General features: G+C 41.4%; 59 protein-coding genes. 18 read left to right on the top strand and 41 right to left on the bottom strand.

Features of this window, described 5'->3' with window-relative positions:
- Positions 1–84: 84 nt before the first annotated feature.
- The 10 genes from B7695_RS01460 to B7695_RS01505 form a co-directional block, all read right to left on the bottom strand.
- On the bottom strand, positions 85–288 hold the full coding sequence (locus tag B7695_RS01460) for a hypothetical protein (protein WP_239822256.1): 204 nt from the start codon (positions 286–288) through the stop codon (positions 85–87).
- Between the two features lie 15 nt (positions 289–303).
- Entirely contained in the window at positions 304–1,092 is a 789-nt protein-coding gene (locus B7695_RS01465; RefSeq protein ID WP_084889427.1) for a DnaD domain protein, read from the bottom strand.
- A complete protein-coding gene (locus B7695_RS01470) occupies positions 1,079–1,360 on the bottom strand; it encodes a hypothetical protein (RefSeq protein ID WP_050222797.1) in 282 nt (93 codons plus the stop codon). The genes B7695_RS01465 and B7695_RS01470 overlap by 14 nt, the downstream gene beginning before the upstream one ends.
- The gene (locus B7695_RS01475) at positions 1,353–1,694 is read right to left on the bottom strand and encodes a helix-turn-helix domain-containing protein (protein WP_049543979.1); all 342 of its coding nucleotides are present in this window, start codon (positions 1,692–1,694) and stop codon (positions 1,353–1,355) included. Before B7695_RS01475 ends, B7695_RS01470 begins: the two co-directional genes overlap by 8 nt.
- Positions 1,675–1,968 (bottom strand): hypothetical protein, encoded by a 294-nt coding sequence (locus B7695_RS01480; RefSeq protein WP_084889428.1) that lies wholly within the window; start codon positions 1,966–1,968, stop codon positions 1,675–1,677. The genes B7695_RS01475 and B7695_RS01480 overlap by 20 nt, the downstream gene beginning before the upstream one ends.
- Positions 1,965–2,180, bottom strand: a complete 216-nt coding sequence (locus B7695_RS01485) for a hypothetical protein (protein WP_084889429.1) — start codon at positions 2,178–2,180, stop codon at positions 1,965–1,967. Before B7695_RS01485 ends, B7695_RS01480 begins: the two co-directional genes overlap by 4 nt.
- A 1-nt stretch (position 2,181) precedes the next feature.
- Entirely contained in the window at positions 2,182–2,382 is a 201-nt protein-coding gene (locus tag B7695_RS01490) for a hypothetical protein (RefSeq protein ID WP_084889430.1), read from the bottom strand.
- An 11-nt stretch (positions 2,383–2,393) separates the two neighbouring features.
- On the bottom strand, positions 2,394–2,894 hold the full coding sequence (locus B7695_RS01495; protein WP_084889431.1) for a hypothetical protein: 501 nt from the start codon (positions 2,892–2,894) through the stop codon (positions 2,394–2,396).
- A gap of 408 nt (positions 2,895–3,302) precedes the next feature.
- A complete protein-coding gene (locus B7695_RS01500; RefSeq protein WP_084889432.1) occupies positions 3,303–3,932 on the bottom strand; it encodes a Rha family transcriptional regulator in 630 nt (209 codons plus the stop codon).
- Positions 3,933–3,942: 10 nt separating this feature from the next.
- Positions 3,943–4,140, bottom strand: coding sequence for a helix-turn-helix domain-containing protein (locus B7695_RS01505; RefSeq protein ID WP_084889433.1), 198 nt, complete (start codon positions 4,138–4,140; stop codon positions 3,943–3,945).
- 160 nt (positions 4,141–4,300) lie between these two features.
- Here B7695_RS01505 and B7695_RS01510 point away from each other — a divergent pair, with 160 nt between their 5' ends.
- The 7 genes from B7695_RS01510 to B7695_RS01540 all read left to right on the top strand — a co-directional run bounded on the left by B7695_RS01510 (position 4,301) and on the right by B7695_RS01540 (position 10,869).
- Complete coding sequence (locus B7695_RS01510) at positions 4,301–5,032, top strand: helix-turn-helix domain-containing protein (RefSeq protein WP_007284901.1); 732 nt, start codon at positions 4,301–4,303, stop codon at positions 5,030–5,032.
- A gap of 140 nt (positions 5,033–5,172) precedes the next feature.
- On the top strand, positions 5,173–6,177 hold the full coding sequence (locus B7695_RS01515; protein WP_084889434.1) for a virulence RhuM family protein: 1,005 nt from the start codon (positions 5,173–5,175) through the stop codon (positions 6,175–6,177).
- Between the two features lie 186 nt (positions 6,178–6,363).
- Positions 6,364–7,530 (top strand): tyrosine-type recombinase/integrase, encoded by a 1,167-nt coding sequence (locus B7695_RS01520; protein WP_084889435.1) that lies wholly within the window; start codon positions 6,364–6,366, stop codon positions 7,528–7,530.
- Between the two features lie 160 nt (positions 7,531–7,690).
- Entirely contained in the window at positions 7,691–8,635 is a 945-nt protein-coding gene (locus B7695_RS01525; RefSeq protein ID WP_000815623.1) for a magnesium transporter CorA family protein, read from the top strand.
- 11 nt (positions 8,636–8,646) lie between these two features.
- On the top strand, positions 8,647–9,324 hold the full coding sequence (locus B7695_RS01530) for a DUF1129 domain-containing protein (protein ID WP_050220387.1): 678 nt from the start codon (positions 8,647–8,649) through the stop codon (positions 9,322–9,324).
- A 141-nt stretch (positions 9,325–9,465) separates the two neighbouring features.
- Positions 9,466–10,500, top strand: coding sequence for a S66 family peptidase (locus tag B7695_RS01535; RefSeq protein WP_084889436.1), 1,035 nt, complete (start codon positions 9,466–9,468; stop codon positions 10,498–10,500).
- 105 nt (positions 10,501–10,605) lie between these two features.
- On the top strand, positions 10,606–10,869 hold the full coding sequence (locus B7695_RS01540) for a SemiSWEET family transporter (protein ID WP_000166114.1): 264 nt from the start codon (positions 10,606–10,608) through the stop codon (positions 10,867–10,869).
- An 84-nt stretch (positions 10,870–10,953) separates the two neighbouring features.
- Here the strand turns inward: B7695_RS01540 and B7695_RS01545 are convergent, their stop codons facing one another.
- The 3 genes from B7695_RS01545 to mutL are packed head-to-tail and all read right to left on the bottom strand — an operon-like array spanning position 10,954 to position 14,085.
- Positions 10,954–11,517 carry a DNA-3-methyladenine glycosylase I gene (locus B7695_RS01545; protein WP_084889437.1) on the bottom strand — a complete coding sequence of 188 codons (564 nt, stop codon included), beginning with the start codon at positions 11,515–11,517 and terminating at the stop codon, positions 10,954–10,956.
- Positions 11,518–11,526: 9 nt separating this feature from the next.
- Positions 11,527–12,120 (bottom strand): Holliday junction branch migration protein RuvA, encoded by a 594-nt coding sequence (gene ruvA, locus B7695_RS01550; RefSeq protein ID WP_000273423.1) that lies wholly within the window; start codon positions 12,118–12,120, stop codon positions 11,527–11,529.
- 15 nt (positions 12,121–12,135) lie between these two features.
- Positions 12,136–14,085 carry a DNA mismatch repair endonuclease MutL gene (gene mutL, locus B7695_RS01555; protein WP_084889438.1) on the bottom strand — a complete coding sequence of 650 codons (1,950 nt, stop codon included), beginning with the start codon at positions 14,083–14,085 and terminating at the stop codon, positions 12,136–12,138.
- Between the two features lie 205 nt (positions 14,086–14,290).
- On the opposite strand from mutL, the gene B7695_RS01565 reads away from it, so the two are divergent.
- The 3 genes from B7695_RS01565 (at position 14,291) to B7695_RS01575 (ending at position 16,664) form a co-directional block, all read left to right on the top strand.
- Complete coding sequence (locus B7695_RS01565) at positions 14,291–14,731, top strand: LytTR family DNA-binding domain-containing protein (protein ID WP_084889439.1); 441 nt, start codon at positions 14,291–14,293, stop codon at positions 14,729–14,731.
- On the top strand, positions 14,728–15,186 hold the full coding sequence (locus tag B7695_RS01570) for a DUF3021 domain-containing protein (protein ID WP_084889440.1): 459 nt from the start codon (positions 14,728–14,730) through the stop codon (positions 15,184–15,186). The genes B7695_RS01565 and B7695_RS01570 overlap by 4 nt, the downstream gene beginning before the upstream one ends.
- Before the next feature lie 215 nt (positions 15,187–15,401).
- Entirely contained in the window at positions 15,402–16,664 is a 1,263-nt protein-coding gene (locus B7695_RS01575; protein ID WP_084889441.1) for an NRAMP family divalent metal transporter, read from the top strand.
- Positions 16,665–16,956: 292 nt separating this feature from the next.
- Here B7695_RS01575 and nrdI read toward each other — a convergent pair whose 3' ends face one another.
- From nrdI to B7695_RS01600, 5 genes are all read right to left on the bottom strand, one after another.
- Entirely contained in the window at positions 16,957–17,427 is a 471-nt protein-coding gene (gene nrdI / locus B7695_RS01580) for a class Ib ribonucleoside-diphosphate reductase assembly flavoprotein NrdI (RefSeq protein WP_000849610.1), read from the bottom strand.
- A 77-nt stretch (positions 17,428–17,504) separates the two neighbouring features.
- Positions 17,505–18,041: an ABC transporter permease gene (locus tag B7695_RS01585; protein WP_192855705.1), complete on the bottom strand. Its 537-nt coding sequence runs from the start codon at positions 18,039–18,041 to the stop codon at positions 17,505–17,507.
- 60 nt (positions 18,042–18,101) lie between these two features.
- The gene (locus tag B7695_RS01590; RefSeq protein ID WP_084889443.1) at positions 18,102–19,388 is read right to left on the bottom strand and encodes a response regulator transcription factor; all 1,287 of its coding nucleotides are present in this window, start codon (positions 19,386–19,388) and stop codon (positions 18,102–18,104) included.
- 11 nt (positions 19,389–19,399) lie between these two features.
- Entirely contained in the window at positions 19,400–21,070 is a 1,671-nt protein-coding gene (locus tag B7695_RS01595) for a sensor histidine kinase (protein ID WP_345788985.1), read from the bottom strand.
- Positions 21,048–21,662 carry a YesL family protein gene (locus tag B7695_RS01600; RefSeq protein ID WP_084889445.1) on the bottom strand — a complete coding sequence of 205 codons (615 nt, stop codon included), beginning with the start codon at positions 21,660–21,662 and terminating at the stop codon, positions 21,048–21,050. The genes B7695_RS01595 and B7695_RS01600 overlap by 23 nt, the downstream gene beginning before the upstream one ends.
- A 134-nt stretch (positions 21,663–21,796) precedes the next feature.
- Here B7695_RS01600 and B7695_RS01605 point away from each other — a divergent pair, with 134 nt between their 5' ends.
- Entirely contained in the window at positions 21,797–22,366 is a 570-nt protein-coding gene (locus B7695_RS01605) for an MptD family putative ECF transporter S component (RefSeq protein ID WP_084889446.1), read from the top strand.
- A gap of 29 nt (positions 22,367–22,395) precedes the next feature.
- On the opposite strand, the gene B7695_RS01610 is transcribed toward B7695_RS01605, so the two are convergent.
- From B7695_RS01610 to B7695_RS01630, 5 genes are all read right to left on the bottom strand, one after another.
- Positions 22,396–23,088 carry a methionine ABC transporter permease gene (locus B7695_RS01610; protein WP_084889447.1) on the bottom strand — a complete coding sequence of 231 codons (693 nt, stop codon included), beginning with the start codon at positions 23,086–23,088 and terminating at the stop codon, positions 22,396–22,398.
- 1 nt (position 23,089) lies between these two features.
- Entirely contained in the window at positions 23,090–24,151 is a 1,062-nt protein-coding gene (locus B7695_RS01615; RefSeq protein WP_000085662.1) for a methionine ABC transporter ATP-binding protein, read from the bottom strand.
- Positions 24,144–25,517 carry a M20 family metallopeptidase gene (locus B7695_RS01620; protein WP_084889448.1) on the bottom strand — a complete coding sequence of 458 codons (1,374 nt, stop codon included), beginning with the start codon at positions 25,515–25,517 and terminating at the stop codon, positions 24,144–24,146. Before B7695_RS01620 ends, B7695_RS01615 begins: the two co-directional genes overlap by 8 nt.
- A 96-nt stretch (positions 25,518–25,613) precedes the next feature.
- Positions 25,614–26,468 carry a MetQ/NlpA family ABC transporter substrate-binding protein gene (locus B7695_RS01625; RefSeq protein WP_020902669.1) on the bottom strand — a complete coding sequence of 285 codons (855 nt, stop codon included), beginning with the start codon at positions 26,466–26,468 and terminating at the stop codon, positions 25,614–25,616.
- A 153-nt stretch (positions 26,469–26,621) separates the two neighbouring features.
- Entirely contained in the window at positions 26,622–27,452 is an 831-nt protein-coding gene (locus B7695_RS01630) for an amino acid ABC transporter substrate-binding protein (RefSeq protein ID WP_084889449.1), read from the bottom strand.
- Positions 27,453–27,546: 94 nt separating this feature from the next.
- Between B7695_RS01630 and B7695_RS11040 the strand changes: the two genes are divergently transcribed.
- Positions 27,547–27,690, top strand: a complete 144-nt coding sequence (locus B7695_RS11040; protein ID WP_158086393.1) for a hypothetical protein — start codon at positions 27,547–27,549, stop codon at positions 27,688–27,690.
- Positions 27,691–27,708: 18 nt separating this feature from the next.
- Here the strand turns inward: B7695_RS11040 and B7695_RS01640 are convergent, their stop codons facing one another.
- The 6 genes from B7695_RS01640 to B7695_RS01665 all read right to left on the bottom strand — a co-directional run bounded on the left by B7695_RS01640 (position 27,709) and on the right by B7695_RS01665 (position 31,274).
- Complete coding sequence (locus B7695_RS01640) at positions 27,709–28,032, bottom strand: AzlD domain-containing protein (protein WP_000253936.1); 324 nt, start codon at positions 28,030–28,032, stop codon at positions 27,709–27,711.
- The gene (locus B7695_RS01645; protein ID WP_084889450.1) at positions 28,022–28,717 is read right to left on the bottom strand and encodes an AzlC family ABC transporter permease; all 696 of its coding nucleotides are present in this window, start codon (positions 28,715–28,717) and stop codon (positions 28,022–28,024) included. The genes B7695_RS01640 and B7695_RS01645 overlap by 11 nt, the downstream gene beginning before the upstream one ends.
- A 119-nt stretch (positions 28,718–28,836) precedes the next feature.
- A complete protein-coding gene (gene tsaD / locus B7695_RS01650; protein WP_084889451.1) occupies positions 28,837–29,847 on the bottom strand; it encodes a tRNA (adenosine(37)-N6)-threonylcarbamoyltransferase complex transferase subunit TsaD in 1,011 nt (336 codons plus the stop codon).
- Positions 29,837–30,274, bottom strand: coding sequence for a ribosomal protein S18-alanine N-acetyltransferase (gene rimI / locus B7695_RS01655; RefSeq protein ID WP_084889452.1), 438 nt, complete (start codon positions 30,272–30,274; stop codon positions 29,837–29,839). The genes tsaD and rimI overlap by 11 nt, the downstream gene beginning before the upstream one ends.
- Complete coding sequence (gene tsaB / locus B7695_RS01660; RefSeq protein WP_084889453.1) at positions 30,271–30,954, bottom strand: tRNA (adenosine(37)-N6)-threonylcarbamoyltransferase complex dimerization subunit type 1 TsaB; 684 nt, start codon at positions 30,952–30,954, stop codon at positions 30,271–30,273. The genes rimI and tsaB overlap by 4 nt, the downstream gene beginning before the upstream one ends.
- A 104-nt stretch (positions 30,955–31,058) precedes the next feature.
- Positions 31,059–31,274 (bottom strand): hypothetical protein, encoded by a 216-nt coding sequence (locus B7695_RS01665; protein WP_000282475.1) that lies wholly within the window; start codon positions 31,272–31,274, stop codon positions 31,059–31,061.
- 280 nt (positions 31,275–31,554) lie between these two features.
- Between B7695_RS01665 and B7695_RS01670 the strand changes: the two genes are divergently transcribed.
- Both B7695_RS01670 and rnjA read left to right on the top strand, forming a co-directional pair.
- Positions 31,555–31,788, top strand: a complete 234-nt coding sequence (locus tag B7695_RS01670) for a DNA-dependent RNA polymerase subunit epsilon (protein WP_000639575.1) — start codon at positions 31,555–31,557, stop codon at positions 31,786–31,788.
- 1 nt (position 31,789) lies between these two features.
- Positions 31,790–33,469, top strand: coding sequence for a ribonuclease J1 (gene rnjA, locus B7695_RS01675; protein ID WP_084889454.1), 1,680 nt, complete (start codon positions 31,790–31,792; stop codon positions 33,467–33,469).
- Between the two features lie 202 nt (positions 33,470–33,671).
- Here rnjA and mnmG read toward each other — a convergent pair whose 3' ends face one another.
- The 10 genes from mnmG to B7695_RS01725 form a co-directional block, all read right to left on the bottom strand.
- Positions 33,672–35,585 (bottom strand): tRNA uridine-5-carboxymethylaminomethyl(34) synthesis enzyme MnmG, encoded by a 1,914-nt coding sequence (gene mnmG / locus B7695_RS01680; protein WP_084889455.1) that lies wholly within the window; start codon positions 35,583–35,585, stop codon positions 33,672–33,674.
- Positions 35,575–36,006, bottom strand: coding sequence for an NUDIX hydrolase (locus B7695_RS01685; RefSeq protein WP_084889456.1), 432 nt, complete (start codon positions 36,004–36,006; stop codon positions 35,575–35,577). The genes mnmG and B7695_RS01685 overlap by 11 nt, the downstream gene beginning before the upstream one ends.
- A gap of 8 nt (positions 36,007–36,014) precedes the next feature.
- Positions 36,015–36,470, bottom strand: coding sequence for an NUDIX hydrolase (locus tag B7695_RS01690; RefSeq protein WP_192855706.1), 456 nt, complete (start codon positions 36,468–36,470; stop codon positions 36,015–36,017).
- Positions 36,471–36,610: 140 nt separating this feature from the next.
- Positions 36,611–37,732 carry a tRNA 2-thiouridine(34) synthase MnmA gene (mnmA, locus tag B7695_RS01695; RefSeq protein WP_084889458.1) on the bottom strand — a complete coding sequence of 374 codons (1,122 nt, stop codon included), beginning with the start codon at positions 37,730–37,732 and terminating at the stop codon, positions 36,611–36,613.
- A gap of 155 nt (positions 37,733–37,887) precedes the next feature.
- A complete protein-coding gene (gene argH, locus B7695_RS01700; protein ID WP_084889459.1) occupies positions 37,888–39,282 on the bottom strand; it encodes an argininosuccinate lyase in 1,395 nt (464 codons plus the stop codon).
- Between the two features lie 28 nt (positions 39,283–39,310).
- On the bottom strand, positions 39,311–40,507 hold the full coding sequence (locus B7695_RS01705) for an argininosuccinate synthase (RefSeq protein ID WP_084889469.1): 1,197 nt from the start codon (positions 40,505–40,507) through the stop codon (positions 39,311–39,313).
- Between the two features lie 16 nt (positions 40,508–40,523).
- On the bottom strand, positions 40,524–41,330 hold the full coding sequence (locus B7695_RS01710; RefSeq protein WP_084889460.1) for an ABC transporter substrate-binding protein: 807 nt from the start codon (positions 41,328–41,330) through the stop codon (positions 40,524–40,526).
- 206 nt (positions 41,331–41,536) lie between these two features.
- Positions 41,537–42,178 carry an ABC transporter ATP-binding protein gene (locus tag B7695_RS01715; RefSeq protein WP_084889461.1) on the bottom strand — a complete coding sequence of 214 codons (642 nt, stop codon included), beginning with the start codon at positions 42,176–42,178 and terminating at the stop codon, positions 41,537–41,539.
- Complete coding sequence (locus B7695_RS01720) at positions 42,175–44,283, bottom strand: amino acid ABC transporter permease (RefSeq protein WP_084889462.1); 2,109 nt, start codon at positions 44,281–44,283, stop codon at positions 42,175–42,177. The genes B7695_RS01715 and B7695_RS01720 overlap by 4 nt, the downstream gene beginning before the upstream one ends.
- 285 nt (positions 44,284–44,568) lie before the next feature.
- Positions 44,569–45,156, bottom strand: coding sequence for a hypothetical protein (locus tag B7695_RS01725; protein ID WP_084889463.1), 588 nt, complete (start codon positions 45,154–45,156; stop codon positions 44,569–44,571).
- A gap of 321 nt (positions 45,157–45,477) precedes the next feature.
- Between B7695_RS01725 and B7695_RS01730 the strand changes: the two genes are divergently transcribed.
- Positions 45,478–46,341 (top strand): helix-turn-helix domain-containing protein, encoded by an 864-nt coding sequence (locus B7695_RS01730; protein ID WP_084889464.1) that lies wholly within the window; start codon positions 45,478–45,480, stop codon positions 46,339–46,341.
- A gap of 50 nt (positions 46,342–46,391) precedes the next feature.
- Here B7695_RS01730 and apf read toward each other — a convergent pair whose 3' ends face one another.
- Positions 46,392–46,997: an aggregation-promoting factor gene (gene apf, locus B7695_RS01735; protein ID WP_084889465.1), complete on the bottom strand. Its 606-nt coding sequence runs from the start codon at positions 46,995–46,997 to the stop codon at positions 46,392–46,394.
- A 241-nt stretch (positions 46,998–47,238) separates the two neighbouring features.
- On the opposite strand from apf, the gene sdaAB reads away from it, so the two are divergent.
- The 3 genes from sdaAB to B7695_RS01750 are packed head-to-tail and all read left to right on the top strand — an operon-like array spanning position 47,239 to position 49,445.
- Positions 47,239–47,910, top strand: coding sequence for an L-serine ammonia-lyase, iron-sulfur-dependent subunit beta (gene sdaAB, locus B7695_RS01740; RefSeq protein WP_084889466.1), 672 nt, complete (start codon positions 47,239–47,241; stop codon positions 47,908–47,910).
- Positions 47,911–47,918: 8 nt separating this feature from the next.
- Positions 47,919–48,791 (top strand): L-serine ammonia-lyase, iron-sulfur-dependent, subunit alpha, encoded by an 873-nt coding sequence (gene sdaAA, locus B7695_RS01745; protein ID WP_000500046.1) that lies wholly within the window; start codon positions 47,919–47,921, stop codon positions 48,789–48,791.
- Between the two features lie 21 nt (positions 48,792–48,812).
- Positions 48,813–49,445: an HAD family hydrolase gene (locus B7695_RS01750; RefSeq protein ID WP_084889467.1), complete on the top strand. Its 633-nt coding sequence runs from the start codon at positions 48,813–48,815 to the stop codon at positions 49,443–49,445.
- 108 nt (positions 49,446–49,553) lie between these two features.
- On the opposite strand, the gene B7695_RS01755 is transcribed toward B7695_RS01750, so the two are convergent.
- On the bottom strand, positions 49,554–51,404 hold the full coding sequence (locus B7695_RS01755; RefSeq protein ID WP_084889468.1) for a polysaccharide biosynthesis protein: 1,851 nt from the start codon (positions 51,402–51,404) through the stop codon (positions 49,554–49,556).
- Positions 51,405–51,533 lie beyond the last annotated feature (129 nt).

Raw genomic sequence — 51,533 nt, forward strand, 5'->3', positions numbered from 1 at the left:
AAACACAAAATAACCGAGGAATTCGCTCAAATTAATGAGCGATTCCTCGGTTTTCACTTTATTAAAAGTAAGAGACCTATTTTTTCAGTGGACTCGATCATGACCTAGGGCTTTTTCTATGCCCTTTAGCTCCGTCTGTTTGATGTTCTCCCTAGTACATTCCATACAGTAGGGTGATGTATAACCATCTGGCTTTTTGAATTGTACTAGGTTAATCTGATGGGTTGGGCAAAGCTCATCAGTGACCTTTATTTTTTCATTGAGCTGGTCTGTATTCAGTAATTCCATTGTTTCTCCTCTCCGTCAGTAGATAAACGGGTCTTGAATATCATCGTCAGACTGACCTTGTTTCTTTTGCTGAAACAGTCTCTGTTCATCTTCGACTTGTACCATGGTTCTAATACCATTCTGTCGCCAGTTCTTGAGTATTGAATTGATATAGCTAAAAGATCGCTTGCCGTTATCTGCAGCCTTGTCTATGGCAATCTTGATAACCTCTAGCTCCATGCCGTCAAGAGTGAGATAGTCGGTCAATATCTGATACTGTTGTCCGTCTATAATCCCTATACGCTTTTGGTAATAGTTAGAGATTTCAGCAGTAGGAGCCGAAGAAGTTTTTTTCTCTATCTCTTCTTCTATCTCTTTCTCTATCTCTTTCTCTATCTCTTTCTCTGTTGGACACGAGTTGGAAATTGTCAAAGATGGTTGGACTTCTTCCAATTTTGCTTTTTTTCGTTGTTCACGTTTATAGTTTGCCCAGTTTGTTTCACTCTCAACCAAGGCTTTTGCCTGCGGTAGTTCTGCGTTTTTATCTTCATCAACTTGTATTAGACCACACTTAGTAAAGTATGCCATGGTCATATCTATATCATCTTCCGATACGTCTAATTTTAGGGCTAACTCTTCCTTGAGATTGTCAAAGTAACCCTCATAGTATAAAATACAGTCACTTTCTAAGCTCTCTAGCATGAGCCTAATATAAATCACCGTCATAGTGTACCCACCAGGTACCGTTTTTAGTCTCTTGATAAAAATATTATCAAAAAATTTCTTATCAATTTTTAGCCAAAAATATATTTTAGTTTTTGCCATTCTCCACCCCCAGAAACTTCCAGATGTCCGTAACTTTGTAATAGATTTTCCTAGTATCTTCTAGTGGGGGCTGGTATCGTCTTAGCCCTGCTTTTTCCCACTTTTGGAGCGTCAAATATTTTATATCTAACTCGTCCATGACTTCCTGAGCTGATATTAAGCCTGTCAGTCGTGGTTTGAGTCTGTCACGCGCTTCAAGGTATCTTTCCACTACCTCCAGAATGCCATGCGCTAAGTCTTGCTCACTTTCTCGGCTTAGGCTAAACATATCCGCCCACCTCCTTCAAGGTTTCTTTGTAGCTTTCTAGGTCGCTGTTCATCAACACTGCTAGTCGCTTGCTCTCCTCCTGTACTTGGTTGTAAAATGCCTTAGCGCCATCTAGTAGTTCGCCTTTATTCGCTGGGATAAAGTACCCACTAAAAATACCACATCTAACCCCCACAATAGGGATGTTATGCTTGACTACTAGGCGCTTGATGATGTCACGTACTGTTCTTTCTGTTAGCTTAGTTATAAGGCTGATTTCTGCCCCTGTTATGGAGTTCTCAGCCCCTACCTTGATTAGTCTTAATACTCGTTTGTCATTCTCTGATAGACTCATTCTGTTCCTCCTCTCCTTTGCTTTTATTCAAAAAGGTTATTTGTCCGCTCGCTATCCCTTGCAAAATATCTTTTTGAGTTTCTATGATTGTATCCAAGGTTTTCAAAATAGCTGTCTTACTCTCTAAATCCAGCGTTTGTTTTGTCAACAAGCCCATAGTTACAGCTAACTTTGTTGCATTGTCCATACACGTAGCTAGAAAAATATCTTTAGTAAAATAAGGTTCATCTGGTATTTTTTCACTATCAAGGTATATCTTCACTGTGTAACTCATTTCATTCCTCCGTAAACTCTTACCCCTGCAAGCTGGATATAACGCCCATAATCAGGGTTTAAATCCTCGCTAGGTGTTTCTATCGTCCGTTTCCTTTCTCGCTCAAATTGGGCGCTTTTTTTGCGGTCTCGGTGGTTTAGATAAAGCAGCAAGCCAATCAGTACCACGGAAAAGATAAGCGCCTGTGTGTTGGTTAAATCTAGTTCGTTCATGTTATGCCCTCGCTTGATAATTCTTAATATATTCCACTTGTTTTTCACGTTTCATCTTCAGGTATTCGTCTACCTCATCAGTGCTTACTTTTCGATCTACAAAATCAGTAATAAACTGGAAGAGGTTGGGGCGTTTCTCCTTGATTTCAGCCATTAGTTCATCAAATTCTGCTTGTGTCATGTTGGCTAGGTCTATTGTCATTGCATTGCCTCCTAATCAATCATCATTCCACGAGTATATAAGGATGAGTCTGTCCATGAATCCAAAACGTTCTTTTTCCCTCGTTTTTTTCTTGCGATATCAACCGCTATAACTTCCCATACATAATTAAATACTTGGTCTGGAGTCATAGGGTAGTCATTCTCTTTAGTTATTTCAGCTAGGTAAGTGTTTAAGAAAAGAAATCCATCAAAGTTGGAAAGTAGCTTTATAAACTTAGTATCACCCCAATAATTTCTGTAATAAGACTCTTCTCGTTCTTCTAGTTCTCCTATTACTTCAGCAACTACTCTCTGTTTCATCCTTTCCGTCTGTTCCTTAAGTGTTTCCTGTTGTTCACGGTATTCTGTGCTAGTTAGTTCATTGTAGACATCATCCAAGTCGTTCAATACTCTACTAATTTCTCTTTTAGCTAATGCAGTTCCATCTCCTACAAGAATTTCTTGTATTTCTTCTAAATTTGTTGAAATAGCTTCTAATTGATCTGCTATCATGTTTTTCCTCCGTTGGCCTTTTAATTGTCGTTTACTATCCAGGATATCCTCACACTCAAGATTGCCGTCGGAGAGTGTGGGGATTTTTAATGGTTGTTTCTTATACAGTTTTTCTTGCCTACAGCCTCATGCTCTCGGTCGCCAAATTTCTGAACGTGGGGCTTTTTGAGTTGTTTCTTATAACGCTAATCCTCACGCTCAGACTCGCCAAATTGAAAGCGTGAGAAAGTACCAGTTTAAAGAGTTGGCGCTCTCCGTATGGTCAAAATGCCCTAGATATGCTATAATCTAGTTATAAATCTTTACTAAAACCTCTTTGATAATAGCTTGCCTGCTTTGTTAAATTCGTTTTAGTGTTAGTGTGAAAGGCTCTGCGGTGTGGTTATTGCTAAGCCTTTTTTGTTGCTCTCACGCGCTTCTTTGGCGTGTTTTTTTATTTCTGAATGCCATAGCTTTGATTTCCTGATAACTCATATTCAAGCCAATCATGGCTATTACCATATCCTCAAATGCCTGGTATTGCTCCAGCTCGTCACTGGTCAAGCTATCAATACCGTTATAGCCCCCACGTTCTTCCCTTAACTGCTTAGCGTTCCTGTCGGTTACTGCTTTTAGTAGCAGGTTGTTCATGGTGCTATGCGCGTGCTTTGGGGCTTGTTCCCAGTTCTCAATACTGTCATGCAAGGTTTTTCTTTTTGGCTTTTCTAGCGCCCTCTGCATACGAAACTTAGAAAGTTCCTCACGCATTTCAAAGAATGCTTTGACTAGGTTCATCTTAAAACGCCTTACTGGTTCGGTGTTCTTTAAGTAAGTGATCAGCAAAGTAGCTTGTTGTTCATTTAAGCGATAGATTTTCATTGGTCGCCCTCGCCCATCTAATTTACGGATTTCAAATCCGATTATTCCGTAGCTTTCAAAATCCTCTTGATGATTTCTTATTAAGCTTTGTACTGTATCGTGTTTAACCTCAGCGCATTCAGCAATGATCTCGCTTGTAGTATACGGCTCTTTCTTGCCGTCCATGTAAACAATGTTCATGGTGTCCCTCCTAATCTTCAACGGTAAGTAGTTCGTCAATGGTAACGCCTAGATACTCGGCTACCTTTTGCAAGGTTTCAATATCTGGGCGCTTTGTGCGTTCATAGTATAGTGATATGAGTGCGCTTTTTGATATGCCTGTTGCCTTGTGAACGTCACTAACTTTTTTACGTTGTTTTGCTAATATGACACGAAAATTATTGTTCATATCGTCAACCCCTCTCATTATTATTCTATGCAATAATTATCGCATAGAATAATAATAACCAATAAAAAATAAATTGTCAACAAAAAAATTATTCTTTGCGATAATTTTTTATTGTGTATTTCAGAAGATAATTGTAAAATGTATCTAAGGAGGGATGGTTGTGATAAAAAATAATTTAGCAAATATCTTGAAGACAAAAGAAAAAACAGCTGCATGGCTATCAGTTAAAACTGGAATAACTCCAGCAGCCTTGTCTAAAATTGTTAATAACAGCAGTACAAAAATAGATTACATAACATTAAATAAAATTTGTTTGGCGCTAAAAATAGAACCAAAGGATTTTTTTGACTTTTTACCCTATGATTACGAAGTAGAAAGTATATACGATAATAAAGATATAAAAGTTTCTCTAAAATCATTTGAATTAGATGAAAAGCCTAACAGTTCTCAAATAGAGAGTTTGGATTTTTATCAGCATCAAGCAGATAATATAGATATTGAAGTTAGTTGTGATTTTGGGTTAGAAGTTAATTTTATGAATACCCCAATGGGAGATAATTTTAGTATCTGGTATATTTCAGCTTACTTTTATGATTTGGATTATAATTCATTTACTGTTAGCATAGATATTGATGATGATAGTATAGGCTTTCTAAAAAAATACATTGCACCATATGATAAGGGCGAATTATTTAAAATAATTAAGCGTGAAATAATTTCAAAAATTCAATCCAATTATTTCGATTGGTTCGAAAATCAATATGGAAAAGTTAGTAAAGAAGAATATGGATTTTTAAAATCATTAAATTGGTGGATTGGTGAAGGTACTCAGGATTACAAAGTGAATGATGAAGATATTCAAATAATGATTGATATTGAAAAGAAAGACTAACCCACGCGCCACAATGTTCAACAATCCTGAAGCGCGTGCTTTCTCGTGGTTCGCTCGTGCTTCAACTAAAAACCCCATTGTTGAGCATTTTGTTGATGTCAACAAATGTCAACTACTCACAATATTTTAGAAAGGATCTCATGAACGAATTACAATTCTTAATCTATACTGCTGAAAACGATAGCGAGACAGCTAGTGTCATCATCAAAGGCGAAACAATTTGGGCTAGTCAGAAAGAAATGGCTCGCTTGTTTGATGTCGGTGTTCCTGCAATTAGTAAACACCTAAAAAATATCTTTGAAGAGGGCGAATTAGAAGAAAAAGCAACTATTTCCAAAATGGAAACAGTTCAAATAGAGGGTAGTCGTGAAGTTGTACGCCAAGTTGATTTCTATAACCTTGACGCCATCATTTCAGTTGGTTACCGTGTCAATTCCCAAAAAGCTACGAGATTTAGACAGTGGGCTACTTCGGTACTTCGTGAGTACATGATAAAAGGGTTCGCCATGGATGACAACCGTCTGAAACAAGGCGAAAACTTGCTGGAAAAAGACTATTTCCGTGAGCTCTTGGAGCGCGTGCGCTCTATCCGAGCTAGTGAGCGTCGTATATGGTTACAGATTACAGATATTTTTGCAGAAATCTCTATTGACTATGACCCACAAAGTACATTGACTAAGCAATTCTATGCTGATGTACAGAATAAGTTTCATTATGCAATCACTGGCCAAACTGCTGCGGAAATTATCTACACGAAAGCAGACCATACAAAAGACAACATGGGACTTACAACATGGAAAAACTCCCCTAACGGTCGCATACTGCAAGCAGATACCCAAATAGCAAAGAATTACCTTTCAGAAACAGAAATCCGCTCCCTTGAAAGAGGAATATCTAGCTATTTTGATTATCTGGAAAGACAGATAGAACAGCGAAAAGCTCAGACAATGCAACAACTAGCCCAAAGCATTGACCGCTTTTTGACTTTCCAAGAATACGATATTTTAGAAGGTCATGGGAAAATCACTTCCAAGGTTGCGAAAGATAAAGCAAAAGCAGAATACCAACTATTCAACAAAACTCAAAAGATAAACTCGGACTTTGAAAAAACTTTAAAACAGCTAACTGACGATAAAAAACTTTAAATACAGGCCTGTTTACTATAAACAAGCCCATATTAGCCTCATATCCACCTTGTTTCCAACTCTGGTATTATTTACCGTCTGACTACTTAAAAACGAAAATAAGGGGGTTCTCGTAGCCCCTAGCATGATATAAAACCTTTTTGATAATAGCTTGCCTGCTGATGTATTTTAGAAAGGTTTATCATCATGAAAATAACTGAAGTTATAAAAAAAGACGGTAGTAAAGTCTATCGTGCTAATGTATATCTAGGAGTTGACCAGATAACAGGAAAGAAAGTCAAAACCAAGGTAACAGGTCGGACACAAAAGGAAGTAAAACAGAAAGCCAATCAAGAAAAAATAGCTTTTCAGAAAGCAGGATCTACCAGACAAAAGGCTAGCACCATAAAAAACTATCAAGAATTGGCAACTCTCTGGTTGGAAAGTTATAAGAATACGGTTAAGCCAAACACTCAAGGCAATGTTAGAAAGCTAATCGCTAATCATATATTGCCTATCTTTGGGGCTTACAAGCTCGATAAGCTCACTACTCCACTTATCCAGTCCATTATCAACGAACTTGCTGACAAGACCAATAGAGGGGAAAAAGGGGCTTTTCTACACTATGACCAGATACACGCTTTAAACAAACGTATCTTACAGTATGGCGTAACCATGCAAGCTATACCGTCCAATCCTGCCCGTGATGTTGTTTTACCTCGTAACACTCAGAAAATAAAGCGGAAAAAAGTAAAGCACTTTGAAAATCAAGAACTAAAAAAGTTTCTTGGTTATCTCGATAATTTAGATACTCATAGATACCGTTATTACTATGAGACGACGCTCTATAAGTTCCTATTGGCTACTGGTTGCCGTATCAATGAGGCTCTAGCGCTTAGCTGGTCTGATATTGACTTAGACGGTGCCGTTGTACACATCACCAAAACACTAAATCGGGATTTAGAAATCAATAGCCCAAAATCTAAGGCTAGTTATCGGGATATAGATATAGATCAAGCGACTGTTAGCATGCTGAAGCAGTACAAACTACGCCAAACTAAAAAGGCTTGGAAGATAGGGCAACGTGAAAGCGTGGTATTTTCGGATTTCATTCATGAGTATCCTAGCAGTTCAAGACTTAAAAGAAGATTGCAAACACATTTTAAGCGTGCTGATGTTCCGAATATAGGTTTTCATGGTTTCCGTCACACTCACGCTAGTCTCTTGCTTAACTCTGGAATACCATACAAAGAACTCCAGTACCGCCTAGGTCATTCCACTTTATCAATGACCATGGATATATATAGCCACCTCTCAAAAGAGAACGCAAAAAAAGCAGTATCATTCTACGAAACTGCACTAAAAGCACTATAGGGGGAGCAAAAAGGGGAGCAAATTTAAAAATCAACATTTCAAGACAAAGTAAAAATCCAATAGCAACAGGATTTTTGTTAGATTTATTTTGAAAAAGGCCGATTTTGTAGTATAATAGTACGGTGTGAAAAAATCTGAAAAATGAGAAAGGATAAGGGATATGAAACAAGTTTTTCTCTCTACAACAACTGAATTTAAAGAGATCGATACGCTTGAACCGGGTACTTGGATCAATCTCGTCAATCCGACTCAAAATGAATCACTCGAAATCGCCAACGCCTTCGATATCGATATTGCAGACCTTCGAGCACCGCTCGATGCGGAAGAAATGTCTCGTATTACGATTGAAGACGAGTACACCCTGATTATCGTAGACGTGCCGGTCACAGAGGAAAGAAATAATCGCACCTACTACGTAACCATCCCGCTTGGTATTATCATCACCGAGGAAACAATTATCACTACGTGTTTGGAACCATTACCAGTCCTTGATGTCTTTATCAACCGTCGATTGCGTAATTTCTACACTTTCATGCGTTCGCGTTTTATCTTTCAGATTCTTTATCGCAATGCAGAGCTTTACCTAACAGCCCTTCGTTCAATCGACCGTAAGAGTGAGCAAATCGAAAGTCAACTGCATCAATCAACTCGTAATGAAGAATTGATTGAGCTCATGGAATTGGAAAAAACCATCGTCTATTTCAAAGCCTCACTTAAAACAAATGAGCGTGTGATTAAGAAATTGACCAGCTCAACCAGCAATATCAAGAAATACCTTGAGGACGAAGATCTGCTTGAAGATACCCTGATTGAAACCCAACAGGCCATCGAGATGGCAGACATTTATGGAAACGTCTTGCACTCTATGACAGAGACCTTCGCCTCTATCATTTCCAATAACCAGAACAACATCATGAAAACCTTGGCCCTTGTGACCATCGTCATGTCCATCCCAACCATGGTCTTTTCTGCCTACGGGATGAACTTTAAGGATAATGAAATCCCCCTAAATGGCGAACCGAATGCCTTCTGGTTAATCGTCTTTATCGCCTTTGCTATGAGTGTCTCGCTCACTCTCTATCTCATCCATAAAAAATGGTTCTAAGAGGAGTTCCTATGTCTCAGATTGATCTACAAAAATTAACAAAGAAAAACCAAGAGTTTGTCCACATCGCTACCCAACAATTCATCAAAGATGGAAAAACAGACGCTGAAATCAAGGCTATTTTTGAGGAAGTCATTCCTCAAATTCTTGAAGAGCAAGCCAAGGGTACGACTGCTCGTTCCCTCTATGGCGCACCGACTCACTGGGCTCATAGTTTCACTGTCAAGGAACAATATGAAAAAGAGCATCCAAAAGAAAATGATGATCCAAAATTGATGATTATGGACTCAGCTCTTTTCATCACTAGCCTCTTTGCCCTCGTCAGCGCCCTCACAACCTTCTTCTCAGCAGATCAAGCTTTCGGTTATGGATTGATTACCCTCCTCTTAGTTGGACTGGTTGGTGGATTTGCCTTCTACTTGATGTACTACTTTGTTTACCAATATTATGGACCAGATATGGACCGCAGTCAACGTCCACCTTTCTGGAAATCTGTACTGGTTATCCTAGCTTCTATGTTCCTTTGGTTGCTTGTCTTCTTTGCAACAAGCTTCCTACCAGCTAGCCTTAACCCAGTACTTGCTCCATTGCCACTCGCTATTATCGGAGCAGCCCTCCTAGCCCTTCGCTTCTATCTTAAGAAACGATTGAACATCCGAAGCGCAAGTGCAGGACCAACACGCTATTAAGAAGAATGATAAAAGCAACTGCAGGCGCGGTTGCTTTTTCACTTACTTTTTTGATTTTAAAGTATTCTTCTGACATCCCACATAGCTTTCTCTCATCTTTTGTGATAAAATAGGTTCAATCTATTTCTAGGAGGATGAGATATGATTTCTACTATTGGTATTGTTAGTTTATCTAGTGGCATTATCGGAGAGGACTTTGTCAAACACGAAGTGGACTTGGGTGTCCAACGTCTCAAGGACTTGGGACTCAATCCTATCTTTTTGCCCCATTCGCAAAAAGGATTAGACTTTATCAAGGACCATCCTGAAGTGCGTGCAGAGGATTTGATTCATGCCTTTTCTGATGATAGCATCGACATAATCCTATGCGCCATCGGTGGAGACGATACCTATCGCTTACTACCTTATCTTTTTGAAAATGACCAACTACAAAAGGTTATCAACCAAAAAATATTTCTTGGCTTCTCGGATACAACCATGAACCATCTCATGTTACACAAACTAGGAATTAAGACTTTTTATGGTCAATCCTTCTTAGCAGACATTTGTGAATTAGACAAAGAAATGCTGACCTATAGCCTCCACTATTTTAAAGAATTGATTGAGACGGGAAGAATCTCAGAAATCCGCCCTAGCGATGTTTGGTATGAGGAACGAACTGACTTTAGTTCCAAGGCTCTGGGGACACCTCGTGTCAGTCATGAAAATACTGGCTTTGACTTGTTGCAAGGAAATGCCCAGTTCGAGGGAAAAATCCTCGGTGGTTGCCTCGAATCCCTCTACGATATCTTTGACAACTCTCGATACGCAGACAGCACGGAGCTCTGCCAAAAATACAAACTTTTCCCTGACTTGTCAGACTGGGAAGAAAAAATCCTCTTGCTAGAAACAAGCGAAGAAAAGCCTGAGCCAGAAGACTTCAAAAAGATGTTGCAGACTTTAAAGGAAACTGGGATATTCGAGGTCATCAGTGGACTCTTGATCGGAAAACCTATGGATGAAACTTTCTATGACGACTATAAAGAGGCACTATTGGATATTATTGACAGCAATATCCCGATTCTCTATAATCTGAATGTCGGCCACGCAACTCCAAGAGCAATTGTCCCCTTTGGAGTCCATGCCTATGTAGATGCAAAAGAGCAAGTCATTCGCTTTGACTATAACAAAAAATAAATAGTTTCTCTATTTTTGTGCTTTTGTATTCGTTTTCGTTACAATTTGTATCTGAATTTATTGCATTTCGCTAATTTCTATGATATCCTTTTGAAGGAGGTGTATATGACAAAACAAAAAATTAATCGAATCGTAGGTTCTATTGGTGCCTTTATTGGAATTATAGTATTTATTGCCTACATACCTCAAATTATCGCTAATTTACAGGGAAATAAAGCTCAACCATTTCAACCTTTATCAGCTGCTATATCTTGCTTAATCTGGGTTATTTATGGATGGACAAAGGAACCTAAGAAGGATTGGATACTAATCATTCCAAATTCAGCTGGTGTTATTTTAGGTGGAATCACTTTTTTGACTTCACTCTAACAAATCTAATAGTATATATAAAAAGCTGGGAAAAATTTCTCAGCTTTTTTCTATATTCTCAGATATGCTAGTTACCTGTACACACTAGTAACCGCTTTTCCATTCACAATCATTCTCGTGGTCATCAACTAGCCCTGCTGCTTGTAGAAAAGACAAGACCGCGACTGGGCCTGTGAACTTGAAGCCTCGCTTTTTAAGATCTTTGGCTAATTTTTCAGACAAAGGTGTTTTAGCTGGGGCTTGGCGGTAATCGGGAACATCGTTAACGATCGTTTTCCCCTCAACAAAAGACCAAAGATAGGTATCAAAAGAGCCGTACTCTGCCTGTAGTCGTAGAAAGGCTTGGGCGTTAGCGTGTGTAGCAAAAATCTTGGCTCTATTTCGGATGATGGCTGGATTCTCCAGCAAGGCTTCCAATTCAGCGTCTGTCATCTCTGCGACCGCTTGAATGTGATAGCCATGAAAGGCTTCTCGGAAAGCTTGGCGTTTGTTGAGCACCGTTTCCCAAGACAGGCCTGCCTGATAGGTTTCCATACACAACAACTCAAACAATGCTTGATCATCATGGAGGGGCTGCCCCCACTCTTCATCATGGTAGGCAATGTAGAGCGGATTGGTCATCTTGACCCACGAACAACGTTTTGTCATGCTTTGCTCCTATTTGACCAACATTTTAAGGGCCGACTTGATATAGTTCTCAGCTGTATCTGTCGTTCCTTCAAAGAATTTCTTGATTTTCTTGAGTTCGGTCGCCTTGTAGCCCAGTGCCAACATGGCTTCCATAGCTTCTTCCAGTTCTTGGTTTTCAGCGCTAGCTTGCACTGCGACCTTAGCAGGAAGGTCATCTCCTGCAACTACTACCTTGCCTTCCAAGTCCAGCACCATCTGCTGGGCTGTTTTCTTACCAATTTTAGGAAATTTTGTCAAATAAGTGATGTTCTTGGTTTCGATGGCTTGAACCAAGCCAGCATTGTCATCAGCAGCGATAATAGCCAGAGCTGATACAGGACCAATCCCAGAAACCGAAATCAGACTGAGAAAGAGCTTTTTCTCGTCTTCTGAGCGAAATCCATAAAGTAGATGGGCGTCCTCACGCACGACCTGATGAACATAAATTTGAGCTTCTTGGTTAACCTGACCTGAGTAGGCATAGGGGTTAGCTACATGCAGGATATAACCGATACCGTTGACTTCAAGCACAATGTATTTGGCAGTGATTTTGGTAATGATTCCTTTTAAATATTCGTACATAGTTTTCCTTTTAGTTTAATATTTCCCCAACTCACGGAGACTGGTGTGATTTTCCTGAATGCGTCGGAACATCTTTTCCATATCCGACTTGGTAAAATGCACCAAAACAGGACGTCCGTGGGGACAGTTGTAGGGATTGTCACATTGAGAAAGTTGATAAAGGAGCTGTCTGGCCGAATGATCATCAATACGATGGTTGGCCTTGATAGACCGCTTGCAAGACATCATGATAGCCAGCTCTGCTCGGTATTTCTTGATAGAAACTTCCTTAGTCAAAAGGAGCATGTCGCACATCTCATAGATACCTGATTCAATCTCCTCCTCTGCCATCCAAATAGGATGTTCACGCAGAATAAATTGATTTTCCCCGTACTCTGCTAGAAAGACACCTACTTCCTCCAACAGTGCCATTCTTTCCTTGAGACGAAGGGCATCATCCGCTGGAAATTCAAAGATGTAGGGCACTAGAAGTTGCTGCTGGCTCTGGTCAACATCACCAATGCTTTCACGATACTCCTCGTACTTGACCCGTTCCTGCGCCGCATGTTGGTCTATGATGTAAAGTCCATCTCGCCCTTGGGCAAAGAGATAGGTTCCATGCATCTGTCCGAAAAATTCCAACTCTGGGAAGCTTGAAGATTCTTCTCGCTCCAGTTTGTCATAAGCCTTATCAAGACTAGCTAGGTCTAACTCCGGATGGTCTAATTGGTCATAGTTAGCAGGCTTTCTCTCTGCAAAATGCAGTTTTGCTGGCTTGGTCAATTGGTCCAAGGTTTCCTTGGCAAACAGGGTCAAATCCTGCCCTTCCTCAGTCAATTCTACCTGATAATCAGCTACTTCAGCTTGACTAGGTCTTGTCGGCTCAGTATTCTCATAGTAGAGCGTATTTTCTTTGAGTGGGAGAATGGTCTGCTCCACCTTTTGACGATTGCGCACAGTCGATTTGGCAAGATTTTCCAAGGCATCTGGTATCAAGGTTTGTTCCTTGAGACTGTTTGCAATAGCTTCTGAGACCAGGGTCATTAGTTCTTTTTCCTTGGAAATCCGCACCTCTTGCTTGGTCGGATGCACATTGACATCCGCTAGATAGGGGTCAATATGGATATGAATGACAGCCAGTGGAAAACGCCCCACCATGAGCTTACTACCATAACCGTCAAGAATAGCACGATTGAGTAAAAAGTTCTTGATATAACGGCCATTGATGAAGAGACTGATATAATTGCGATTGGCCCGAGTTAACTCAGGCAAGGACACAAAGCCAGAAATTTCGAAATCAAGATCCGAATTCTCAATTTCAATCATCTTCTTGGCACTCGCCAAACCGTAAATCCCTGCGATTGCTTGTCGCAGTTGACCAGTCCCAGCTGTCCGCGTCATTTCCTTGCCATCACTAATCAAGCTAAAAGAAATCTCAGGATGGGCCAAACCCAGACGATTGACAATATCAATGATATGAGACAGCTCCGCTTGCTGACTCTTCATATACTTGAGGCGGGCAGGCGTGTTGAAAAAGAGGTCCTCCACACAAACCTTGGTTCCCACAGGACTAGTCGCTGGGATGACTTCCTCAACTTCACCCCCACGCGCGACTAGCTTGGTCCCGTGACTTGCGCCATCCACCGCAGTCAACAGAGTCAAAACACTAACAGACGCTATAGAAGGCAGGGCTTCACCTCGAAAACCAAGCGTCCGAATCCGAAAGAGATCTGCCTGATTTTTTATCTTACTGGTCGCATGACGACGCAGGGCCAATTCCACCTCATCGTGGGCAATTCCATGACCATTATCTGTGATTTGAATCTTCTTAAGACCTGCTTCCTCAATCTCAACGATAATCTGGCTAGAGCCCGCGTCAATGGCGTTTTCTACCAGCTCCTTAACAACGCTAGCTGGACGCTCGATAACCTCTCCTGCCGCAATCTGGTTTGCCAACACCTCTGGTAATTCAATAATATGAGACATCTTTCAGCCCCTTTCTGTATCTGTTTTCCTAGAAATTGATAGTGCTATTATACCATATTTCAGATAGGACAGAAAAGCTAGCACCACATAGAAGCCAAATCCCTCCACATAGACAAAGTCCCTTGCCAGGTGTCGTAAAATAGTGTTTAATAAAGGTGTACAAGAAGTGATCACAATTTTGTATAAAAAACAAGGAGAGAAATTTATGAAAGTAGAACTACAGATTAGTGAAACTTACGAAGAGGAAAGACTGATTGTCCAAGCACCTCAGCCGACAGATAAAATCCAGAAAGTCATCGAGTTCGCAGAAAATCTTGACCAAAAAGAAACAATCAAAGGGAAAATCGATAATCAGGTCTATCTCGTTGAGATTGGCAAGATTCAACGCTTCTATATCGAGAATCGGAAGGTTCTAGCAGAAACCGCGAGTCAGACCTACAGCATTGATTTGCGACTCTATCAGGTCCTTGAAATTCTGCCAACAACTTTTATCCAAATTTCCCAATCAGAAATCATCAATATCGATTTCATCTCTCATCTCAAGCTCACCCCCAACGGTCTGGTAGAAATCTTTCTAAAAAACGAAAGCTTCACCTACTCTTCACGCCGTTACCTAAAAACCATCAAGGAGAAATTAGAACTATGAAAAAACAAACCTTCCACGACGCAGCTACTGGTGTCCTCATCGGTCTCATCCTCTCTATCATCTTTTCACTCATTTATGCACCAAGTACCTACGCCCCGTTAAGTCCCGACTCTCTGATCGGACAAATGATGGCTCAACATCAGGTTCACGGTGCCTTGGTCTTGCTCTACTGCACACTGATCTGGGCAGCCATTGGTATTCTCTTCAACTTTGGCAAGCGATTATTCAGCCGTGACTGGAGCTTGCTCCGTGCAACTCTGACTCATTTCTTCCTCATGCTAGTAGGTTTTATCCCATTAGCAACCCTAGCAGGTTGGTTCCCCTTCCACTGGATTTTCTATCTCCAACTCATTATCGAGTTTGCGATTGTCTACCTCATCATTTGGACTATTTCCTATAAAAGAGCATCAAAAAAAGTAGACCATATCAATCAACTCTTGGAGCATAGAAAATAGGAATATCATAATAAGCAAATCCGAGAAAGAAACTTCTCGGTTTTTCTTTATCCTTCTGCACCTTACTATCATAGCAGTTATTTTCAGATCTTCTTTGTAAATTTTCTGTAATTTTCTATCTTTTTTCAAAATATTCTTGCATTTTTCCAAAGTTTTTTGTAGAATATAGATTACATATCCAGATTATTCTGAAAATTCAAAAAGGAGTATTTATCATGTCACAAGCTATTTCATTAAATCAATCAACCTGGACAAGTAAACTAAAAGCAATGGGACCTGGAATCCTAATGGCTTCTGCTGCTGTTGGCGGTTCTCACATTGTATCTTCCACTCAAGCTGGTGGTTCTTATGGGTGGTCGCTACTCCTCTTGGTCATCTTAGCCAATGTCTTTAAATATCCATTTTTCCGTTTTGGTGCTGAATACACAGCTGATACCGGAAAGACTTTGGTTGAAGGTTATGCCGAAAAAGGAAAACTCTATCTCTGGATTTTCTTTATCCTAAATGTCTTTTCGGCTATGGTCAACACAGCTGGTGTCGCCATTCTGTGCTCAGCTATCATCGCCAGCGCCTTCCCAATGATCGGTCTTAGCATTACTCAGTGGTCTCTCATTCTCGTTGCCATCATTTGGGCTATGCTACTCTTTGGAGGCTACAAACTCTTAGACGGCATGGCAAAATGGATCATGTCAGCTTTGACCATTGCAACTGTTCTTGCAGTTATCATCGCAACGGTCAAACATCCAGAATACAGTTCTAATTTTGTCGAGAAAACACCTTGGCAAATGGCAGCTCTACCCTTCATCGTTTCCCTCTTAGGATGGATGCCAGCTCCTATTGAAATTTCAGCTATCAATTCACTTTGGTCTGCTGAAAAGAAAAAGACCGTCAACTTTAACACAGAGGACGCTCTATTTGACTTTAACGTTGGTTACATTGGAACAGCTATCCTAGCTGTGTTCTTTGTAGCACTGGGAGCACTGATTCAATATCCTACAGGGCAAGCAGTTGAAGCCGCTTCAGCCAAATACATCTCTCAATTCGTGGGCATGTATGCCTCTGTTCTTGGCGAATGGTCCCGTTACTTGATTACCTTTATTGCCTTCCTATGTATCTTTGGAACAGTTATCACTGTTATCGATGGCTATTCTCGTGTCAATCAGGAATCTCTCCGACTGCTAATCAGTCAAAAAGAAGACAATCGTAAATCTTTGAACATCTGGATGACCATCACTGCTATCATCGGTATCGTCATTATCAAGTTCTTCGCTGGTCAGGTTTCAACCATGCTCCGCTTTGCTATGATTGGTTCTTTCCTGACAACACCATTCTTCGCTCTTTTAAACTACGCCTTGGTAACGCGTGAAAACAAAAATCTTCCTTCTTGGCTCAAACACCTTGCCATTGCAGGATTGATTTTCCTCTTTGGCTTCGCCATCTTCTTTATCTACGCACTCGCAATCGGAAAAGCAGGATAACTAACAAGCTCTAGATGAAGATAAGGTTTCATTTCAAGAGAAAATTCAGTAAATATTTCTATGATAAAAAGCATAAGAACAAGGTTTTGAAGACCTGAACTTATGCTTTTTTACGTTCTCAAAGACTGTTTATACTCAAAAAACAGTTGAACAACTTCAACCACCTCTTATAAGAACTTTATACTATTCGAAAATCTCTTCAAACCACGTCAGCTCTATCTGCAACCTCAAAGCTGTGCTTTGAGCAATCTGCGACTAGCTTCCTAGTTTGCTCTTTGATTTTCATTGAGTATTAATTCTCCCTTTCCAACTCATACAAATCTGCGATAATCGCTGCGACACGTTTGATATCTTCCAGCATCCCTCGCATTTCAAAGTCAGCCAAGACAGGGAAACCAAAACGTTGACTGTATTGCTTGGCTGTCAGGCAGTATTGGTTATTAAAGTTACGATTTCCTGAGCCAACCACGCCAAAACACTTACTAGCATTGTCACCATAGGCGATAAAATCCCCCACTGGTGTCGTCAAAATCTCTACATCTCCGTTATCAACGCCATTCCCACCTTCTAGGTAGGTCGGCAAAAAAGCGACATAGGGATGGTCCATTTCATAAAAATCTTGGCCTTCTTTGACCAAATCCTTGATATGAATCTTTTGAACCTCAATTCCCTCGTACTGGGACAAGAGATAGTCTTTCAAGCGCGTCACAAAACTCTCAGTATTGCCACTCAAACTAATATAAACTAAAGAAATTGTCTTCATATTTTCCTCCATGATTTTATTTTTAATCGAAAAAGAACTACCAAGATTGTAACTTGATAGTTCTTTTTTGTCAATACTTAAGCAAGTTCTTCTGTTTCTTCTTCTGCCAAGGCTTTCTGCTGACGCCATATCTTGTAGAAGACAAGGGCTAGGAAGAGAATATTGATGACGATATAGAAAATGCTGACAGCTTTTGAACCAATACTCATTGTCAAACGCATGCTTTCATCTTGAACCAACTGAACAGCGTCCTGTAAACCAACATAGCCATAAATCGAACCGATAATAGCTAACAAAACATAGCCAACATAAGTATAGTTTGCATATTGCAAATTCTTACGAATAAGGAAGACAATCGCTACTACCACTAAAATAGCAGATAGCACAATCAAAGCAACATTAAAAATAGAATGAGATATTTCTGCCACTCTATAGCTATAATTAATGCTATCTTCTACCTGCTGAGCACTGACCCCTGCAACCTGTTTCTGAGCGGCAGCGGCACGAAGGACTTCTTTGCTAGGTATGGGACCCAACATTCCAAACAGAGATGAAACTGAAATAAGAGCAGACAAGATTAGCAAGACCCATAGATAAATCGGTTTCTTTTTCATGATAGAACCTCCTGATGTTATTATTGATATTATAGCACCTTTTGTAAGGGAATACAAGTCTTATAGTATAGTTTCTACCTGTTTTCGGTAGGCTTTGGGAGACTTTCCGCACAATTTTCGGAACACTTTATAGAAATATCCAACGTTACTGTAACCAACAGCATAACAAATATCTTCGATACTGTCACTAGTTGAAAGCAAAAGTTGTTGGGCAGCCTTAATGCGTTGTTTATTTAGTAACTCTGCGAAGGTCGAATTGGTTTCTCGCTTGATCAACTGACCTAGATAGACAGGATTGATAAAAAGATCCTTACTGATATCCTTGAGGGAAAGTTCTTTCTGATAATCACGCCCAATGACTTCTAGCACACTAACCACATTTTCATTCATCCGATATTGCCCAAAGAATCTTGTCAGAGTTTCCTTGATATAAGGAACCAATTCATCGAAGGTTTGAATAGCATGAATGGTTTTGACAATGTCCGTCATATCATCAGCTTTGAGGTGTTCAAACAAGTGGAAGACATCCATGACAAACTGGATAAAAAGCTGTTTGGTAATCGGAACACGCGGTGTATTTTCAAGAACCACCTTCTCCAAGAGGTTCAACTCTTCTACGATTTGATTGAGATTCCCCTGAATGATAACCCTATAAATCGGTTCGTAGTAGGTAAAGAGACTCTCAGACTGTTGTAGATTTACAGAGCCGTAAAAGAGGGCTTTCTCAGCATTCAACTTCCAGCGTTCAAAGTGTTCTTGATAAGGAGCTTCAAAGGGAGTAACGACTAAACCATCTAGGGGTTGATCAGAAATAAAAATCTGCCAGTCTTGACCCAATACATAGTAGGGAATGGTGAAAGAGCCTTGTTTTTCCTTGGATAGACCTATCCACCAATTCTCCTTACCTCCTAGATAACTAACAAATCCAGCCTCATCTAAATCTTGACTAAGGGTCTGACTTTTCTTTCCTCTCTCGCCGAGCTGACCTGCAATCTTCTCCAGCAGATTTCCCAACTCTACCTTATCAACAGGCTTGACCAAATAGTCCACCACACTAAGGTTCATTGCTCTTTTGACATAATCAAACTCCTGATAACCTGAAAGCAGGATATAGGCAGCATCTGGTAAGATTTCTTTCATCTCCCGAATCATATCAAGCCCTGTTTTGTCGGGCATATTGACATCGGAAATGACCACATCAACAGGATTTTCCTGCACATATTCGAGGGCTTCATCGGCATGTCTGGCTGTTGCGACAACCTCCATATCCCACTTATCAAAGGGGATCAAACGTTTCAGACCTTCTGTCACCATGTACTCATCATCTACTAATAATACTTTATACATTTTCTCCCTTTCTACTCATCTTGAATTGTAATACGATACTGAACACCTGCTTGCTCTGCCGACTCTATAGTAATGCCATAGCGGTCCCCAAAATAGAGCACAAAACGCTCGTGTACATTGGCAATCCCGATAGACTGCCTTTGGGCACTGTAGCTGGCTTGGTGTTCAAAATGTCTCTGACTTAATTTTTCTCGAATATTTGCCAGTTTTTCAACCGACATTCCACGGCCATTATCGACCACCAAAATTTCTACAAAACTATCCTGTTTAAGCGCCTTGATGCTAATCACATTATCTGTCCGTCTATGGTCAACACCATGTGCGAAATAATTTTCTACCAGTGGTTGCAAGGTAAACTTGGGAATCTTCATATTCTCTAACTCTGGATCTATCTTGAAACCATAGGCAATGGACTTGGGATAGCGAACCATGCAGAGATAGCTATATTTACGGCAAAATTCTAATTCCTGTTTGAGAAGAGTTTCTCTTTCGTCGGAAATATTGTTACGCAAGAGACTACTGAATTCATAAATGATATCTGCTAACTCATCTTGACTCTGCATAACTGCATACATGCGCAAAAATTCCAGCGTATTATACATAAAATGAGGATTGATTTGCGCCTGTAAGGCTCGCATATTGGCATCTTTTTGACTAAGCTCTAACTGGTAAATATCATGGATATTCTTTTCCAAGCGATCCAACATATCATTGGTGGTCTCTGAGATTAAGAGCAATTCCTGATCCTTTTCAAGTGTGTCAATGCGAAGACCTTCTTGTCCTTGGGCAATAGCATGGATGGAATCCACCAAATCCACTACCTGCTTTTGATAATTTGAGAAAGTCTTCCTCAAAGTCAGATAGAGAATGACAATAAAGAGAAGGCTCAAGCCCACAATCAAAGCAGAGCTAGTCACTGTTCCTTGTAAAACAAAGTTTTTGGGAACTGCCACCTGAACCTGATAGCCATGAGAGGTCACACCGACAAACCAGTTTTCATGCTCCCTATTGACCTTCTCACCAATATGAAAAATCTCCGTATCAAAAGGCGATGTCACAGTAACAGCCATCGGGATATGACCTCGGGTATTGTCTACAGCATGGTATAAGATTTCTGGATCCAAGGAAATATAAACAACCCCTATCGATTGATCCGTCGCTGGGTCTAAAATAGGCACTCCAAAACTATTGGCCTCTGGTTTAAAACCTTCCGCAAGTACCGAATGACCACCTCTCTCATTTCTGCTCGAAACATAAACTTCTTTAAAGTCCTGCAAGACGATTGCAACACCCGTTATATAGTCATTCTGAACATATAGATCATCGATATTTTCATACAGAGAAATAGAAGTTGACGAAGCTGCTTGATGCTCCAACAGCCAATAAAAATATTCAGAAGTTGACAGGCTAAAGTACTTATAAACCCCTTGTATCCGGTCTTGATTGGCTACTAAATCTTGTGCTAGCTGGGCTGACTCGCGATAATAATATTCCACCTCTTCGACTGTTCGAGTAGTTACACGCTGGGCTACTCTCTGAGCTTCCTTTTCCCGTGAATCCCAGTCAGCATAGGAGAGTAAGATTGCAAAACTCGCAATAATAATCATCATAACTGAACTGTAGGTTCTCAGAAGCGTATGTAGCCAAAACTGCTTCATTCTATTTTGTCGCCAATTTTTCATGGATACTTTCATAGACCGGTTCCAACATATCACTGATAAAGAAATGCCACATCCCAATTCCTACAAAGAAAAGTAGGGCAGGCATATAGTAACCAATTGCCACAAGTAGCACAGTTCCAAGGAGAACCTTGGCCACAGCCGCTAAGCTCATAAAGATGCCAATCAAGGATAGTTTGAGACTATTTCGATAAGACAAGTCAAAATAAACTTGCAATTTCAAAGATACTGTATAAGCCAAAAACAGCAGGGCAACTACTAGAACATTTAAAAAGGTCGCAATCAAATGAATAATAGTCTGATGAGGCAATTGCACCAAGAGATACAGGCCATAGACCAAAACTAGATCCACCCCTAAAAAGCTATAGAAAATCAGGTTGCTTGAGACAAAATTTTGCTTATAAAGAGACCAAGCCTCCTTCAAGCTGTATTCCCGAAAGCTATAACCATGTTCAGCATATAGGCTCATCAAGGTGGCGCTAGTCGGCGCTAGACCAAGGATAATCCCTCCTGCTAAAGTTAATAGCCAAAAGAAGGCTGTCGCAATCATCCCTAAAAAGAAACGATTAAAGACAAAGTCTAAAAATCTCCCCATAATATCCTCCTAAAAATAACTATGAAACTATTATATCACATTTCAAGCGTTTTCAAAAACTTCTATTTTCCATTTACAATCCCACCAAACCGTGGTACAATGAGAATTGTGAGAAAATTATCAGGAGACAATTCATGAAAAAATCTATCTTAACTACACTTCTTTTTGCAGTTCTTTACTTCCTCTGCATGGGGATTGGTGTCCTTTTGGGCAATCTCTTTGACCAAGCTGGAAACATGTTTTATGCGCCTGCCTTTACTGCCCTTGTCGGCGGTAGCGTCTATATGATCCTAGTCGCAAAAGTTCCGCGCTTTGGAGCCATTACCACTATCGGCCTTGTTATCGCCCTCTTTTTCTTGGGAACTAAACACGGTGCCGGTGCCTTCCTTCCTGGAATTATCTGTGGTCTCCTAGCAGATGCAGTAGCTAACCTCGGAAAATACAAGGACCAAACTAAGAATTTCCTTTCTTTCATACTCTTTGCCTTTAGCACATCAGGACCAATCTTACTTATGTGGATTGCCCCCAAAGCCTATATGGCAACCCTTCTAGCAAGAGGAAAATCCCAAGAATATATCGACCGTATCATGGTCGCGCTAAATCCTGGAACCGTCCTTCTATTTATCGCAAGTATTGTCATCGGAGCCCTAGTGGGTGCCTTGATTGGACAAACCTTGAGTAAAAAATTTGCACAGAAAATCTGATAAATAAAAAAGAGCCAGGCGGCTCTTTTTTATTTATGGCTCAATTTCTTGGTAAAGAAATCTCCCAAGAATTGGATCGCAAAGATAATCAAAATGATAATGATGGTTGCCAAGATAGTCACATCGTGATTGTAGCGGTTAAATCCATAAGCGATGGCTACGTTACCGATACCACCAGCTCCAACTGCCCCCGCCATGGCTGTTTCACCGACTAGTGAAATCAAGGTTACAGTCGTCACACGGATCAAATCTGGAAGACCTTCTGATAGGTAAACACCTACGATATCCCAGAATGTCGCCCCGCTCGCTTGAGCCGCCTCAATGACACCACCATCTAGCTCAGCCAATACCACCTGTACTTGACGGGCAAAGAAGGCAAAGACTGCAAAAGATAGCGGTACGATAGCCGCATTTGGACCAATGCTTGTTCCTACGATTAGATGAGAGAAGGGTGACAAGACTGCCAAGAGGATGATAAAAGGAACCGCACGGAAAATAGAGGTAATCTTATCCAAAATCCAGAAAACGACCTTATTCTCCAAAACACCACCTGGCGCTGTCAAGACAAGGAAGAGACCTGCCACTAATCCCAAGAAACCTCCGATGATGAAGGAAAGAACTGTCATATAAAGGGTTAGGTAGATGGCTGTTCCCCAGCCTGCTTGACCAGCCCAGCCCATCTTATAGACATTTGGTAAATAGGTTTGAATCAATGATTCCATCTTACTGTCCTCCCTTCAATACTTTTAGTTGTACGCCTGCTTGACGAATGGCTTCTTGGGCACCTGCTAGCGCTGCTTTTTCACCTGACAAGACCACAACTAATTCTCCAACAGGAGTGCCATCGAGGATTTCGATATTCCCATAGAGGATATTAGCTGTTACTTGGTAATGTTTATATAATTCATTCAAAAGTGGTTCGTCTGTTGAAGCACCTGCATACTTGAGTTGCACCAAGATACTGTTTTCAGACAAGTGTTCCACGATTTCTTGCTTCTCAATCTTGACCATGGCTTCATCAATGCCAGTGGCTGTTGAGATAAAGTCTTGGGTCAAAGGTTGTTTAGGATCTGAGAAGATTTCAAGAACACTACCCTCTTCAATCAAATGCCCATCCTGCATGACTGCTACACGGTTGGCAATATCTTTGACAATCTGCATTTCATGCGTAATCAAGACAACGGTCAAGCCTAATTTTTGGTTCAAATCTTGCAACAAGGCCAAAATCTGCTTGGTTGTCTTAGGGTCAAGGGCAGAAGTTGACTCATCTGAAATCAAGATTTTTGGATCATTTGCCAAGGCACGCGCAATGGCCACACGCTGTTTTTGCCCTCCAGATAGTTGTGAAGGATAGTTTTCAGCACGGTCTGCCAGGCCAACCAAGTCCAACAACTTAGCTACTTTAGCCTTCTTTTCTTCCTTGCTAAGTCCAGAGTGTTTAAGGGCAAAGGCTACATTCTCCTCTGCTGTCTTTTGGCTCATCAGGTTAAAGTGTTGGAAGATCATCCCGATGTCTTGACGTTTACGACGTAACTGCTCCGCCGTCAAGGTGACCTTACCATCAAAAATCACATCATCGTCAATGGTAATTTTCCCTGCAGATGGCTTTTGCAAGAGGTTAATTACCCGTACAAGGGTTGATTTCCCTGCTCCAGAATATCCAACGATTCCGTAGATATCCCCTTCTTGGATGTGAATGGTCACATCCTTGACCGCTGTGATGGTTCTCTTCTTTTGGTGAAAAGTCACATCGATCTGATCTAACTTGATAATATCTCTACTCATAGCTTCTAATCAGCTCCTCTACTAATTCAATATGGGTGTAGTAATCGGCGATTCGCACATTTTCATCTCCACCGTGGTCTCGGCTATTGGCATTTCCTAGACCGAAGGCCACCATTGGCACCTCTAGGGCATCAAAGACCGTATGCATAGGCCCTGTCCCCGCTGTCGTCGGCAAGACTGAAACGCCCTGTGGATAGAATTTCTTGGCCAACTCGATCACATTGAGAATGGCTGGCGCGCTCATATCGCTGCGATAGCTCATCTCTCCCAAGGTATAGTATAATTCTACCTTATCAAAGCCATTTTTGTCTAGCTGTTTCCGAATTTTTTCCAGAACATCATGCGGTTCTAAGCCCGGAACCAAACGAACCTCTAGCTTAGCACTGGCTTCTGCTGGCAAAATCGTTTTGACTCCTTGTCCTTGATAACCTGACTGAATCCCTTCGATATTAAGGGCTGGCTCGAAAAAGAAACGTTTTAGAAAGGCTGCACGGTCCTCTTGTAAGAGAGGCAATTCCAAACCATAAATCTGGCTGATTTCCCCTGGATTTCGTTGAGCATAGGTGTCCACCAAGGCCAATTCTCGTTCATTGGGCTCTTGTACTTCTTCGTACAAACCTTCAACCAAGATACGGCCATCTGCTGCACGAAGAGACTGTAGAGCTTGAAGGAGGTACCAGGGAGCTGACTCCACAACCCCACCATAACTGGAATGGATATCGACATCAGCGCTTTTTACCTTGGCATCAAAGGTCACAATCCCCTTATTTCCACCAGAAATTTCTAGCTGTTCCAAGGCATTTTTGGTTCCTTGTTCCCAGACCAACAAATCTGCCCCACGGAGTTTGTCCGCGTGTTTTTCCAGATACTTATCTAGGTCTGTTGAAGCCGATTCCTCCGCTCCTTCCATAATAAAACTGATATTGACAGGCAGGTCATCGTGGTGCTTCATATATTTTCTCAAAGCACTCAAACGAGCTGTGATATGACCCTTGTCATCGTCAACCCCACGCCCATACATAAAGCCATTGCGGACTGAAAGAGTAAAAGGATCTTCTGTCCACACCTGATCCCCATCAGCTGGTACAGTGTCATAGTGGTTATAGAAAATCAAGGTCTTGGCATCTGGGCGCGAACTCTTGAAATGCGCCATAACAAAGGGCGCCGTATAAGTCTCATCAATCTCCACTTCAGCCCCAACACGTTTGAAAATCTCACCCAGATAATTTGCGACTTCCTTAAGTCCAACCTGCTGGGCAAAGACTGATTTCTTAGAAATCAAGGTACGCAAAACCTCAAAATAATGCTGGGCTACATGATCATTTTCAAATTTTTCAATCTGTTCTTGTTCGCTAGGAAAAACCATATTCTCTCTACCTTTCTATGAACTACTTTTTTTGACAATCCCTGCTCTATACAAAAGCAAGAGGTGGAATTCTCTCTCCCACCTCCCTGTTTCTTATTACCAAACTGGTTGATCCAAACCGTCTGATGTTTCTTCGATAACTTTTTTCACTTCATCTGTATGGTAAGCTGCAACAACTTTCTTGATAGCATCAGCCTTAGGTGATGATTCCCAATCTTTTTTCGCAACGATGATGTTGTACCATTGTTTTGAATTTTCATCAGCTTGTTCTTTGAAAAGTGCTTTCTTGTAGTCCAATTTTGCTTCTGTAACGAAGGTATTGTTTACAACGGCAGCGTCAACTGATGACAATGAACGAGCTGTTTGGCTAGCGTCCAATTCAGTGATTTTCAAGTTCTTTGGATTTTCTTTGATGTTAGCAACTGTTGCAAGAGCAGTTCCAGAAACATCCAATTTAATCAAGCCAGCTGATTGGAGCAAGTAAAGCGCACGGCTTTCGTTTGTAGCGTCGTTTGGTACAGCAATTTCTCCATTTGCTGGGATGTCTTCTACTTTAGTGTACTTGTTGTCACTTCCATTCAAACCTGAGTAAAGGCGAATTGGAGAGATGTAAGTATCTGCAATCGCTACAAGGTCTTTTCCGTTTTCTTTGTTCCAGTTGTTCAAGAAGTTGTAATGTTGGAAAGCGTTCAAGTCTACTTCGCCATCAGCAGTTGCCTTGTTTGGTTGTGAGTAGTCTGTGAACTCTGTAAATTCCAAAGTGATACCGTCTTTTTTAACCAATTCTTGGATTTTGTCCCAACGTTTTTCTTCAGAACCGCTACGGTTAACCGTTGCGATTTTGATAGTTGTTGCATTGTCTGCTTTCTTTTCTGAGTTTCCGCAAGCTGCAAGAGCCAAACCTGCGACTGTAGCAAGGGCTGCTACACCAAGCCATTTTTTGATTTTCATGATTCTTTCTCCTTAAAAATAATACCGTACTAGTATCTCACAATTTGTTTGATTTCACAAATTGTTATTAGATAGTCAGATATATAGTTTAAAGCTATATCCCTAAAAACTGAGAAATCACCCATCTTAGTCAGAATGGATGATTTCAAAAAATTATTTAATATCAGCTTCTGCTGGTAGGTAAGTATCGCCGAAGAATTGTTTAGACAATTTTTCAAGAGTTCCGTCTTTGTAGAGTTCTTGGATACGTTTGTCTACAAATGATTTCAACTCATCTTGACCTTTAGCAAGAAGTGGGTAAACGTAAGGTTGTTGGTCGCTTGGAAGTTCGATAACTTTCAAGTTGTCCAAACCTTGGTTCTTGATGACTGTTTCAACACCGATTTTATCAAAAATCTTGTAGTCAAATTGGCCATCGCTCAAGCGTCCCATGATTTGTTGGAAGTCAGCTCTAGTATAGTTAAGGACAGTTGGATTATCTGAGTGTTGTTTGTTGTAGTCTTCTAACTGTTTAGCAGATGTTGTCCCTTGAACAACTTCTGTTGATTTTCCACCGATATCATCAAGCGATTTGATGCTAGAGTCGTCTTTTTTCACTACAAGAACGTTAGGGTTTTTAGCTGTTGGAGCTGCATAAAGGTATTTTTCAGCACGTTCTTTAGTGTAGCTGATGTTGTTAACAGCCATTTGGTAACGGTCAGCGTCAAGACCCGCAAAGACACCTGACCACTCTGTCTTCTCAAACTTGACATCATACTTGTCAGAGTCTTTAAAGATAGCGCGAACTAGTTCAATCTCATAACCAGTCAATTCACCATTTTCTTCATAGTTGAATGGTTTTGGTGAAGCATTGGTTGCAACGATAATTTCTTTCTTGCTAGCTGCTTCTCCTTCTTTCTTAGCACCACCTGAGCAAGCTGCTAAAACACCTGCAGCAACAAGTCCTAGGGCAGCAAGAGATGAGTATTTAACGATTTTTTTCATGTCATTTCCTCCAAAATAGAATACCTTATAATCTTAACAGAAAAAGAGCATTTACGCCATTATATGATATCTATCTCTGTGATAGGTTTTCTTTATGGCTGATTTATACTCAATGAAAATCAAAGAGCAAACTAGGAAGCTAGCCGCAGGTTGCTCAAAACACTGTTTTGAGGTTGTAGATAAGACTGACGAAGTCAGTTACATATACCTACGGAAAGGCAAAGCTGACGTGGTTTGAAGAGATTTTCGAAGAGTATTAAAAGACCAAACGCAAGACTGCAATTAAGACCACGCCAAAGAGAACTGTTCCGACTAGATTGCGGTAGCGAAAGGCTACCCAAGCTGTTGGAAAGACTGCTAAGAAGTCCAGCCATTTGATTTGAGGAAGACTACCAACCTTGCCTGTCACTACGCTTGAAAGAATCAAGGCAAAGATAATAGAAACAGGCAAGAACTTCAAAAAACGCTCAACGATCGCAGGCAGGCCCTTATACTTGACTAAGATGAAGGGAATCATACGGGGAATCCAGGTCACCAAACCAGAGAAAATAACTGCTAATAAAAGATACTTACTGACCATCTAAAACCACCCCCATTGTACAACCAAGTAGCGTCGCAAAGAGAACAGCTAGTGACTGAGACACCACTGTTAAGAGTAAAAAGAAGGACACCGCAACAACTACTAGGATAATGAGCAGATTGCGGACAGGAATTCGTCTTTGCATAATCTGGAATTGCGAAGCAAAAATTCCGATGAACATCCCAACCAGGGCAAAATCCAAGCCAAAGATTTCTGGATTTGGCAGCAGGCCACCCAGAGCCGTTCCAATAACTGTTCCCACGAACCAAGCCACATAGCTGTTGAGATTGTTTCCGTGCATCCACATAGGATTGACCTTGTCTGTATGGGCTAATTCGCCCATCAAAACGCCATAGGTCTCATCTGTCAAGATACTAGACATACCGATATTGTGCCAGAGACTAGTATGACGGAAATAGGTCGATGCATGCAAGCTCAGCAAAAAGAGACGCAAATTAATCAAAAAAACCGTCATAGCAATAGCTGCCACAGGTGCTTGAACCGCAATCAGTGCCAACATGGCAAACTGGGCACTCCCAGCATAAACAAAGAGGCTCATCAAGCCCATCTCTACAGGTGTCACATAGGGCGCACCGATAATCCCACAGGCCAGTCCGATACTGATATAACCAAGGGCCGTTGGCATGGCTGCCTGCGCCCCCTCCCAAAATCCTTTTTCTTTCATCTTTCTCCTCGTATTGTCTTAATAGGTGGGCTGAAAAGGCTCCAGCCACAGCATGGACTATTATAACACATTCAGGAAAGAGAAAAAAGTCTGCTGATTGTAATCAGACAGACTCCATTTTATTCCATCGTATCAAAGGCGAGACTTGGTTTGGCATTGAGATCCAAGTCTGCATAGTTTTCTTTGTTCCACTCGCTGACGCTGGCATAGGCAATCATTCCTGCATTGTCTCCGCATAGGCGCAGAGGTGGAATGATGACATTGACATCTGTGATTTCAGTTGCTAGGCGTTCTCTGAGACCTTTATTGGCTGCCACACCACCTGCCACGACAAGGGTTTTAACAGGGTATTTCTCCAAAGCCTTCTTAGTTTTTGCCATGAGAATATCCAAGACAGCTGCTTGGAAGGAAGCACACAAATCCTCTGTAGACAGACTTTCTCCCTTTTGCTCGGCATTGTGGTGAAGATTGATAAAGGCGGACTTCAAACCAGAGAATGAAAACTCCAGATTATCCTCCTTAATCATGGCACGGGGAAAATCATAAATATCCTGCCCCTGATGAGCTAGCTCATCAATCTCACGACCTGCTGGATAGGTCAAGCCCATGACACGGCCGACCTTATCATAGGCCTCGCCAACCGCGTCATCTCGCGTTTCCCCAACAATCTTGTAGTCCCCAGCCTCAGAAACATAAACCAACTCTGTGTGTCCACCGCTGACCAAGAGGGCTAGCAAGGGAAACTCCAAAGGCTCCACACTTTGAGCTGCCATAAGGTGACCAGCCATGTGGTTAACAGGGATAAGTGGAAGTCCATGTGCCCAAGCAAAGGCCTTGGCAGCTGACAAACCAACTAGCAAGGCTCCAACCAAGCCTGGTCCATAGGTAACAGCCACAGCTGTCACATCGTCTTCGGTAATCCCTGCTTCTGCCAGAGCCTCCTCGATACAGGCTGTAATGACCTCGACATGGTGACGACTGGCTACTTCTGGCACTACGCCCCCAAAACGTTTGTGACTCTCAATTTGACTCGCAATGACATTGGACAAGAGCTCATTGTCGTTTTTCAAGACGGCGACACTGGTCTCATCACAGGATGTCTCAAATGCCAAAATATATCTATCCTTCATCTATTTCTCTCTTCATGATGATGGCGTCCTCGACTGGATCATGGTAGTAGGCTACTCTCTCCGCGATGACTGCCATTTTTTCTTTCTTGTAAAATGCTTGCGCTCGGTGATTTGACTTTCTGACTTCGAGGAAAATCTCCTTGTCTGTCGGTAATTGAGCAAACAAGGCTGACGCAATTCCCTGACCCTGATAGTCTCCTTTAACAGCGATTTGCAAGACTTCTGCCTCAAAGATATTTTCCTGCACAGCTAGAAATCCAATCACTTCTACCCCATCATAAGCCAGAGCATACCAAGTCTGATCTTGAGCCAGGTCTGCTTGGATTTGCTCCAGCGTCCAAGGACTGACTGAGTAAACATCCACCATGACAGCGTAGATGGCTTGAGCCAGTTCAGGCTGTTGTTGGATTCGTTTGATTTCTATCATAGGCGTTTAATGTAAGACTCACCAGACTCTGTATGGTTCTTAAGCCAGTTTTCCTCAGCCTCGACACGCTTGAGGTAGTTCGGCACAAAGTCGTGCAAGGAGTCTGCTTCCTTGTCCCAAGCCAAAAGAGCCAGATTGGCTGCATTTGGCAAGGTTTCTTTGTAATTAGTCCTTGGCAAGTGTTCTTGAATCTGCTCCACAAAGGGGCCAACTTCTCCGACAAAGGTTACCTGACTAGCGCCCTTGATTAGCTCAATCACTCGCTCAAAAGGCAGGTGCTCTTCTGGCATGACAGATTTAGCATTTTCATAAAATCCTGCATAAACATTATTGCGACGCGCATCCATCAAAGGGACAAACAAGCCTTCTTGTTGGTAGGGCACCAGAGCCAAGAGGCTAGACATACCAACTAACTCAATGTTCAGAGTATGAGCCAGCGTCTTAGCAGTGGCTACCGCAATTCGCAAGCCCGTGTAGCTACCTGGCCCTTCCGCCACCACGATTCGGTCCAAATCCTTGGGCGTCCAATCCAAACTTGCCATCAAAAAATCAATGGCAGGCATGAGGGTAATACTGTGATTTTTCTTAATATTAATAGTCGTCTCTGCAAGAACCTGCTTGTCCTCTAAAATAGCGAGAGAAAGAGCCTTGCTGGACGTATCAAAAGCTAATACTTTCATAACACATTCCTATCTTTTGGTCTGCTTACTATTATACTACAAAAGCTGGCACATGGGAATTTTCTTTATCCCCAAACAAAAATGCCCCAGCATGAGCAGGGCATCTAAGCATTTAATCCAAAGTAAAATACAAACCAAACGACATAGGTTACGAGGAGGAGAAAAAGCGAGTAGAGAGTCACAAAGGTAATTTTCCACAAGAACTTGGTTTGTCGTTGTTCCAGTTTGGCAAATAGAAGATTCCCCGCATAAACGCAAGCAACAAAAACAATAAAAGCTACCAAGCGAGCTCCGATAGCAAAAGCAAATAAGTTATACATAGGGCAACCTCCTTGACTTAAAAACTATATGGAATTATGACAAGCAATAAATTCCACTCCCGTTATCAATATAACACATTTTCTTTGTTTTTGCAAGCGCTTACTAAAGAAATCGTCCTGTGACTTTCTCGTTTCCGTCTTTTACTAATTTTTCATTTTGTGGTATAATTGAAATAATTGTAACGAATCAAGGTCAATCTAGACACAAAATGGAATGAAATCAAGCAAATCTATGCTAAAAGTTTGGAATAAGCTGACCTGTAAAATAGAAAGGAACTATATGATTTACAAAGTTTTTTATCAAGAAACAAAAGAACGTAGCCCACGTCGTGAAACTACACGCGCACTTTACCTAGACATCGATGCCAGCTCAGAACTTGAGGGCCGTATCGCTGCTCGCCAACTTGTCGAAGAAAATCGCCCAGAGTACAACATCGAGTATATCGAACGCTTGTCTGACAAATTGCTAGATTACGAAAAAGAAACTGGCGCCTTCGAAATCACGGAGTTCTAATATGGCCTATACTCTTAAACCTGAAGAAGTCGGCGTTTTTGCCATCGGTGGTCTGGGAGAAATCGGGAAAAACACTTACGGAATTGAATACCAAGACGAGATTATCATCGTCGATGCTGGGATTAAATTCCCAGAAGATGACTTGCTTGGTATCGACTATGTTATCCCTGACTACTCTTACATAGTAGACAATATCGACCGCGTCAAGGCTGTTTTGATCACACACGGACACGAGGACCACATCGGTGGGATTCCATTCCTGCTCAAGCAAGCAAATGTCCCTATCTATGCTGGACCACTTGCCTTGGCTTTGATTCGTGGGAAACTCGAAGAACATGGCCTCTTGCGCAACGCCAAACTTTACGAAATCAACCACAATACTGAGTTGACCTTTAAAAATCTCAAGGCAACTTTCTTTAGAACGACTCACTCCATTCCAGAGCCTTTGGGGATTGTCATTCATACTCCTCAAGGGAAAATTGTCTGTACGGGTGACTTCAAGTTTGACTTAACACCAGTTGGTGAACCAGCAGATTTGCACCGTATGGCAGCTCTTGGTGAAGAAGGTGTACTCTGTCTCCTGTCTGACTCGACAAATGCAGAAATTCCAACCTTTACCAACTCTGAAAAAGTCGTTGGCCAGTCCATCATGAAGATTATCCAAGGCATAGAGGGACGTATCATCTTTGCATCCTTTGCCTCAAATATCTTCCGTCTCCAGCAAGCAACAGAAGCCGCTGTTAAGACTGGACGTAAGATCGCTGTCTTTGGTCGTTCTATGGAAAAGGCCATTGTCAACGGAATCGAGCTTGGCTACATCAAAGCTCCTAAGGGAACCTTTATCGAGCCAAATGAAATCAAAGACTACCCTGCAGGCGAGGTTCTCATCCTCTGTACAGGTAGTCAGGGGGAACCGATGGCTGCCCTCTCTCGTATCGCCAACGGAACCCACCGTCAGGTACAACTCCAACCAGGTGATACCGTTATCTTCTCTTCTAGTCCAATCCCTGGAAACACTACTAGCGTCAACAAGCTAATCAACATCATTTCTGAAGCTGGTGTTGAAGTTATCCACGGTAAGGTTAACAATATCCATACATCTGGACACGGTGGTCAGCAAGAGCAAAAACTCATGCTCCGCTTGATTAAGCCAAAATACTTCATGCCTGTCCACGGTGAATACCGCATGCAAAAAGTCCACGCTGGACTAGCAGTGGATACTGGTGTTGAGAAGGACAATATCTTTATTATGAGCAATGGTGATGTGCTTGCCCTTACTGCTAACTCAGCTCGTATTGCAGGTCATTTCAACGCCCAAGATATCTATGTAGATGGAAATCGTATCGGTGAAATCGGCGCAGCTGTCCTCAAAGACCGTCGTGATCTATCTGAAGACGGTGTCGTTCTAGCAGTCGCAACTGTTGACTTCAAATCGCAGATGATTCTGTCTGGCCCAGACATCCTCAGCCGAGGCTTTGTCTACATGAGAGAGTCTGGTGACTTGATCCGTCAAAGTCAACGTATCCTCTTCAATGCAATTCGTATCGCACTGAAAAACAAGGACGCTAGCGTTCAATCTGTCAATGGTGCCATTGTCAACGCTATTCGCCCCTTCCTCTATGAAAATACAGAACGTGAACCGATTATCATCCCTATGATTCTCACACCAGATGAAGAATAAGTCAACAAAACAGCCCCGATTTTTCGGAGCTGTTTTTCTCTATGCTTTCTTTTGAGATTGAAACTCAATAAAAATCGAAATCAGACTAGAAGGCTAGGCGAAAGCATAACTTGAGTTAGCTCCCATAGTTCGGGGAACTATGGGAGGCTGGAGATGAATCAAAGCCAAGCTTTGAACTCATTCGTAAGAAGCCGACGACGTATCATTTTGATTTTTGAAGAGTTTTAGAAATACTACGATTTTTACCTTCCAGATACACCATCAAAATAGAAATATCTGCTGGGTTTACTCCCGAAATACGGCTGGCTTGGCCGATGGTTTCTGGATTGATAAGTTTGAACTTCTGACGGGCTTCGGTTGCGATAGAATCAATGTCATCCCAGTCGATATTGGCTGGAATGCGTTTTTCTTCCATGCGTTTCATCTTGGCAACCTGGTCCATGGCTTTGGAAATATAGCCTTCGTACTTGATTTCTGTTTCAATCAATTCGATAATCTTGTCATCCAAATCCTCTGCTGCTGGTCCGATGAAGGCCACCACATCTTGGTAAGACACTTCTGGACGGCGAAGGAATTCCTTGGCTGTCACTGCATCGGTCAACGGCTTGAATCCCATCTCCTCAACCTTAGCATTGGTTTCCTTGACTGGCTTGAGTTTGATGCTGTCTAGGCGCTTCATCTCATTGTCAAATTGATTTTTCTTGATTTCAAATCGAGACCAACGTTCATCGTCCACAAGGCCAATCTCACGTCCCATCTCTGTCAAACGCATATCGGCATTATCATGACGGAGAATGAGACGGTATTCAGCACGACTGGTCAAAAGGCGATAAGGCTCAATCGTTCCCTTGGTCACCAAGTCATCAATCATCACCCCGATATAACCGTCACTTCGTTTTAGAATCAACTCATGTTTACCTTGGATTTTCAGAGCCGCATTGATACCAGCTATAATCCCTTGGCCTGCTGCCTCTTCGTAACCTGACGTTCCATTTGTCTGACCAGCAGTGAAAAGACCTGAGATTTTCTTGGTTTCCAGAGTCGCACGCAACTGATGTGGCAAGACCATGTCATACTCAATGGCATAACCTGTTCGCATCATCTCAGCATTTTCCAAACCTTTGATGGAATGAACCAAGTCACGTTGCACATCCTCAGGCAGACTGGTTGATAGGCCTTGAACATAGACTTCCTCTGTATTGCGCCCTTCTGGCTCAAGGAAAAGTTGGTGGCGTTCCTTGTCCGCAAAGCGCACAATCTTGTCCTCAATCGACGGACAGTAACGAGGCCCCACTCCCTTGACCACACCTGTAAACATAGGCGCACGGTGGAGGTTATTTTGGATAATCTCATGACTGGTACCGTTAGTATAGGTCAACCAACATGGCACTTGATCCTTGACATAATCTTCATCACGTGAAGTGTAGGAGAAGTGATTAGGTGCTTCGTCTCCTGGCTGAATCTCGGTCACATCGTAGTTGATAGAAGAAGCTTTAACACGTGGAGGCGTTCCTGTCTTGAAACGACCGATTTCGAGGCCCAATTCCTTGAGATTATCAGCAAGGTTAATAGACGCTAGGCTATGGTTAGGTCCTGATGAGTACTTGAGGTCTCCGATGATGATTTCCCCACGGAGAGCAGTCCCTGTCGTCACGATAACAGCCTTGGCAGCATATTCTTGATGGGTCGCTGTACGAACACCGACAACCTTACCATCTTCCACCAAAATCTCATCAATCATGGTCTGACGAAGGGTCAGATTTTCTTGATTTTCAACCGTCTTGCGCATTTCCTTAGAGTAAAGTTCCTTATCAGCCTGCGCACGAAGGGCACGGACAGCTGGCCCCTTACCTGTGTTAAGCATCTTCATCTGGATGTAAGTCTTGTCAATGGTTTTGGCCATCTCGCCACCGAGGGCATCGACTTCACGCACGACAATCCCCTTGGCAGAACCACCGATAGAGGGATTACATGGCATGAAAGCCAGCATTTCAATGTTGATAGTCGCAAGTAAGACCTTACAACCCATACGGCTAGCGGCCAAGGAAGCCTCAACCCCAGCGTGTCCCGCACCGATTACAATAATATCGTATTCTTCAGTAAAATTATATGTCATTTCTTAACCTTTCAAAAATTTCTCGTAAATAAGGAACTAACTTCTCCTCCTCTAGAGCTTGATCCATAGTAACCCATTTAAAGTGTGTATGCTCTTCAGGATCTAAGCTGATAATTGGCTTCTCCCCAACCCACTCTGCTTTATAAACTAAGCGAGTAAAGACCGTATCCTTAGAGGTATCCAGTTGACTATCTTCGTGAAGAAGTTTGAGCGAACTGCTATCTAGTCTAACTCCCGCTTCTTCAATACATTCTCTAAGAGCACCATCTCGCGGAAGTTCACCCTTTTCAACCCCGCCACCAGGAATATCCCAGTAAGTTGGATAAACGTTGGGTTGTCCTCTTTTAATTTCCGAACGCTGAATGAGCAAATAATCACCACCACTATGAACAAGCACATGGGCAATAAGCTTAACCATCATTTTCTCTCCTATTCCTCAAGATGAATGTGTCTTAGTTGGCCGTCCCAATCTGGCAGGGCTATTTTTAAAAAGGCTGGAACTAGATTGATACCCTCAAGCTTGTCTATGTCAATCCATTCACAGGGCTGCCTTTTCTCATCTTCCTGCATGGTCAATGGGGCATCTTCAAGCAAATCCACCAGATAATGAAACTCGATATTGTGATAGGAAACACCGTCCTGTTCAAAACGATTTTCAACCACGAAAGCTAGTTGCCCAGCTTGAGCTTCGACACCCAGTTCTTCCTTCACTTCACGGACTACCGCGTCTTCCGTGCTTTCATTGACTTGAATCGCACCGCCAATAGTGTAATACTTGCCCTTATCTTTGGTGACTAGAAGCTTGCGATTTTGGAGAATCAAAGCTGTCGCCCGAACTCCAAAAACCGTATTTTCTACTTTTGTCCGAAAGTCTTGTTGAGTCATTTTTATCCTTTCCCTTAAACGACACAAAAACAGTCAAAACTCCAAAGAAGTGCAGGACAAAAAAGCCTGCAACATCCATGAGCTTTGACCATCATTTCTATTGCTTTTATTATTGTAGCAAATTGAGAAAATTTGTCAATCTAAATGTACTGACAAACTTGTCCATCTCGGTAAGCATTGTCAATCAAACCACCACCTAGACATTCTTCGCCATCGTAAAAGACAACTGCCTGTCCTGGTGTAATCGCGCGTTGCGGTTCCACAAAGATAACCTCTGCCTTGTCTCCTTTGACATGCACTGTCACCTTAGAGTCAGGTTGACGGTAGCGGAATTTTGCTGTGCATTCTAGCGTAAATTCCTCTGGCATGTCACGAGTAAAGTGGACTTGGCTAGCCTCTAGGCTAGTTGACATGAGCGAATCATGGTAGAAACCTTGACCGACATAGAGGATATTCTTGCTTAGGTCTTTTCCGACAACGAACCAAGGGGCATTGTCACCGCCGTGTTGCCCACCGATACCCAGACCACCACGCTGACCGATTGTATAATACATAAGTCCTGCATGCTCGCCCATATCGCGACCATCTACAGTCATCATGCGACCAGGCTGAGCTGGCAGGTAGTTGCTGAGAAAGTTTTTAAAGTTCTTTTCTCCGATAAAGCAAATCCCTGTCGAGTCTTTCTTCTTGGCAGTCGCAAGGCCTGCTTCTTCTGCTAGTCTGCGAACTTCAGGCTTTTCCAAATGCCCCAGTGGAAACATGGTTTTTTGAAGTTGTTCTTGCGAAAGTTGGCTGAGGAAATAGGTTTGGTCCTTGCCATTGTCCACGCCACGCAGCATGTGAACGATGCCATCCTCATCACGCGCTACTCGAGCATAATGCCCAGTCGCTACATAATCTGCCCCCAAGGTCATGGCATAGTCCAAAAAGGCCTTGAACTTGATTTCCTTGTTGCACATAACATCTGGATTTGGCGTGCGTCCTGCACGGTATTCCGCTAGGAAATACTCAAAAACGCGGTCCCAGTACTCTTTTTCAAAATTGACAGAGTAGTAAGGAATGCCAATCTGGTCTGCCACTGCAGCCACATCCTTGTAATCTTCAGTCGCCGTACAGACGCCGTTTTCATCTGTGTCATCCCAGTTCTTCATGAAAATACCGATCACATCGTAGCCCTGCTCCTTGAGCAAAAGAGCCGTCACCGACGAATCGACACCACCACTCATCCCCACGACAACACGTGTTTTAGAGTTATCACTCATGATAAGTCTCCCATCTATTCGTTTATTCACGATTGAAGGTCGTGTGTGCTTCACGATTGAAGGTCGCTTGAGCAGTATTCATTATAACATGCTTGGTTGGAGAAGACAAGAAAGAGGCTGTCAATCGACCAACCTCTTATTCTGAACCTATCAATCTAGCACTTTTTACCTTCATTCGCTTTCTTAGCAACTGCAATCTGGTATTTCACTTGGTCAAATCCTGTACCTCCCAAGGAATTTCGTCTTTGAACAGCAGTTTTAGGTTGCAAGTAGACATAGATATCCTCGGCAATGAGAGAATGATAGGTTTGTAATTCCTCCAAAGTCCAATCTTGAATATTTTTAGCAGACTTGATAGAGTCTAACACTAATCTTCCCACAACCTCATGAGCTTCTCTAAATGGCAAGCCTTTCCCTGCCAAATAATCTGCCAACTCAGTCGCATTTGAAAAGTCCTTCTCTGTCGACTCTTGCATTTTTTCCTTATTTACCTGCAAGCTAGATAACATACCTGCCAATACATCAAGGGAATTTAAAATCGTTTCGACCGTGTCAAACATTCCTTCCTTATCCTCTTGCAAATCCTTATTATAAGCTAAAGGCAAGGACTTCATGACTGTCAACAGTCCAAACAGATTCCCATAAACTCTGCCAGTCTTTCCTCGAATCAACTCAGCCATATCTGGATTTTTCTTTTGTGGCATAATAGAGGAACCTGTTGTAAACGTATCTGACAAGGTAATGAATTGGTACTCAAAGCTACACCAATTGATCATTTCTTCGCAAAAACGACTCATATGCATCATGAGTATGCTAGCATTGGATAGAAATTCTAAGATAAAATCGCGGTCACTAACAGCATCCAAAGAATTTGTATAAGGTTGCTTAAACTCTAACAAATCGCTAGACAATTGGCGATCAATGGGGAAAGTCGTTCCTGCCAAAGCTGCCGCACCTAGAGGGCATAGGTCTGTATGCTTCTGGTTAAATTCAAAGCGTTCACTGTCTCTTTGAAACATATTGTAGTAAGCCATCAGGTGGTGGGCAAAACTAATAGGCTGGGCATGTTGCAGATGGGTATAGCCCGGCATGATCGTCTCCACATGATTTTCCGCCAAGTCTAATAAAACACCCTTGAGATGAACCAGTTTATCTAGGACATGGCCTAGTTGTTCCTTGAGATACAAGTGCATATCTGTCGCAACTTGGTCATTTCGAGAACGAGCCGTATGTAACTTCCCTGCAAGGGGACCAATTTTTTCTGTCAGCAATACTTCCATATTCATGTGAATATCTTCGTTTGCAATATCAAAATCAAGTTGACCTGCCTCTAGCTCTTCTAGGAGCTCTTTCAAACCTTCTTGAATCTTTTCTGACTCCTTCAAACTCAAAATGCCCGTCTGGCCCAACATCTGAACGTGGGCTAAAGAACCAATCAAGTCAAATTTAGCTAATTTCTGGTCAAAAGATATACTCGCACCAAAGCGCTCTACCCAGTCTTCGACAGTACCTTCAAAGCGACCACCCCATAATTTTGTATTCTTAGCCATATCACATCCACCTCTCTAGTCAATCGCCCTATTTGGCGCTTTTTTGAACCTCAGAATGAACCTTGGTTGGAAGTCCCCATAACTTAATAAAGCCAACAGCCGCATCTTGGTCAAAGGTATCTGCACTAGTATATGTCGCCAAATTTTCATCGTAAAGTGAATTTGGTGATTTCCGAGCCACGACCTGAGCACTTCCCTTATAGAGTTTGACTTTTGCAGTCCCATTGACAACTTTTTGGGTCTCTTTAATATAAGCAATCAAGGCTTGTGTAGCTGGACTAAACCACAAAGCATTATAAATGAGATTTGATAATTCATTTTCTATGATTGGTTTAAAATGAGCCACTTCTCTCACAAGCGTCAAGTCCTCAATTTCCTTATGAGCTGTCAGCAGGGTCACTGCACCTGGACACTCATAGATTTCTCTTGATTTAATCCCAACCAAACGATTTTCCACGTGGTCAATCCGTCCGACCCCATGTTTTCCAGCTATTTCATTGAGTTTTTGAATCAAATCTGCCAATTTTAACACTTCTCCATTGAGGGAAACTGGAACACCTTCACTAAACTCAATATCAATGTATTCTGGCATATCTGGAGCTTTCTCTGGAGAAGTTGTGATGCCAAAGGCTTCTTCTGGAGCCTGATTCCATGGATTTTCCAAAATACCACATTCATTGGCACGTCCCCAAAGATTTTGGTCAACAGAGTAGGGATTGTCAAGGTCAGCAGGAACAGGTACTCCATTTTCCTTGGCATAATGAATTTCTTCCTCCCGAGACCATTTCCATTCACGAACTGGAGCAATCACTTTTAAATTGGGATCCAAGGCTGCAATCGATACTTCAAAACGCACTTGGTCATTCCCCTTACCGGTACAACCATGAGCAATTGTAGTCGCTCCTGTCTGATGCGCTATTTCAACCAATTTTTTAGAAATAAGAGGGCGGCTCAAGGCAGATACCAAGGGGTACTTTTGTTCATAATAGGCATGTGACTGAAGAGCCACTAGCACATAATCTGTAGCAAATTCGTCCTTAACATCAATGACATAAGATTCGACTGCCCCAACCTTGAGAGCCTTATCATGGATGAAATCTAAGTCTTTCCCTTCACCCACATCCATACAAACTGCAACAACATCATAGTCTTTCTTCAGCCAGGTAATAGCAACTGATGTGTCCAAACCGCCAGAATAGGCCAAAATTACTTTTTCTTTACTCATGTTCATGTCCTTCTTTCTATTTTTCAATGGACGCTTTAAATGCATCCCCAATGAGTTTGTCTAATTCCCCAGACTCCTTCAACTTTTGAATGGTTCTATCGACTGCCTCTTTCAATTTCTTGCTATCTTTTTTCATGGCGACCGCATAAGAATCATCTTGCTCTTTTTCAAAATTGAGGTCTGCGATTGCTAAATCAGGATTATTTTCCACAAATCCCTTGGCAACTGGTTCTTCAAAGATAACGGCATCCACTTGTCCTGATTTTAAATCAGTGATTAAATTCCCATTTTTAGGCAGAGATACGAGGGAAGAATTTTGAAGCAAATCTTTCGCCATCGTCTCCTGAATCGAACCTTTCTGCGCTCCGACCTTTTTCTGCGCTAAGTCGTTGACAGACTGATAAGTGGCCAAGTCAGATTTTTTGACAATGAGCTTATTTTTTGAAGTATAGTAGGGAGTTGAAAAATCGAATACCTTACTCCGTTCATCTGTCTTAGAAACACCAGATATGGCAAGATCGGCTTTTCCTGATTGAACACTAGCCAGTACATTGTCAAAACTCATGGGTGATAGTTCCAATTCGACACCTAGTTCTGTTGCGATAGCCTTGGCTAATTCGATATCTGAACCCACAATCTGATTTTTCCCATCAACCACTTTTTGATATTCAAATGGAGCAAAATCTGGATTGAGGGCTACAACCAATTTTCCTTTGGACTTGATGGCTTCAATTCCAGCCGATTGATTGTTACTACAAGCAAATAGTAGGGGGAGCATCACTAAACCAAACATCGTCATCAACACCTTCTTCATCTTATTCATAACAAAGCCTCCTTTATGTTTATTCTTTTTTGTTGTATAAATAATACTCCTATACTCATCGTTTGTCAAGCCTAAATTGAAATTTTTTTCAATTTGAAACAAAAAAACCTAGAAATACTACATAAAAATGTCATTCCTAGGCGTATTTATGCTACTTCTCTCTGAAAAACATGAGTATTCAGTCAGTCAAAAGGAGCTGAACGAACTCATTTCCCCTCGCCCAATTCAATGATCCGATGACATTGTTGGGCTACATAAGCATCGTGGGTCACAATAATAACTGTTTTCCCTTCTCGATTCATCTCTAAGAGAAACTTCAAGACCAAATCTCTATTTTCAGGATCCAGCGAACCTGTCGGCTCATCGGCTAAAATCAGCTGGCTGGGTTTTAAGATGGCTCTAGCAACTGCAATTCGTTGTTGTTCGCCACCAGACAACTCGGAGACCTTTTGATGCAAAGTAGCTGACAAACCTACTCTCTCTAAAATCTCTTCCACCTTTTTGAGCTTGTCTTTCTTGGACAATTTCACATATTTCAGTGCCAGCATGAGATTGTACTCGACCGTTTCATCATCAATCAAGGCAAAATTTTGAAACAAATAAGAGATATGTTCACGGATTATTGTTTGCGACTTGGCAGAATTAACCGCTAGATTTATCTGGCCAAAAATCTCATACCGTCCACTATAATCACCATCTATCAAACCTAATAAATTTAACAAGGTCGACTTACCACTACCACTCTTGCCAACAATAGCTACCAAATCCCCCTGATCAATCCTGAGAGATAAGTTATCCAAAATCACTTTTCCCCCAATGGTTTTGGTAATATTTTCCAACTCAATCATAAGATGCCCCCTTTCAATAACTCTACTAGACTTCTTTTCTCCATCCTAGAAGCCAAGGCTAGCACAAATAGTATATCCAAACATGTAAAGCCTGCAAACAGCAGGAGTGGCAAGAGCGCATGGGCAAAGAAAATCAAGACTAGAAGAGGGAGACTATAGCCCAGCAAGAGCAGAACTAAGAGAGGACGGTAGCGATCGACCAGTTTCCACCCCATAAACTTCTTGGTAATGATATCCCTGCGCTTCAACAAGAAAGTAGTAACGAGTAAAAAGTAGGAAATCATCATGCTAAGGAGACCAAACAAAGCAAAGAGTATATTAAGATTTAGAACTGCATCTCGATAAGAATCTACTTTCTCTTGTTGAATGGCTTGAATCGATGAAAATTTTAAATAATTCCCATCTGATAATTTCTCAACTAACTCCGTAATCACTTTTTGATTTTGTTCTGTATTTTCAACTTTCATCGGATTGTTTAAACCTGTCGTTGACAAGCGAGTCTTTTCTTCCCACATCATGTCTTGATCATTTACCAGACTAATGATTGGATTGTGGAGATTTTCCTTTCGCTCATTATTATAAGGGAAGAAAGACCAATCTCCTTCATAGTAGGCAATTTCTACAGCCATATCTTCTATTGTTTGCTTTTGCTGATCTTCATACCTCAGAGAAAGATAGGCGATGGATTTTCCCAAGAACTGATTCTTGCCTTCTTGTCCTTTCGTACTTGCTGGCATCAAAATAACTTTTTTAATACCGGTATCTGGTAGCTTGAATCCCTTGCTCTTTAGAAAATTGCGATTGGCATAGTAAACATCCACCGTATCTGTTAACTGATATTGCTGAATCTGTTCTGATTGGACAAAATTTTTTACAGGAAGACTGCTACTCTGCACATAGCCCGCCTGCGTTTTTTCTACCAAATCCTGATAAAATCGATAGAAATAATCTGTAGATTTCCCTGACCCTGCTAGCTCTTCTTGCCACAGATTATCATTGAGTTTGAAGGTTTCTAAGGTCAGGTAATTACCTTGACTTACCCACTGTTGCTGATAAGCAAGTTCTTTGTTTTCTTGTTCTAGACTTCTGCCTACCCCAATCAGTAAGGCCGTCAGTAAAATAGTTGTCCCTATTTTCATCACATAATTGAAGATTAGACCAAGTTTGACAGATGAAAAACCTTTCAACATGGAACTAACTGTCATTTTCTGAATCATCAGGTAGGTCAGCCAACTGATGAACAAATACAACTGTAAAAGCAGAAATTGGGATAAGAGTAAACTTGGGAACAAAAGTTTTGGTCTGTAGTCCAGCACTAAAAATAGTCCCAAGTCAATGACAAGACTTCCACCCAAGAGAAGATAAAAATTAGTCTTTACAAAACCAGCTAAAATCGCTCTGCTTTGAAAACCAAGTAACTTTTGAACCCCAACTCGTTTCATCTCCATCATCGGCTGATAAACTGTCATTAAAATCACAAGCAAGATTGCCAAGATAAAGATAATGATAGATAGTAACAACTCTTGATTTAGCACTCCAACCTGACTTCGGTAAGTGGGTTCTAATAAAATCGTCTTATCTATCTGGAAAAAATCACTCCACTTTTGTAGAATGGTATCGCGATCTATCTCTTTGCTGGAGGTAATCATGTAGCGCCCATTTACAGTATGGGATTTATCCTCAATATAGGATTGGAAGGTCTGGAGTCGAATGAGTTTCACCTTTAAAAAGGTGGGAATGGTTCCTAGATTATTGGGAAGGTTCTGGTTACTGTAGACTCCCTTCTCATTCTTTGAAAAATCAAGAGAAGTCAAACCGAACTCCTGATAGGGAAAGGTTTCCTTATCAAAAACACCAGCCTTGACCACCTCATCGCCATTATCTACTTTGATAATAGAGACCTTGTCTTGACTTGCAACCTCTTCAAAAAACTGGAGAATCGTTTCTGTCGGTTTAGTGACATCTTTCAAGTACAAGTCAAATGAATAAGTTGTCTTGCCCATCTCCTGAATCCGCACTATTTCTCGTGTAACATTTACATTCAGGACAAAAAACGTAGTACACAGCAAGAGCAGGAGCATACAAAGATGACTGATTTTTTTCATAGAGATACCTCCCGTGAAGAGACGAAAGCGAGATAGGTGCAGGTACTTTTTATTTTTTACTAAATTTTAAGTAGGTGTAAATAAATCCTGCACTTATAGCCAGAGTTGTCCACCATTTAAAATCAATATGTAAAAGTGAAAAGATTATAAAACTGATGATTAGCGAGGCTAAAATATAAACAATGATTAAAATTTTATTTTTCATAGGAATTACCTTTCTGAATGGATTCTAGTGTTTACAGCTCATTTGTAAAGTTTACAATAAACAACTAGGGCAATTGTCAATCAGAATGTTCTTTTATCTGTCAATAATCCGAGAAAATCTTGTCGTTTCAAGTCGGAGAAATGTTTGGTAGAAAGACTTCCTTTTTGAAGTCCATCATCTCTAACCTGTAAATAATAGCTATGTTGGCTTGTTTTAATTGTCAAAAAATCGCCAAATACAAAAAATTTTTTCCAGTTACGAATCTCAAATTCTTTCATCTCTGATTTTGGAATGCGGATAAGGCCTTGCCGCAAATCACGATGATGCTCACTTGTGAAAGTCATCCCATTCCCAAGATTTCTTATCAGCAGTTCATCTGGAGTTACCATCACCAGCGCTATTTTAGTTAAGAAAATTTCAACTGCTGGTGGTAAAATCGCCAAATTAAACCAAGGATGTAGGTAGCGATAGGCTAAGAAATAGTGAGGCTCCTCACCCAATCCTAGTTGTTTATACAAGTTCTTGACCTCACTATCTAACCTCGCTTCAAAAGACACATCCGAATGCGCTTCTTCCTTCCTCTGATTAAAATAACGCATCCAGACTAGGAAACCTATAAAGACTAGGACAAATATTCCTGATAAAAGATATTTTAAATTGTAGTTCATCACTTAACCTCCTGAGTCACTACTCCACCTAAAGCAGAGGCTTATCTATTTTGAAAATAGTTCCATAACAACTTTAAATAAGACGGGTGTCATTAAAATTAGGATAATTCCTATCACAAATATCATGACTACTCGAAAAAGTTCCTTATTTTTAAACATTTTTCCATCCCTTTTCTAGCTACATCATAGTACTGTTAAGCCCATTTTAAAATTACACCAAACTTATTTTAGCTTTCTTTTTTACTTTTTATATTACTATGATACAATATTTTTAATAGGATTTTATTATTTGTTAACTTTTTTCACGAAAAGGAGAAAATTATGCGTTATGATTTCGGGAAAGTATATAAAGAAATACGCGAATCAAAAGGCTTGACCCAAGAAGAGGTCTGTGGAAATGTCCTATCAAGAACTAGCCTATCAAAGATTGAAAGCGGCAAGGTAACTCCCAAATATGAAAATATGGAATTTCTTCTCCGTCAAATCAATATGAGTTTTGAAGAGTTTGACTACATCTGCCATCTCTATCAACCGAGCCAACGAACAGAAATCATGCAAACTTATCTCAATATGAGTTCTATCATTGGCAGCAGTAGTCTAGTTAATTTTTTTGAAACATGCCAAGACTATCTCAAAACCCACTACGATCTACCTATAGAAGAAATAAGGGATATGCTGGAAATTGTCATTCATATCCGTCAACATGGTACAGAGCAACTGTCAAACCAAGTGAAACAGACTGTCACAAAACTTTGGGAAAAAATTGAAAAACAAGATACATGGTATGAAAATGACCTAAAAATCCTCAATACCATCCTTTTCAGCTTTCCTATTGAACACCTCCATCTCATTACTGGAAAAATCCTGCAACGCTTGGAAGTCTATAAAAACTACCAACATTTATATGACTTACGAATGGCAATCCTACTCAATCTGTCCACCATTTACTTATACCATCAAGACAAAAACATGTGTCAACAAATCTGCTATACTTTACTAGAGGATGCCAAGAAAAAGAAGCACTACGATAGGCTTGCTATCTGCTATGTTCGTATCGGGATTTGTAGGGATGACGCTAGACTTATCCAAAAAGGTTTCTCACTTCTAGAGCTGACCGAGGAAACTTCTATGCTGTCTCATCTCAAAAAAGAAGTAGAGACCTATTATCAACCGAAGAAAAGATAAAAAGTCGAGGGATTTCCTCGACCTTTTCATATTATTCTGTTCGTTATTTCTTAATACCAGCCATTGTTAAGCCAGAAGGTTTTAGCAGCTGACCATGAACCGTAACGTCCTGCAACATAGGCATCTGCTACACGTTCTTGGTTTTCAGCTGAGTAGTCACCATTCAAGTATGAATCTGTCAATTGGTAGCGTCCGATGTAACGTCCGTTTGTAGCTGTGTAGCTACCGCCTGATTCTTTTTGTGCAATCCATTCTTTAGCTTCTGCTTCAGATCCGCTTACAGTTGAAGCAACTGTTTCTTCTGCTACTGGAGTTTCCTCCTCTACCTCTGTAGTTTCTGCCACTGTGGCTGAAACAGCTTCATCTTGGGCAGCTGGAGCTTCATAAGTCGTTGAAGCTGGGGCTACTGGCGCTGCTGAACCGTCGATAACCAACTCTTGACCAACATAAATCATATGGATGTTGTCAATGTGGTTGTTTTCTGCCAATTTCTCAACAGTTGTGTTGTGAGTTTCAGCGATTTCTGAAAGTGTATCACCTTCTTTAACAGTGTAAGTTGATGATTCTTGAGCAGATACAAATGATGGAGCAAATACTGCAAACAAGGCAGCTACTCCTGCAAGAGTTGTTTTAATCTTTTTAGTTGTTGATTTCATATTTGAAAATTCTCCTTCTTTCTATAGTTCTATCATACCCTTTAAATATTACCGTTTCTTGACACTTTTATGTATAAATATTACAAAATTATTTTTTATTTCCCTAAATAATGTGTTTTTTGTCATAAAAGATACTATTTTTATGCTGTTTAAGGTATTAGAAAGGTTTTCATCCACAATTAAAGTCAAGACCTTTATTCTTTGATATAATAGAGATAAGAATTTTTATAAGGGGAAACTGATGAAATCACTTCGTTTTCAATCTGTCTTTGATATCATCGGACCAGTTATGATTGGCCCATCTAGTAGCCATACCGCTGGCGCTGTTCGTATTGGGAAGATTGTCTCTTCCATTTTTGATGATACTCCGACAGAAGTCGAATTCCAACTTTTTAACTCATTTGCCAAGACCTATCGTGGTCACGGAACAGACCTAGCCCTTGTTGCAGGTATTTTGGGCATGGATACAGATGATCCTGAAATCCCAAACAGCCTGGAGATTGCCCACAAACGTGGTATCAAGATTGTCTGGACCATTCAGAAAGACAGTAATGCTCCTCATCCAAACACCACTAAAATTACCGTCAAAAATGCACACAAGACCATCAGCGTGACTGGTATTTCTATCGGTGGAGGGAATATTCAGGTCACCGAACTCAATGGTTTTGCCGTCTCTCTCAATATGAATACACCGACTATCATCATTGTTCATCAAGATATTCCAGGTATGATTGCCCTCGTAACAGAGGCTCTTTCACGCTATGGTATCAATATCGCCCAGATGAATGTTACTCGTGAAAAAGCTGGTAAAAAAGCTATTATGATTATCGAAGTTGACAGTCGCAACTGTGATGAGGCTATCGAAGAAATTCGAAAAATCCCTCATCTCCACAATGTCAATTTCTTTAAATAGGAGGAAGCATGTTTTATTCTATCAAAGAATTGGTCGAGCAAGCAGATCTGGACTTTCAAGGAAATGTCTCAGAACTTATGATTACAACAGAGTTTGAATTGACAGGTCGCGAACGTGAAGAAGTCCTCCTTCTCATGGAACGCAATCTAGAAGTCATGAAAGCCTCTGTCCAACTTGGCCTCAATGAAAATAAATCTCGTAGTGGCCTGACAGGTGGAGATGCTGCCAAATTGGATCACTACATCAAAAACGGAAAAACTCTATCAGATTACACGATTCTATCAGCTGCCCGAAATGCCATCGCAGTCAATGAACACAATGCCAAAATGGGCTTGGTCTGTGCCACTCCGACCGCTGGAAGTGCTGGCTGTCTGCCTTCCGTTCTCACTGCTGCTATTGAAAAATTAGACCTCAGTCACGAGCAACAGCTGGATTTCCTCTTTGCTGCCGGTGCCTTTGGACTAGTCATCGCAAACAACGCCTCTATCTCGGGTGCTGAGGGTGGGTGCCAAGCTGAGGTTGGTTCGGCCTCTGCTATGAGTGCTGCCGCCTTGACTCTGGCTGCTGGTGGGACACCTTATCAGGCCAGTCAGGCCATTGCCTTTGTCATTAAAAATATGCTAGGCCTCATCTGTGACCCTGTTGCCGGCTTGGTTGAAGTGCCCTGTGTCAAACGTAATGCCATGGGAGCCAGCTTTGCCTTCATCGCAGCAGATATGGCCTTGGCAGGTATCGAATCTAAAATCCCTGTGGATGAAGTTATCGATGCCATGTACCAAGTAGGAGCAAGCATGCCAACTGCCTTTCGTGAAACAGCTGAAGGTGGACTCGCTGCCACCCCTACTGGTCGTCGCCTCCAAAAAGAAATTTTCGGAGAATAAGCTTATCAAATAGGAGAAATCATGACCTCTATCTCAGCTATCTTTTTTGATCTGGATGGAACCCTCGTTGACAGTTCTATCGGGATTCACAATGCCTTTACCCATACCTTTAAAGAGCTTGGGGTACCTAGCCCTGATGTCAAAACGATTCGTGGTTTTATGGGACCGCCCCTTGAAAGTAGTTTTGCGACCTGCCTGCCCAAAGAACAAACCTCTGAAGCTGTGCAGATATACCGTTCTTACTATAAGGAAAAAGGCATCTATGAAGCTCAGCTCTTCCCTCAGATTGTAGAATTACTTGAGGAACTATCCAAGAATTACCCTCTCTATATCACCACTACAAAGAATACACCAACTGCTCAGGATATGACTAAAAATTTGGGAATCCATCATTTCTTTGATGGCATTTATGGTTCCAGCCCTGAAGCACCCCATAAGGCAGATGTCATTCGCCAAGCCTTGCAGGCACATCAACTAGCCCCTCAACAAGCCATCATCATCGGAGATACTAAGTTTGATATGCTGGGTGCTCAAGAAACTGGCATTCAGAAATTAGCCGTCACTTGGGGATTTGGAGAGCAATCAGACTTGCTAAACTATCAGCCTGATTATATCGCTCACAAACCCATAGAAGTTTTGGCGTATTTTCAATAACATAGACTGGGCGACAACTCTATTTCAGAAGAAAATGAAGTAAATCTATACATAACAAAACGCATATTACCAAGGTTTTCAAGACCAGATAATATGCGTTTTTCTTTTTTATTCAACGTGGGTTGTTTGATTGGCAAAGGCGATAATAGCTTGCTTCAACTCATCTCCACTGAGAGTTCGGAACTCTTCAATTTTTTGATCGATGGCTTCTAGAGGCATGACATTAACCTTACCAACGAAAATCTTATCCATAACCTGGTTATCAACAAGTTCGGTTGATACCAAGAGTTCTTCGTAGAGTTTTTCACCTGGGCGGATTCCAACTTCAACGATTGGAATTTCGCTCTCAGTGTGTCCACTTAGAAGGACCATTTTCTTAGCCAAGTCATAAATTTTGACTGGTTTGCCCATATCAAGGATAAAGACTTCTCCATCTTTAGCATAAGCACCAGCATGGATGACCAGACGACTAGCTTCTGGAATGGTCATAAAGTAACGGGTCATGCGGAAGTCTGTCACCGTTACAGGCCCACCTTCAGCAATCTGACGTTCAAAGACTGGAATCACACTACCACGGCTGCCAAGAACATTCCCAAAACGAACTGCACAGTAGGTTGATTGGCTACGTTGGTTAAAGCCAGTGACAATCAACTCAGCCACGCGCTTGGTTGCTCCCATAACATTGGGTGGATTGACCGCCTTATCCGTTGAAATCATAACCATCTTAGGTACTTTGGCTTCATCAACAGCCCTAGCCACATTGTAGGTTCCACGGATATTGTTTTTGAAGGCTTCTTTTGGATTGCGCTCCATCATAGGAACGTGCTTGTGAGCAGCCGCATGATAAACAATAGCAGGCTTGTACTGCTCAAAGACTTGCAAGAGACGATCATAGTCTTGAATGTCCGCAATCACAGGTACATAATCAATTCCTTGGAACTTGCGAATCAATTCATGATAAACAAGGTAGATTGAGTTTTCCCCATGACCAAGCAAGACGATGCGTTCAGGATTGAAGCGACTAACTTGGCGACAGATTTCAGAACCGATTGAACCACCAGCCCCTGTGACTAATATGGTCTTACCTGTCAGTTCTGCGCCCAGACGCGATTCGTCAAGACGAATTTCCTGACGGCCCAAAAGGTCTGTGATATCAATCTTCTGGAAGCCTCCACCTGCTTGGTGAAGTCCTTGAACAACAGTTTCAACCTTAGGCATCTTGTAACATTTGACACCCAGCTTATTACACATCTGCAAGATACGCTCATATTCTGACGGATCAAGCGACGGAATTGCAACGATAACTCGCTCGATTTGATGACGTTTGGCTAATTCAGGCAGACTATCATAAGAGCCCAAAACAGGAATACCACCAAGTTTTTGGCCCTTTTTCTTAGCATCCTTATCCAAAATACCGACAAGTTCCAAATCACTGGTTGGATGTTGGTAGCTATCCATAAAGAGGGCCCCACCATCACCAGCACCAATCAAGAAGGTTCGACGGTGTTCTCCATCGCCACTTCCTTTTTTGCGTCTAGAGTAGATTAACTGCCAAGTAATCCGTGGCAATAAAATCAGGAAGGTACTCAACAAGATAAAGAGAATGATGAAACGGATGGAAAAGAGTGGCAAGAAGGCATAGCAGATACTATATGACAAGACGCTGCTCGCAGACACACCAAAAAAGATTTTCATGAAATCCGTAATCTTGCTGTAACGACTAATACTAGCGTTCAACCCCCAAAATCCAATCATCAATTGATAAAACAAGAAGGCCAAACTCGTATAGATAATGTAGTCAACAGGTGCTGGATTAATCAATCCGTAGAATAAGATATAAGATACAATGATGGAAACCACCATACTGAAAATATCAAATATGCCCCAGAAGACTTGTTTTTGTTGTTTATTTAAAATTTCCACCAGATCAATGACATAATCCGTGAGTTTTTTATTCATAGAAATTTACTCCTCCTTAAAAGAGTTGGATGATTATACTCAATGAAAATCAAAGAGCAAACTAGGAAACTAGCCGCAGGTTGCTCAAAACACTGTTTTGAGGTTGTAGATGGAACTGACGTAGTCAGT

It is taken from the genome of Streptococcus mitis, assembly GCF_002096845.1.
GTDB classification, from domain to species: Bacteria; Bacillota; Bacilli; order Lactobacillales; family Streptococcaceae; genus Streptococcus; species Streptococcus mitis_A.

Coding starts and splice junctions, on each gene's coding strand:
- B7695_RS01460 (WP_239822256.1), bottom strand. CDS start 288: ATGGAATTACTGAATACAGACCAGCTCAATGAAAAAATAAAGGTCACT.
- B7695_RS01465 (WP_084889427.1), bottom strand. CDS start 1,092: ATGGCAAAAACTAAAATATATTTTTGGCTAAAAATTGATAAGAAATTT.
- B7695_RS01470 (WP_050222797.1), bottom strand. CDS start 1,360: ATGTTTAGCCTAAGCCGAGAAAGTGAGCAAGACTTAGCGCATGGCATT.
- B7695_RS01475 (WP_049543979.1), bottom strand. CDS start 1,694: ATGAGTCTATCAGAGAATGACAAACGAGTATTAAGACTAATCAAGGTA.
- B7695_RS01480 (WP_084889428.1), bottom strand. CDS start 1,968: ATGAGTTACACAGTGAAGATATACCTTGATAGTGAAAAAATACCAGAT.
- B7695_RS01485 (WP_084889429.1), bottom strand. CDS start 2,180: ATGAACGAACTAGATTTAACCAACACACAGGCGCTTATCTTTTCCGTG.
- B7695_RS01490 (WP_084889430.1), bottom strand. CDS start 2,382: ATGACAATAGACCTAGCCAACATGACACAAGCAGAATTTGATGAACTA.
- B7695_RS01495 (WP_084889431.1), bottom strand. CDS start 2,894: ATGATAGCAGATCAATTAGAAGCTATTTCAACAAATTTAGAAGAAATA.
- B7695_RS01500 (WP_084889432.1), bottom strand. CDS start 3,932: ATGAACATTGTTTACATGGACGGCAAGAAAGAGCCGTATACTACAAGC.
- B7695_RS01505 (WP_084889433.1), bottom strand. CDS start 4,140: ATGAACAATAATTTTCGTGTCATATTAGCAAAACAACGTAAAAAAGTT.
- B7695_RS01515 (WP_084889434.1), top strand. CDS start 5,173: ATGAACGAATTACAATTCTTAATCTATACTGCTGAAAACGATAGCGAG.
- B7695_RS01520 (WP_084889435.1), top strand. CDS start 6,364: ATGAAAATAACTGAAGTTATAAAAAAAGACGGTAGTAAAGTCTATCGT.
- B7695_RS01525 (WP_000815623.1), top strand. CDS start 7,691: ATGAAACAAGTTTTTCTCTCTACAACAACTGAATTTAAAGAGATCGAT.
- B7695_RS01530 (WP_050220387.1), top strand. CDS start 8,647: ATGTCTCAGATTGATCTACAAAAATTAACAAAGAAAAACCAAGAGTTT.
- B7695_RS01535 (WP_084889436.1), top strand. CDS start 9,466: ATGATTTCTACTATTGGTATTGTTAGTTTATCTAGTGGCATTATCGGA.
- B7695_RS01540 (WP_000166114.1), top strand. CDS start 10,606: ATGACAAAACAAAAAATTAATCGAATCGTAGGTTCTATTGGTGCCTTT.
- B7695_RS01545 (WP_084889437.1), bottom strand. CDS start 11,517: ATGACAAAACGTTGTTCGTGGGTCAAGATGACCAATCCGCTCTACATT.
- ruvA (WP_000273423.1), bottom strand. CDS start 12,120: ATGTACGAATATTTAAAAGGAATCATTACCAAAATCACTGCCAAATAC.
- mutL (WP_084889438.1), bottom strand. CDS start 14,085: ATGTCTCATATTATTGAATTACCAGAGGTGTTGGCAAACCAGATTGCG.
- B7695_RS01565 (WP_084889439.1), top strand. CDS start 14,291: ATGAAAGTAGAACTACAGATTAGTGAAACTTACGAAGAGGAAAGACTG.
- B7695_RS01570 (WP_084889440.1), top strand. CDS start 14,728: ATGAAAAAACAAACCTTCCACGACGCAGCTACTGGTGTCCTCATCGGT.
- B7695_RS01575 (WP_084889441.1), top strand. CDS start 15,402: ATGTCACAAGCTATTTCATTAAATCAATCAACCTGGACAAGTAAACTA.
- nrdI (WP_000849610.1), bottom strand. CDS start 17,427: ATGAAGACAATTTCTTTAGTTTATATTAGTTTGAGTGGCAATACTGAG.
- B7695_RS01585 (WP_192855705.1), bottom strand. CDS start 18,041: ATGAAAAAGAAACCGATTTATCTATGGGTCTTGCTAATCTTGTCTGCT.
- B7695_RS01590 (WP_084889443.1), bottom strand. CDS start 19,388: ATGTATAAAGTATTATTAGTAGATGATGAGTACATGGTGACAGAAGGT.
- B7695_RS01595 (WP_345788985.1), bottom strand. CDS start 21,070: ATGAAAAATTGGCGACAAAATAGAATGAAGCAGTTTTGGCTACATACG.
- B7695_RS01600 (WP_084889445.1), bottom strand. CDS start 21,662: ATGGGGAGATTTTTAGACTTTGTCTTTAATCGTTTCTTTTTAGGGATG.
- B7695_RS01605 (WP_084889446.1), top strand. CDS start 21,797: ATGAAAAAATCTATCTTAACTACACTTCTTTTTGCAGTTCTTTACTTC.
- B7695_RS01610 (WP_084889447.1), bottom strand. CDS start 23,088: ATGGAATCATTGATTCAAACCTATTTACCAAATGTCTATAAGATGGGC.
- B7695_RS01615 (WP_000085662.1), bottom strand. CDS start 24,151: ATGAGTAGAGATATTATCAAGTTAGATCAGATCGATGTGACTTTTCAC.
- B7695_RS01620 (WP_084889448.1), bottom strand. CDS start 25,517: ATGGTTTTTCCTAGCGAACAAGAACAGATTGAAAAATTTGAAAATGAT.
- B7695_RS01625 (WP_020902669.1), bottom strand. CDS start 26,468: ATGAAAATCAAAAAATGGCTTGGTGTAGCAGCCCTTGCTACAGTCGCA.
- B7695_RS01630 (WP_084889449.1), bottom strand. CDS start 27,452: ATGAAAAAAATCGTTAAATACTCATCTCTTGCTGCCCTAGGACTTGTT.
- B7695_RS11040 (WP_158086393.1), top strand. CDS start 27,547: ATGGCTGATTTATACTCAATGAAAATCAAAGAGCAAACTAGGAAGCTA.
- B7695_RS01640 (WP_000253936.1), bottom strand. CDS start 28,032: ATGGTCAGTAAGTATCTTTTATTAGCAGTTATTTTCTCTGGTTTGGTG.
- B7695_RS01645 (WP_084889450.1), bottom strand. CDS start 28,717: ATGAAAGAAAAAGGATTTTGGGAGGGGGCGCAGGCAGCCATGCCAACG.
- tsaD (WP_084889451.1), bottom strand. CDS start 29,847: ATGAAGGATAGATATATTTTGGCATTTGAGACATCCTGTGATGAGACC.
- rimI (WP_084889452.1), bottom strand. CDS start 30,274: ATGATAGAAATCAAACGAATCCAACAACAGCCTGAACTGGCTCAAGCC.
- tsaB (WP_084889453.1), bottom strand. CDS start 30,954: ATGAAAGTATTAGCTTTTGATACGTCCAGCAAGGCTCTTTCTCTCGCT.
- B7695_RS01665 (WP_000282475.1), bottom strand. CDS start 31,274: ATGTATAACTTATTTGCTTTTGCTATCGGAGCTCGCTTGGTAGCTTTT.
- B7695_RS01670 (WP_000639575.1), top strand. CDS start 31,555: ATGATTTACAAAGTTTTTTATCAAGAAACAAAAGAACGTAGCCCACGT.
- rnjA (WP_084889454.1), top strand. CDS start 31,790: ATGGCCTATACTCTTAAACCTGAAGAAGTCGGCGTTTTTGCCATCGGT.
- mnmG (WP_084889455.1), bottom strand. CDS start 35,585: ATGACATATAATTTTACTGAAGAATACGATATTATTGTAATCGGTGCG.
- B7695_RS01685 (WP_084889456.1), bottom strand. CDS start 36,006: ATGATGGTTAAGCTTATTGCCCATGTGCTTGTTCATAGTGGTGGTGAT.
- B7695_RS01690 (WP_192855706.1), bottom strand. CDS start 36,470: ATGACTCAACAAGACTTTCGGACAAAAGTAGAAAATACGGTTTTTGGA.
- mnmA (WP_084889458.1), bottom strand. CDS start 37,732: ATGAGTGATAACTCTAAAACACGTGTTGTCGTGGGGATGAGTGGTGGT.
- argH (WP_084889459.1), bottom strand. CDS start 39,282: ATGGCTAAGAATACAAAATTATGGGGTGGTCGCTTTGAAGGTACTGTC.
- B7695_RS01705 (WP_084889469.1), bottom strand. CDS start 40,507: ATGAGTAAAGAAAAAGTAATTTTGGCCTATTCTGGCGGTTTGGACACA.
- B7695_RS01710 (WP_084889460.1), bottom strand. CDS start 41,330: ATGAATAAGATGAAGAAGGTGTTGATGACGATGTTTGGTTTAGTGATG.
- B7695_RS01715 (WP_084889461.1), bottom strand. CDS start 42,178: ATGATTGAGTTGGAAAATATTACCAAAACCATTGGGGGAAAAGTGATT.
- B7695_RS01720 (WP_084889462.1), bottom strand. CDS start 44,283: ATGAAAAAAATCAGTCATCTTTGTATGCTCCTGCTCTTGCTGTGTACT.
- B7695_RS01725 (WP_084889463.1), bottom strand. CDS start 45,156: ATGAACTACAATTTAAAATATCTTTTATCAGGAATATTTGTCCTAGTC.
- B7695_RS01730 (WP_084889464.1), top strand. CDS start 45,478: ATGCGTTATGATTTCGGGAAAGTATATAAAGAAATACGCGAATCAAAA.
- apf (WP_084889465.1), bottom strand. CDS start 46,997: ATGAAATCAACAACTAAAAAGATTAAAACAACTCTTGCAGGAGTAGCT.
- sdaAB (WP_084889466.1), top strand. CDS start 47,239: ATGAAATCACTTCGTTTTCAATCTGTCTTTGATATCATCGGACCAGTT.
- sdaAA (WP_000500046.1), top strand. CDS start 47,919: ATGTTTTATTCTATCAAAGAATTGGTCGAGCAAGCAGATCTGGACTTT.
- B7695_RS01750 (WP_084889467.1), top strand. CDS start 48,813: ATGACCTCTATCTCAGCTATCTTTTTTGATCTGGATGGAACCCTCGTT.
- B7695_RS01755 (WP_084889468.1), bottom strand. CDS start 51,404: ATGAATAAAAAACTCACGGATTATGTCATTGATCTGGTGGAAATTTTA.